51 protein-coding genes and 1 pseudogene (2 of these 52 cut by a window edge) are annotated in these 56,122 nt (G+C 72.0%); 25 read left to right on the top strand and 27 right to left on the bottom strand.

Translation table 11 applies throughout. The features are described from left to right. Both IH48_RS0109730 and IH48_RS0109725 read left to right on the top strand, forming a co-directional pair. Positions 1-105, top strand: partial view of an N-acetylglucosamine kinase gene (locus tag IH48_RS0109730; protein ID WP_234434192.1) — the end only. 909 nt of this gene lie to the left of the window's left edge; only the last 105 of its 1,014 coding nucleotides appear in the window; the start codon falls outside the window, past its left edge; the stop codon is at positions 103-105. A gap of 157 nt (positions 106-262) precedes the next feature. Continuing rightward, positions 263-1,192 (top strand): sirohydrochlorin chelatase, encoded by a 930-nt coding sequence (locus IH48_RS0109725; RefSeq protein WP_078849591.1) that lies wholly within the window; start codon positions 263-265, stop codon positions 1,190-1,192. Between the two features lie 80 nt (positions 1,193-1,272). Here the strand turns inward: IH48_RS0109725 and IH48_RS0109720 are convergent, their stop codons facing one another. Continuing rightward, positions 1,273-2,325 (bottom strand): lactonase family protein, encoded by a 1,053-nt coding sequence (locus IH48_RS0109720; RefSeq protein ID WP_030901869.1) that lies wholly within the window; start codon positions 2,323-2,325, stop codon positions 1,273-1,275. A gap of 171 nt (positions 2,326-2,496) precedes the next feature. Between IH48_RS0109720 and IH48_RS0109715 the strand changes: the two genes are divergently transcribed. The 3 genes from IH48_RS0109715 (at position 2,497) to IH48_RS0109705 (ending at position 5,081) form a co-directional block, all read left to right on the top strand. After that, entirely contained in the window at positions 2,497-3,186 is a 690-nt protein-coding gene (locus IH48_RS0109715) for an HAD family hydrolase (protein ID WP_030901868.1), read from the top strand. Positions 3,187-3,305: 119 nt separating this feature from the next. Beyond that, positions 3,306-4,184: an SIS domain-containing protein gene (locus IH48_RS0109710; RefSeq protein ID WP_420705468.1), complete on the top strand. Its 879-nt coding sequence runs from the start codon at positions 3,306-3,308 to the stop codon at positions 4,182-4,184. A gap of 81 nt (positions 4,185-4,265) precedes the next feature. Then, positions 4,266-5,081, top strand: coding sequence for a DeoR/GlpR family DNA-binding transcription regulator (locus tag IH48_RS0109705; RefSeq protein ID WP_030901862.1), 816 nt, complete (start codon positions 4,266-4,268; stop codon positions 5,079-5,081). Here IH48_RS0109705 and IH48_RS34910 read toward each other — a convergent pair. Next, positions 5,041-5,481, bottom strand: coding sequence for a BlaI/MecI/CopY family transcriptional regulator (locus IH48_RS34910; protein WP_078849590.1), 441 nt, complete (start codon positions 5,479-5,481; stop codon positions 5,041-5,043). The genes IH48_RS0109705 and IH48_RS34910 overlap by 41 nt on opposite strands. A gap of 32 nt (positions 5,482-5,513) precedes the next feature. On the opposite strand from IH48_RS34910, the gene IH48_RS0109700 reads away from it, so the two are divergent. Next, positions 5,514-5,699, top strand: coding sequence for a hypothetical protein (locus IH48_RS0109700; RefSeq protein WP_030901860.1), 186 nt, complete (start codon positions 5,514-5,516; stop codon positions 5,697-5,699). 80 nt (positions 5,700-5,779) lie between these two features. On the opposite strand, the gene IH48_RS0109695 is transcribed toward IH48_RS0109700, so the two are convergent. The 4 genes from IH48_RS0109695 to IH48_RS0109680 all read right to left on the bottom strand — a co-directional run bounded on the left by IH48_RS0109695 (position 5,780) and on the right by IH48_RS0109680 (position 10,559). Then, positions 5,780-6,700 carry a carbohydrate ABC transporter permease gene (locus IH48_RS0109695; RefSeq protein ID WP_051839477.1) on the bottom strand — a complete coding sequence of 307 codons (921 nt, stop codon included), beginning with the start codon at positions 6,698-6,700 and terminating at the stop codon, positions 5,780-5,782. Next, entirely contained in the window at positions 6,697-7,647 is a 951-nt protein-coding gene (locus IH48_RS0109690) for a carbohydrate ABC transporter permease (protein WP_030901855.1), read from the bottom strand. Before IH48_RS0109690 ends, IH48_RS0109695 begins: the two co-directional genes overlap by 4 nt. A 94-nt stretch (positions 7,648-7,741) precedes the next feature. Then, complete coding sequence (locus IH48_RS0109685; RefSeq protein ID WP_030901852.1) at positions 7,742-9,037, bottom strand: ABC transporter substrate-binding protein; 1,296 nt, start codon at positions 9,035-9,037, stop codon at positions 7,742-7,744. Positions 9,038-9,416: 379 nt separating this feature from the next. Then, on the bottom strand, positions 9,417-10,559 hold the full coding sequence (locus tag IH48_RS0109680; RefSeq protein WP_030901849.1) for an acyl-CoA dehydrogenase family protein: 1,143 nt from the start codon (positions 10,557-10,559) through the stop codon (positions 9,417-9,419). A gap of 238 nt (positions 10,560-10,797) precedes the next feature. Between IH48_RS0109680 and IH48_RS0109675 the strand changes: the two genes are divergently transcribed. Next, positions 10,798-11,235, top strand: a complete 438-nt coding sequence (locus IH48_RS0109675) for an Lrp/AsnC family transcriptional regulator (protein ID WP_030901845.1) — start codon at positions 10,798-10,800, stop codon at positions 11,233-11,235. 74 nt (positions 11,236-11,309) lie between these two features. Here the strand turns inward: IH48_RS0109675 and IH48_RS0109670 are convergent, their stop codons facing one another. Next, entirely contained in the window at positions 11,310-12,884 is a 1,575-nt protein-coding gene (locus IH48_RS0109670) for an MDR family MFS transporter (protein ID WP_037841442.1), read from the bottom strand. Positions 12,885-13,336: 452 nt separating this feature from the next. Then, positions 13,337-14,299, bottom strand: a complete 963-nt coding sequence (locus IH48_RS0109665; protein WP_051839475.1) for a helix-turn-helix domain-containing protein — start codon at positions 14,297-14,299, stop codon at positions 13,337-13,339. A gap of 174 nt (positions 14,300-14,473) precedes the next feature. Between IH48_RS0109665 and IH48_RS0109660 the strand changes: the two genes are divergently transcribed. The 3 genes from IH48_RS0109660 (at position 14,474) to IH48_RS0109650 (ending at position 17,699) form a co-directional block, all read left to right on the top strand. Further along, the gene (locus IH48_RS0109660) at positions 14,474-15,679 is read left to right on the top strand and encodes an MFS transporter (protein ID WP_037841438.1); all 1,206 of its coding nucleotides are present in this window, start codon (positions 14,474-14,476) and stop codon (positions 15,677-15,679) included. Positions 15,680-15,762: 83 nt separating this feature from the next. Continuing rightward, complete coding sequence (locus IH48_RS0109655; RefSeq protein ID WP_030901836.1) at positions 15,763-16,776, top strand: alcohol dehydrogenase catalytic domain-containing protein; 1,014 nt, start codon at positions 15,763-15,765, stop codon at positions 16,774-16,776. 17 nt (positions 16,777-16,793) lie between these two features. After that, positions 16,794-17,699 (top strand): SDR family oxidoreductase, encoded by a 906-nt coding sequence (locus IH48_RS0109650; protein WP_030901833.1) that lies wholly within the window; start codon positions 16,794-16,796, stop codon positions 17,697-17,699. Between the two features lie 51 nt (positions 17,700-17,750). Here the strand turns inward: IH48_RS0109650 and IH48_RS0109645 are convergent, their stop codons facing one another. Next, positions 17,751-18,722, bottom strand: coding sequence for a pyridoxal-phosphate dependent enzyme (locus IH48_RS0109645; protein ID WP_030901831.1), 972 nt, complete (start codon positions 18,720-18,722; stop codon positions 17,751-17,753). Between the two features lie 190 nt (positions 18,723-18,912). Here IH48_RS0109645 and IH48_RS0109640 point away from each other — a divergent pair, with 190 nt between their 5' ends. Both IH48_RS0109640 and IH48_RS0109630 read left to right on the top strand, forming a co-directional pair. Next, positions 18,913-20,055 carry an FAD-dependent oxidoreductase gene (locus tag IH48_RS0109640; protein WP_030901828.1) on the top strand — a complete coding sequence of 381 codons (1,143 nt, stop codon included), beginning with the start codon at positions 18,913-18,915 and terminating at the stop codon, positions 20,053-20,055. A gap of 399 nt (positions 20,056-20,454) precedes the next feature. Beyond that, complete coding sequence (locus IH48_RS0109630; protein WP_051839473.1) at positions 20,455-22,716, top strand: prolyl oligopeptidase family serine peptidase; 2,262 nt, start codon at positions 20,455-20,457, stop codon at positions 22,714-22,716. 9 nt (positions 22,717-22,725) lie between these two features. Here IH48_RS0109630 and IH48_RS0109625 read toward each other — a convergent pair whose 3' ends face one another. From IH48_RS0109625 to IH48_RS33120, 4 genes are all read right to left on the bottom strand, one after another. Then, positions 22,726-23,550, bottom strand: coding sequence for an LLM class F420-dependent oxidoreductase (locus IH48_RS0109625; RefSeq protein WP_030901824.1), 825 nt, complete (start codon positions 23,548-23,550; stop codon positions 22,726-22,728). A gap of 98 nt (positions 23,551-23,648) precedes the next feature. Further along, on the bottom strand, positions 23,649-24,104 hold the full coding sequence (locus IH48_RS0109620; RefSeq protein ID WP_158710271.1) for a hypothetical protein: 456 nt from the start codon (positions 24,102-24,104) through the stop codon (positions 23,649-23,651). 126 nt (positions 24,105-24,230) lie between these two features. Further along, a complete protein-coding gene (locus IH48_RS0109615) occupies positions 24,231-24,968 on the bottom strand; it encodes a polysaccharide deacetylase family protein (protein WP_051839470.1) in 738 nt (245 codons plus the stop codon). After that, the gene (locus IH48_RS33120; RefSeq protein WP_051839469.1) at positions 24,965-26,371 is read right to left on the bottom strand and encodes a hypothetical protein; all 1,407 of its coding nucleotides are present in this window, start codon (positions 26,369-26,371) and stop codon (positions 24,965-24,967) included. Before IH48_RS33120 ends, IH48_RS0109615 begins: the two co-directional genes overlap by 4 nt. 170 nt (positions 26,372-26,541) lie before the next feature. Between IH48_RS33120 and IH48_RS0109605 the strand changes: the two genes are divergently transcribed. Further along, entirely contained in the window at positions 26,542-27,432 is an 891-nt protein-coding gene (locus tag IH48_RS0109605; RefSeq protein WP_051839467.1) for a hypothetical protein, read from the top strand. Positions 27,433-27,491: 59 nt separating this feature from the next. On the opposite strand, the gene IH48_RS0109600 is transcribed toward IH48_RS0109605, so the two are convergent. Further along, positions 27,492-28,160 (bottom strand): DedA family protein, encoded by a 669-nt coding sequence (locus tag IH48_RS0109600; RefSeq protein WP_030901813.1) that lies wholly within the window; start codon positions 28,158-28,160, stop codon positions 27,492-27,494. A gap of 163 nt (positions 28,161-28,323) precedes the next feature. Between IH48_RS0109600 and IH48_RS0109595 the strand changes: the two genes are divergently transcribed. The 3 genes from IH48_RS0109595 (at position 28,324) to IH48_RS0109585 (ending at position 31,844) form a co-directional block, all read left to right on the top strand. Beyond that, positions 28,324-29,109 (top strand): ABC transporter permease, encoded by a 786-nt coding sequence (locus IH48_RS0109595; RefSeq protein ID WP_030901812.1) that lies wholly within the window; start codon positions 28,324-28,326, stop codon positions 29,107-29,109. A 132-nt stretch (positions 29,110-29,241) separates the two neighbouring features. Then, positions 29,242-31,047, top strand: coding sequence for a hypothetical protein (locus tag IH48_RS0109590; RefSeq protein ID WP_234434191.1), 1,806 nt, complete (start codon positions 29,242-29,244; stop codon positions 31,045-31,047). Between the two features lie 149 nt (positions 31,048-31,196). Beyond that, positions 31,197-31,844: a phosphatase PAP2 family protein gene (locus tag IH48_RS0109585; RefSeq protein WP_030901807.1), complete on the top strand. Its 648-nt coding sequence runs from the start codon at positions 31,197-31,199 to the stop codon at positions 31,842-31,844. 82 nt (positions 31,845-31,926) lie between these two features. Here the strand turns inward: IH48_RS0109585 and IH48_RS36945 are convergent. From IH48_RS36945 to IH48_RS0109550, 7 genes and pseudogenes are all read right to left on the bottom strand, one after another. Continuing rightward, positions 31,927-32,040, bottom strand: a pseudogene (locus IH48_RS36945) (FAD:protein FMN transferase); the annotation flags it as partial. A gap of 99 nt (positions 32,041-32,139) precedes the next feature. Then, positions 32,140-33,012, bottom strand: a complete 873-nt coding sequence (locus IH48_RS0109575) for a GH25 family lysozyme (RefSeq protein WP_030901805.1) — start codon at positions 33,010-33,012, stop codon at positions 32,140-32,142. A 230-nt stretch (positions 33,013-33,242) separates the two neighbouring features. After that, positions 33,243-34,601, bottom strand: a complete 1,359-nt coding sequence (locus IH48_RS0109570) for an MFS transporter (RefSeq protein ID WP_324604297.1) — start codon at positions 34,599-34,601, stop codon at positions 33,243-33,245. Beyond that, positions 34,484-35,017, bottom strand: coding sequence for a GNAT family N-acetyltransferase (locus IH48_RS0109565; RefSeq protein WP_234434190.1), 534 nt, complete (start codon positions 35,015-35,017; stop codon positions 34,484-34,486). Before IH48_RS0109565 ends, IH48_RS0109570 begins: the two co-directional genes overlap by 118 nt. Beyond that, positions 35,018-36,244: a type III PLP-dependent enzyme gene (locus IH48_RS0109560; RefSeq protein WP_030901797.1), complete on the bottom strand. Its 1,227-nt coding sequence runs from the start codon at positions 36,242-36,244 to the stop codon at positions 35,018-35,020. Continuing rightward, a complete protein-coding gene (locus tag IH48_RS0109555) occupies positions 36,241-37,572 on the bottom strand; it encodes a DUF6271 family protein (RefSeq protein ID WP_030901794.1) in 1,332 nt (443 codons plus the stop codon). The genes IH48_RS0109560 and IH48_RS0109555 overlap by 4 nt, the downstream gene beginning before the upstream one ends. Positions 37,573-37,574: 2 nt before the next feature. After that, a complete protein-coding gene (locus IH48_RS0109550) occupies positions 37,575-38,627 on the bottom strand; it encodes a phytanoyl-CoA dioxygenase family protein (RefSeq protein WP_030901790.1) in 1,053 nt (350 codons plus the stop codon). 823 nt (positions 38,628-39,450) lie between these two features. Between IH48_RS0109550 and IH48_RS0109545 the strand changes: the two genes are divergently transcribed. The 6 genes from IH48_RS0109545 to IH48_RS0109520 all read left to right on the top strand — a co-directional run bounded on the left by IH48_RS0109545 (position 39,451) and on the right by IH48_RS0109520 (position 45,761). After that, on the top strand, positions 39,451-40,962 hold the full coding sequence (locus IH48_RS0109545; RefSeq protein ID WP_030901787.1) for a glycoside hydrolase family 3 protein: 1,512 nt from the start codon (positions 39,451-39,453) through the stop codon (positions 40,960-40,962). A 136-nt stretch (positions 40,963-41,098) separates the two neighbouring features. Then, entirely contained in the window at positions 41,099-41,713 is a 615-nt protein-coding gene (locus IH48_RS34900) for a HutD family protein (RefSeq protein WP_030901784.1), read from the top strand. Between the two features lie 134 nt (positions 41,714-41,847). Further along, positions 41,848-42,219: a hypothetical protein gene (locus IH48_RS0109535; protein WP_158710269.1), complete on the top strand. Its 372-nt coding sequence runs from the start codon at positions 41,848-41,850 to the stop codon at positions 42,217-42,219. 126 nt (positions 42,220-42,345) lie between these two features. Further along, complete coding sequence (gene ctaD / locus IH48_RS0109530; RefSeq protein ID WP_078849586.1) at positions 42,346-44,106, top strand: cytochrome c oxidase subunit I; 1,761 nt, start codon at positions 42,346-42,348, stop codon at positions 44,104-44,106. Then, entirely contained in the window at positions 44,103-44,498 is a 396-nt protein-coding gene (locus tag IH48_RS0109525) for a cytochrome c oxidase subunit 4 (protein WP_030901778.1), read from the top strand. The genes ctaD and IH48_RS0109525 overlap by 4 nt, the downstream gene beginning before the upstream one ends. A 126-nt stretch (positions 44,499-44,624) precedes the next feature. Beyond that, positions 44,625-45,761 carry an aromatic ring-hydroxylating oxygenase subunit alpha gene (locus IH48_RS0109520; protein WP_051839465.1) on the top strand — a complete coding sequence of 379 codons (1,137 nt, stop codon included), beginning with the start codon at positions 44,625-44,627 and terminating at the stop codon, positions 45,759-45,761. 13 nt (positions 45,762-45,774) lie between these two features. Here the strand turns inward: IH48_RS0109520 and IH48_RS0109515 are convergent, their stop codons facing one another. From IH48_RS0109515 to IH48_RS0109505, 3 genes are all read right to left on the bottom strand, one after another. Then, a complete protein-coding gene (locus tag IH48_RS0109515) occupies positions 45,775-47,796 on the bottom strand; it encodes an NPCBM/NEW2 domain-containing protein (protein ID WP_051839463.1) in 2,022 nt (673 codons plus the stop codon). 194 nt (positions 47,797-47,990) lie between these two features. Then, positions 47,991-48,245, bottom strand: coding sequence for a hypothetical protein (locus tag IH48_RS0109510; protein WP_158710268.1), 255 nt, complete (start codon positions 48,243-48,245; stop codon positions 47,991-47,993). 21 nt (positions 48,246-48,266) lie between these two features. Beyond that, positions 48,267-48,686 carry a MerR family transcriptional regulator gene (locus IH48_RS0109505; protein WP_030901768.1) on the bottom strand — a complete coding sequence of 140 codons (420 nt, stop codon included), beginning with the start codon at positions 48,684-48,686 and terminating at the stop codon, positions 48,267-48,269. A gap of 355 nt (positions 48,687-49,041) precedes the next feature. Here IH48_RS0109505 and IH48_RS0109500 point away from each other — a divergent pair, with 355 nt between their 5' ends. Beyond that, positions 49,042-50,544: a SulP family inorganic anion transporter gene (locus tag IH48_RS0109500; RefSeq protein ID WP_030901765.1), complete on the top strand. Its 1,503-nt coding sequence runs from the start codon at positions 49,042-49,044 to the stop codon at positions 50,542-50,544. Positions 50,545-50,562: 18 nt separating this feature from the next. On the opposite strand, the gene IH48_RS0109495 is transcribed toward IH48_RS0109500, so the two are convergent. Then, the gene (locus tag IH48_RS0109495; protein ID WP_030901763.1) at positions 50,563-51,339 is read right to left on the bottom strand and encodes a LysR family substrate-binding domain-containing protein; all 777 of its coding nucleotides are present in this window, start codon (positions 51,337-51,339) and stop codon (positions 50,563-50,565) included. Positions 51,340-51,398: 59 nt separating this feature from the next. On the opposite strand from IH48_RS0109495, the gene IH48_RS0109490 reads away from it, so the two are divergent. Together IH48_RS0109490 and IH48_RS0109485 are read left to right on the top strand one after the other, a co-directional pair. Continuing rightward, positions 51,399-51,812: a DUF5997 family protein gene (locus IH48_RS0109490; protein WP_030901761.1), complete on the top strand. Its 414-nt coding sequence runs from the start codon at positions 51,399-51,401 to the stop codon at positions 51,810-51,812. A gap of 126 nt (positions 51,813-51,938) precedes the next feature. Further along, positions 51,939-53,831 carry an arabinofuranosidase catalytic domain-containing protein gene (locus IH48_RS0109485; protein WP_420705461.1) on the top strand — a complete coding sequence of 631 codons (1,893 nt, stop codon included), beginning with the start codon at positions 51,939-51,941 and terminating at the stop codon, positions 53,829-53,831. Positions 53,832-53,897: 66 nt separating this feature from the next. On the opposite strand, the gene IH48_RS0109480 is transcribed toward IH48_RS0109485, so the two are convergent. Both IH48_RS0109480 and IH48_RS0109475 read right to left on the bottom strand, forming a co-directional pair. Beyond that, complete coding sequence (locus tag IH48_RS0109480; RefSeq protein ID WP_030901758.1) at positions 53,898-55,208, bottom strand: alpha-glucosidase/alpha-galactosidase; 1,311 nt, start codon at positions 55,206-55,208, stop codon at positions 53,898-53,900. A gap of 31 nt (positions 55,209-55,239) precedes the next feature. Further along, positions 55,240-56,122: the 3' portion of a carbohydrate ABC transporter permease gene (locus IH48_RS0109475; RefSeq protein ID WP_030901755.1), read on the bottom strand. Its footprint extends 14 nt past the window's final position; the window shows 883 of its 897 coding nt (coding positions 15-897); its start codon lies beyond the right edge, outside the window; the stop codon is at positions 55,240-55,242.

Here is a 56,122-nt window from a genome sequence, read left to right as displayed (position 1 = left end):
GAGGGCGACCCGCTCGCCGGCGCGCTCACCGTCGCCGCCGGGCTGGCGGCCGGCGAGCTGCCGCTGCCGCTGGACGCGCGGTTGCTGACGGTCGCCGGGCCGTGACGGCCGGACGGCGGGCCGAGGGCGCGGGGCCGCCGCGTGCACGCATACCGCGAGGCGCATAACCACAAAGCCACGTAAGCGGCAAATACGGACGGCTCGCCCCCGTACCGCCCCTACCCGAACAGCCCGACCCGTAAAACCAGTACCATTCGGCGCCATGAGCACCCCCACTGGGCCCGCACCCGGCCTGCCCGTACGAATGCCGCGCCCCCGCCAGTCGGGGCGCCACCGACGACCGGAAACCGTGGCCGCTCCCCAGGGCGCGCCCACGCTGGTCCTCGCCGTGCCCGGCGCACCGTCGGCGGCGGCGCGCTCCCTCGCCGACGAACTCGCCAGCATGACGCGCTCCGAGCTCCCCGGCCTCGAGGCCACCGCGGCCTTCCTGGAGGGCGACGACGCCGAGGACGGCGCGTACCCGACGGTCGGCGGCGTGGTGGCGCGGGCCGCCGCGCTGCGCGACGAGCGGTACGAACTGGCCAAGGTGGCCGGGCGGGACGTCCCGGAGCCCGAGGGCCCGGCCGCCGTGGTGGTGCCGCTGCTCGCGGGGCCCGACGAGTCGCTGGTCGCCCGGATACGGGAGGCCGCCGCGGGAAGCGGCGCCACGGCCGAGGTCACCGACGTGCTCGGACCGCACCCGCTGCTCGCCGAGGCGCTGCACGTGCGCCTGTCGGAGGCGGGTCTCTCGCGGGCCGACCGCGCGCGGCTGTTCACGGTCGCGACGGCGGCCGACGGCATCATCCTGGCCTCGGTGGGCGGCCAGGAGGCGGTGCAGACGGCCGGTATCACCGGCATGCTGCTCGCCGCGCGCCTCGCGGTTCCCGTGATGGCCGCCGCGCTGGACGAGGAGGGCGCGGTGTCGGCGGTGGCCCAGCAGCTGCGCGACGCGGGCGCCGCCCAACTGGCGCTCGCGCCCTACCTGGTCGGCCCCGAGCTGCCCGAGGGGCTGCTCGACGCGGCGGTCAAGGAAGCGGACTGCGCGGCGGCGGAGCCGCTCGGCGCCTACCCGGCGATCGGCAAGCTCGCGCTCGCGCGGTACGTCGCGGTGACGGGCATCGTTCCGCAGACCCAGGAGTCGCCCGCCCCCTGAGGCGCGGGGCCCGGGGGCTAGGCCCGATGGCGGGGCCGGGTGATACGGGCGGGGCGTCCGCGTCCCGCCCTGCGCCGCGGTCAGCCGAAGACGACGCAGACCGGGGCAGGCAGCTCCAGCGAGCCGCCCTTCACCGGGATGCCCGTCGCCGGGTCGACGTCGAACCAGGTCACGTCCCCGGAGCGCTCGTTCGCCGCGTAGAGGCGGCGTCCCGCCGGGTCGAGGGCGAGGTCGCGCGGCCAGTGGCCCCCGCACGGCACGGTCGTGACCAGTTCGGCATTCTCGGCCGACGGGTCGAGGGCGAGGACGGAGATCGAGTCGTGGCCCCGGTTGGCCACCCACACGAAGTGGCCCTCACGGTCCACGACGACCGCGGAGGCGGCGCTCTGCGCGGCGGCGATCCCGGCGGCGGGCAACAGCAGCGCCTCCCCCAGTGCCTCAAGCGTGCCGGCGTCGGCGTCCCAGCGGCACACCGTCAGGGACGGGTGCAGTTCGTGCACGACGTACGCGTGGCGGCCGTCCGGGTGGAAGGCGAGGTGGCGGGGTCCTCGGCCGCGCGTGAGCACCGTCTCGGAGTGCGGCGCGAGTTCGCCGGTCGCGGCGTCGAGGCGGCCGACGCGGACCGAGTCGGTGCCGAGGTCGACGGAGAGCACCCAGCGGCCGCTCGGGTCGGGCAGCACCTGGTGCGCGTGCGGGCCCTCCTGCCGGCCGGCGACCGGGCCGCTGCCCTCGTGGGCGTACACGCCGCTCGCCTCGCCCAGACGGCCGTCCGCGGCGACCGGCAGCACGGTGACGCTGCCGGACCCGTAGTTGGCCGTGAGCAGGTGGCCGGCCGCCAGCGACAGGTGGGCGGGCTCGGCCGCGTGCAGCGGCCTCGGCTCCCCCAGCTCGGCGAGCGTCCCGTCCGCGCCCACGCGGAAGGCGGCGGCATGCCCGTCGTCCGTCTCGGAGACGGCGTACAGGAGTGAGGCGTCGCCGTTCAGGGTCACGAACGACGGCTCGGGCACGGCGTCGAGCGCGGAGAGCACGGTCAGCGCGCCGGTGCGCGCGGCCACGTCCGCGACGACGATGCCACGGCCGCCCTCGCCCGTGTACGACCCGATGAAGGCGCGCCCGCCGCGTTGCTCGCTCACGCTCTACTCCCCTTGTCCGGTGTTGTCTCCCCGGTTGTCTCCCGGGTGGTTCCCGGCGGCGCACGGCTGCCGATGATCCGGTTTCGGCGACGGTAGCAGGCCGTCCGCCTCCGAACGCGCCTGGTGGCAGCGGCGGGCCCGTGCGCCGCACGGCCTTGGCATGCTGGACGCATGACTCCCGCGCACACCGCAGCCGTCCTGTTCGACCTGGACGGCACCCTGGTCGACACCGAACCGCTCTACTTCGAGGCGACCCGCCTGCTGCTGGCGCGGCACGGGGTGGCGGGCTTCACCTGGGAGGAGCACGCGGCCTTCATCGGGGTGGGGACGCGCGAGACGCTGGAGGTGCTGGCGGCACGCTTCGGCCTGGCCGCGCCCGTGGGCGCGCTGCTCGCCGAGGAGAACGCCCTGTACCTGGATCTGCTGCGGACGTCGACCGAGGTGTTCCCCGAGATGCGCGCGTTCGTGAAGTCGCTCGGCGCGGCGGGCGTCCCGATGGCGGTCGCGTCGGGCTCGTCGCGTGCGGCCATCGACGCGGCGCTAGCGCACAGCGGCCTCGCCGGGCTGTTCGCCGCCTCGGCGTCGGCCGAGGAGGTCGCGGCGGGCAAGCCTGAGCCCGACGTCTTCCTCGAGGCCGCACGCAGGCTGGGGGCCGAGCCGCGGGGGTGCGTGGTGGTCGAGGACTCGGCTCCCGGCGTGGCGGCGGCGCACGCGGCGGGCATGCGGTGCGTCGCGGTCCCTTCCGTGCCGGCCGCGCCCGGTGCCCCGCAGGCTGCGGAGTTCGAGGCGGCTGAGCTGCTGTTCCCGGGCGGGCAGGCGGAGTTCACGGCGGCGGCCGCGTACGCGTGGCTGATGGGATAGGGGCGGGCGGGCGCTCCACACAGTTGCCACCACACTGGACGCTCGTTACTGCTTGGTTGTTAGCCTTGTGCGTCAGAAATGAACAGACGAGGGGTGGCCGCGTGAGCGACGTCGAATACATGGCGCAGGAGATCTCCAGCCAGCCGGAGTGCTGGCGGCAGGCGGCCCGGCTCGCGGCGGACCCCTCCTGCCCGCTGCCGGCCCCGGGCCTGCGCGTCGCGGTCGTCGGGTGCGGCACGTCGTGGTTCATGGCGCAGGCGTACGCCGCGCTGCGCGAGGCGGCGGGCCTCGGCGAGACGGACGCGTTCACCGCGTCGGAGGCGCCGCTCTCCGGGCGCGGGTACGACGTACTCGTCGCGATCAGCCGCTCGGGCACCACGACGGAAGTACTGCGCCTGCTGGCCGGGGTGCGGGGCCGGACCAGGACGGTGGCGCTGATCGGTGACACGGCGTCGCCGATGGCGCAGGCGGCGGACGCCGTGGTGGCACTGCCGTTCGCGGACGAACGCTCCGTCGTGCAGACGCGGTTCGCGACGACGGCGCTCACGCTGCTGCGCGCGCACGCGGGCGTCGACGTGGCGGCGGCCGTGCGCGACGCGGAGCAGGCGCTGCGGGCGCCGGTCGAGGACGAGTGGGTGCGGGCCGAGCAGTTCACGTTCCTCGGCAGCGGCTGGACGTACGGGCTGGCCAACGAGGCCGCGCTCAAGATGCGGGAGGCTTCGCAGAGCTGGACGGAGTCGTACCCGGCCATGGAGTACCGGCACGGCCCGGTGGCGATCGCCGCTCCCGGGCGGATCACCTGGATGTTCGGCGCTCCTCCGGAGGGCCTGGCGGACGAAGTGGCCCGCACGGGCGCCCGGTTCGTGGCACACGGCCGCGACCCGCTCGCCGATCTCGTACTCGTGCAGCGGGTGGCGCTCGACCGGGCCAGGGCACGTGGTCTCGATCCGGACGAACCGCGTAATCTGACGCGGTCCGTCATCCTCGCGGAGGGCTGACGCACCGCGCTCCGGCCACCGAGGGCGGCCCGGTCACCCGACGGGGCCCGCCGGCCGGGCACCACCCAAGGGAGGCACCTGATGATGCGGCACGAGCGGCTCAACGCGCTGCTCGACCTCCTCGCCGAGCGTGGCCAGGTCCAGGTGGACGAGGCCGTGGAGGCGCTGTCGGTGTCCCCCGCGACCGTGCGGCGGGACATGGACGCCCTCGCCGAGCAGCGGCTGCTCACACGGACCCGGGGCGGCGCGGTGCTCAGCTCCGTGGCGTACGACCTGCCGGTGCGCTACCGGGCGGAGCACCGCCCGCGCCAGAAGCGGGACATCGCGCGTGCCGCGGGCCGGCTGGTGAGCCGCGGCAGCGTGATCGGCCTGTCGGGCGGCACGACGACCACGGAGATCGCACGCGCCCTGGCCGGCCGGTCCGACCTGGGCGAGGCGGGCCCGCGGCCGAACCTCACGGTGGTGACCAACGCGCTGAACATCGCCTACGAGCTGTCGGTTCGGCCCACCATCAAGATCGTCCTGACCGGGGGCGTCGCCCACAGCCGCACGTTCGAACTGGTCGGACCGTACAGCGATCTGGTGCTCGGCCAGATCACCATGGACGTCGCCTTCGTCGGGGTCAACGGGGTGGATCCGCGGGTGGGCGCGACCGTCCACGACGAGGCGGAGGCCCGCGTCAACCTCCTGATGGCGCAGCGCGCGGGCCGGGCGGTGCTGGTCGCCGACTCCACGAAGATCGGCAACCGCGCCTTCGCCACGATCGGCGGCCCGGAGGTCTTCGACACCTTCATCACGGACGGCGACGCGCCCGAGGCCGCGCGCCGCGCCTTCGAGGAGGCCGGCTGGAGCCTGCTCACGCCGCAGCCGGCGCCGGGCGAGGGCGAGGACGACTGACGACTGAGCGCGCGCCCCATACGCACGGGAGAGGTCGGCGTCCGCCGTGGACAGGCCGTCGGCGAAGCGTGCCGGCACGGCGCGGCACGGTCGTGGCGCGCTTCGAGGACGGTGCGCATGCGGCGGGCCGCGAAGCCGGGCTCGTCGGTGACCGGCGAGTGCGGGTCAGCAGCTGCTTGGCGTACAGGCGGGTGAGGATGGTGACCACCGTGCTGTACGCGAGCTCGCCGGCCAGGCGGTCCACGACGTCTCCCGCGGTCAGCGGGGCGCCGGGCCCGCTTGCGGCCCCTTCGGTGTGCGCCCGCGTCCATGGGTTTGTCGTTTCCCCGCCTTGTCTTCTACATTGGTGTAGAACTTCTACGGCGGTGTAGAAGACGCCGTGGATCTTCGAGCCTGCCATACACCTCCCTCCCCTCCTGTCAGGACAGGTCCGTGAGTGCACGTGCCCGCCGCGCCGGCGCCGAAGCGTCCGGCGCACCCGCCCCCGCGCCGGGCGACACGGCGTGCGGCGTGTGCGCCGCACTCGTCCGGCAGCGCGCCCAGGCGCGTGACAACGGCGACGAGGCCGGGGCGCGCGAGTGCGAGGAGGAGCTCGCCAACCACCGCCACCTCGCATGAGCCGGCGCCCGGTCCCCCATGGCGGGACCGGGCGCCGGCTCGTGGGCGTCGACGGCCCGCGCGCGTGGGCGCGCCCCGTCTCAGCCCTTGTTGGCGCCCAGGGTCAGCCCGGAGATGAACTGCTTCTGCAGGGCGAAGAACACGACGAGCGTGGGCACGGCCACGATCAGTCCGGCGGCCGAGATCAGGTTGTTGTTGGTGAAGAACTGGCCCTGCAGGTTGTTGAGGGCCGCGGTGATGGGGCGGTTGGCGCCGGTCTGCATCAGTACCGTCGCCCAGAAGAAGTCGTTGTAGATCCAGGTGAACTCGAGGGTGGCGAGCGCGGCGAGCACCGGGCGGCACAGCGGCAGGATGAGCTGCCAGTACTGGCGCCAGGCCGACGCCCCGTCCACCAGCGCCGCCTCGCCCAGTTCCTTGGGGATGGTGCGCATGTAGTTGGACAGGACGAAGGAGCAGAAGCCGGTCTGGAAGGCGACATTGATGAGGATGACGCCGAGGTAGGAGTCGTCGAGCTTGCCTGAGGCGGCCAGCCACTCGGGCAGCGGTATCAGCTGGTACATCTTGAACAGCGGCGTGATGATCGCCTGCTGGGGCAGCAGGTTGCCAGCCGTGAACAGCAGCAGCAGCGCGACGTTGAGCTTGAAGCTGAACCGGGCCACCACGAAGGCGACCATGCTGGACAGGAAGAGCGTGATCACCAGCGCGGGCACCGTGATGATCACGGAGTTCCAGAAGTAGTGCGGCAGTTGCGCCTGGTCCCAGGCGGCCGTGAAGTTGCCGAACCCGTAGTGCCCGCCGACGGAGACGTATCCGTGGCGCTGCGTGTCGGCGTACGGCCGCAGGGCGGTGTAGAGCGCGTACAGCAGGGGCGCCAGCCAGACGACGCAGGTGCCGATGAGGAACACGTGCAGGGCGGCGCGTCCGGCCCTGGGGGTGCGCTTGGCGCCGGGGGCGACCTCGGCGGTGCGGCGCCCGGGGCGCTCGGTCGTCAGCGTGGTCATTCGCGCTCGTCCTCTCGGAACATGCTGATCAGGTACGGCACGATGAAGGCCAGCGAGATCACGAGGAGGATCGTGGCGAGCGCCGAGCCGAAGCCGATCCTGCTCGCCTCGCCGACGATGTTGTCGGTCACGAGGACGGACAGCAGTTCAAGCCCGTTGGTGCCCTTGTTGATGACGTAGACGATGTCGAAGGCGCGCAGCGACTCGATGATCGTGATCACCAGCACCACGACGTTGATCGGGCGCAGCGCGGGCCAGACCACGTGCCGGAAGGTCTGCGCGCCGCCCGCGCCGTCGAGGGCGGCCGCCTCCTTGAGCGAGGGGTCGACGCTCTTGAGTCCCGCGAGGTAGAGCACCATCACGTAGCCGGCCTGCCGCCAGCAGGCCATGATCATCACGGCCCAGATGTTCAGGTGCGGGTTGCCCATCCAGTCGATGACATGGTGGTCGGCGTGGCCGGTGAGGTTGTTGATGAGCCCCTGGGTGGGCGAGAAGATCAGCTCGGTCATGAAGCCGATCAGCGCCAGGGACAGCACCACGGGCAGGAACAGGATGGACTGGTAGATCCGCGAGAACCGGATCTGCTTGTCCAGCTGCGTCGCGAGGAACAGGCCGAACGGCGCGGGCAGCAGGAAGAAGACCGCGAGCCAGATGAGGTTGTGCTGGATGGCCGGGTCGAAGGGCGGGTAGATCGTGAAGATGTTCTTGTAGTTCTCCGTGCCGACCCAATGGATCGTGGAGAAGTCACCGAACCCCGACCAGCTGGAGAACGACAGGACGATCGAGGCCAGCGCGGGCACCCACACGAAGGCCACGGTGATCAGGGTGGGGATGCCGGCCATCAGGCCGAGGCTCACCCGGTCGCGCGCGGTGAGTTGTCGCAGCTTTCGCCGTTTGGTCTTGGGGGGCGTGGTCCGCGGCGCCGCGGCGCCTTCCACAGCAGTCATGTGTTCCTCGTCGTTTCACACCGGAGTGTGTGTTCAGGCCGCCGTGGTGCCCGCAGCGCCCGCGGCACCGCGGGCAGCACGGCGGCCCGGCGGGTCAGTTGCCGCTGGCCCAGATGGTCTTGGCCTGCTTGTCGACGTTCGAAAGGATCGAGGAGATCTCGTTCGGACTCCGCAGGAACTTCTGGATGGCCGGGATCATGACCGGGTCGGCGAAGTCGGGGCGGGTGTCGCGGTCCATGAACTGCGACAGGCTCTTGGCCCCGGTGATCAGCTTGACGGCGTCGTTCTGCGGCTGCGTGTACTTCGACGTGTCGACGCCCTTGGCGGTCGCGACGTCCGCCGGGTTGCTGCCGAGCCACAGCTGCTGCGTCTTGGCGGTGCCGAGGTAGGAGAGCAGCTTCTCGGCGCCGTCCTTGTTCTTCGGCGACTTCGAGACCATCATGCCGTCGATCGGCGCCTCTACGGCGGCCTGGCCGTACTTCGGGTCGACCTCGGGGAAGGCGAACAGGCCGAGGTCGTCGGCCTTGTCACCGGCGAAGATGGTGCCGATCTGGTCGAGGCCGAGGACCATCATGCCGGCCTTCTGGTTGAGCAGCTGCTGGGCGCCCTCCTGCCAGGTGAGGCCCGCGAACCCCGGCGAGTAGTAGGGGATCAGCTGCTTCCACTGGTCGAAGACGGCCTTGACCTGGGGCGTGTTCCACTTCTCGCCCTTGCGCATCAGCTCGATGTGGAAGTCGAAGCCGTTCATGCGCATGTTCAGGTAGTCGAACGTGCCGAGCGACGGCCAGCCGTCCTTGTTGGTGAAGGCGATGGGGATGAGCTTGTCGCTCTTCATCTTCTTCGCCAGCTTGATGTACTCGTCCCACGTGGTGGGGACGGTGTACCCGTGCTTCTTCCACAGGCTCTTGCTGTAGAAGACGGCCCACGGGTAGTAGTCGAAGGGCACGAGGTAGTAGTGCCCGTCCGGCGCCTTGCTCTGCGCCTTCATGGCGTCGGTGTAATTGGCGCCGATCTTCTTCCAGACGTCGTCGACGTTGCTGGCGAGCCCCTGGCCGGCGAAGAACTGCATGCGCTCACCGGCGAACCAGTTGAACACGTCGTCCGGGTTGCCCTGCAGGTAGCTGGAGATGTTCTGCTGGAAGGTGTTGTGGTCGACCCAGTTGGGCTTGACGGTGATGCCGATGGACTTCTTGGCCGCCGCGAAGACCTTCTGGTACGCGCCCTTGGGCTGCGGCACCGCCGCGTTGGAGCCGAAGGTGACCGTCTTGCCGCCGCTACCGCCCGAACTTCCGCCGCTGCCACCGCAGGCGCTGAGCAGCGGACCGGCCGCGACGACCCCGGCGCCCAGGGCGGCGCCACGAAGCACGGAACGCCGGGACATTGACGACATGTCAGGTATGGGTATACCGGGTCCCGAGCGTCGACCGTCAGTCGAGAAAAGCTTCATGACCCCTCCTTGCGGGGCGCGAATAGAACACAAACGAACGTGACCCGACAGATGTCACCAATACCCAGGTCTACTGTCAAGACATGAAACGATTGCGATACCAAGTTGCGTCCGTTTTCCCCCGGACGTAGCGCCCCTGATCCGCCCATCACGGCCGTCGGGCGCATACTGGACACGTGTTGGGAAACGTTGATTCCTGAGCGGAAGCGGGGAGTCCTCCGGCCTCGGGACGCACGGAAGCGGCGGGTGGCCGGGCCACCCGCCGCTCACCATACCGGGCAGTAGAGCCCCCGGACCCCTGGCCCCTGCCGTCCCGCCCGCCTCAGTGGGTCGCGAGGCCGCGGCTGATGACGAGCCGCTGGATCTGGTTCGTGCCTTCGAAGATCTGCATGATCTTGGCCTCGCGCATGTACCTCTCGACGGGGTAGTCGCGCGTGTAGCCGTAGCCGCCGAAGACCTGCACGGCGTCCGTGGTGACCTTCATCGCCGCGTCCGTCGCCGTGAGCTTCGCGATCGACGCGTGCCTGCTGTAGTCGCGGCCCGCGTCGCGCCTGCGCGCCGCGTCCAGGTACGTGGCGCGCGCGGAGCCGACGGCGGCGGCCATGTCGGCGAGCAGGAAGCCGAGCCCCTGGTGGTCGATGATGCGGCGGCCGAAGGTGGTGCGCTCGTTGGCGTAGCCGACGGCCGCGTCAAGCGCGGCCTGGGCGAGGCCGGTGGCGCACGCGGCGATGCCGAGGCGGCCCGAGTCGAGGGCGCTGAAGGCGATTTCGAGTCCTTGCCCCTCCCCGCCGATCAGCCGGTCGGCGTCGAGCAGGGCGTCGTCCCAGTAGGCGGCGGTGGTCGGCACGGCGTGCAGGCCCATCTTCTCCTCGGGAAGGCCGAAGGAGAGGCCGTCCGCCGCGCCGGGGGCGAAGAAGCAGGAGACGCCGTGGCCGCCGGGCGCGGTCCGCGCGAAGAGGGCGTAGAAGCCGGCCTTCCCGCCGTGGGTGATCCACGCCTTCGACCCGGTGACGCGGTAGCCGTCGGGGGTACGCTCGGCCTTGCAGGCGATGGCGGAGGCGTCGGAGCCGGCCTGCGGCTCGGAGAGGCTGTAGCCGCCGACGAGGGCGCCGGACAGCACGTCCTGCGCCCACCGCTCGCGCTGCGCGTCGCTGCCGAACGTGATGAGCGGGAAGGCGGCGAGCGTGTGCACGCTGGTGGCCACCGCCACCGAGGCCCAGCGCGCGGCCAGTTCCTCCAGGACCTGGAGGTAGACCTCGTAGGGCTGTCCGCCGCCGCCGAGGTCCTCCGCGTACGGCAGGCCGAGCAGCCCGGCCTCGCCCAGCACCGCGAAAAGACCCTCCGGGTAGGTCTCCTTGCGCTCGTGCGTGTCGACGATGGGTGCCATTTCGCGGTCGGCGAGTTGGCGGGTCAGTGCGATCAGGTCCTGAGCTTCTTCGCTGGGGAGCAGACGGTCGACGGGCACGACGGCTTCCTTCTGACGGGTACCGGGGCGGGTACGGACGGACGGCTGCGGATGGGCGGGACGCGGCCCTGCACCGGACCGGGTCCCGGCTCGCCACGCTACTCGCCGATCAGAGCGCGGCGACCGGGCACAGGCAAGCATCTGCAGCCTAATGCCCGGGAAGTCGCAAACATTTTTAGGGACAGAGCCATTCTTCTGTATAAGTTTGCTTCGGACGAGAGAGTGCGGAGGGCGCCCCGTGGCGGAGTTGGACGAGACGGACCACGCCTTGCTGCGCATGCTGCGGGAGGACGGCAGGCGCACTTTCTCGGAGATGGCCGCGGAGGTCGGGCTCTCCGTGGCCGCGGTCAAGCGCCGGGTGGACCGGATGCGGGAGTCGGGCGTCATCACGGGCTTCACAGTCCAGATCGACCACGCGAAACTCGGCTGGGGCATCGAGGCGTTCGTGGAGCTGCGGTACGCGGGCACGACGCCCGTGCGGGAGATCGTGGCGAGCGCGTACACCGTGCAGGAGGTGCAGGCGGTCTTCACGATCGCGGGCGACCCCGACGCCCTCGTGCAGGTCCGGGTGCGCGACCTGGACCATCTCCAGCAGGTGATCGACGGGCTGCGCCGCTCGGGCCAGATCACCGGCACCAAGACGTTGATGGTGCTCGGTTCCTGGTCACGCGCCTGAGGCCCGCGGGACCCCGCCCGCGAAGGGCGGGGCCGCAGGGCCCGGGCGCACGTCGCGCACGTCGCGCGGTGCCGTCAGACCGCGACCTCTTCCTCGACCCGCGGCTCGGTGCCGGACGAGGAGACCTTCGTCGCGCCGCCGCCGAAGCCGCGCAGCGGCACCTGCTTGACGAGGAGGCCGACGACCACCCCGCAGGCCGCGACGATCGCGGCGACCGCGAACACCTCGACGACTCCGTGCGTGACGGCCGAGGCGAACAGGTGCTGGACGGCGGCCGGCAGCTTCCGCAGCGCCTGCGGCGTCATCGACTGGGCCGAGCCGCCCGCGCCACCGCCCGCGCCGAGCTTCGCGGTGAGCGCGCTCGCGTAGACGGAGCCGAGGACCGAGACGCCGATCGAGCCGCCCATGTTGCGCAGGAACGTCGACGCCCCGGTGGCCGCCCCGACGTCCTTCAGCGGGGCGCTGCTCTGCGCGAGGAGCGTGGTGGTCTGCATGAGGCAGCCGAGGCCGATGCCGAGCGGCACCATGAAGAGGCCGGAGACCAGCGACGAGGTCGAGGGGTCCATGGTGGCGAACAGGCCGAGGCCGACCGCCATGAGCGCCGCCCCGGCGACGAGGAACGTCTTGTAGCGGCCGGTACGGCTGATGACCGTACCGCCGGCGATGGACACCACCATGGCGGCGATCATCATCGGCATCAGCAGCAGGCCGCTGTTGGTCGCCGAGGCCCCCTGCACGAACTGCTGGAACTGCGGCAGGAAGGTGACGGCTCCGAACATCGCGAAGCCGGACAGGAAGGCCAGCGCGCCGGCGAGCGAGAAGTTGCGGTTGCCGAACACGCTCAGCGGCATGATCGGGGAGGCCGAGCGGCGCTCGACGAGCACGAAGGCGGCGAACGCCGCCACCGTCAGGGCAGCGAGGCCGATGATGGGCGCGGAGAGCCATGCGTACTGGCCGCCGCCCCAGCTGGTGAGCAGGACGAGAGCGGTGATCCAGGTGGTCAGCAGCGCGGCGCCCCACCAGTCGACGCGCCCGCCTGCGGCGCCCTTGGGCAGGGTGCGCAGCGTGAACCAGGCGACGGCCAGCGCGATCACGCCGAGCGGCAGGTTGACGTAGAAGGCCCAGCGCCAGCTGAGGTTGTCGGTGATGAACCCGCCGACGAGCGGTCCGCCGATCATGGCGACCGGCATCGCGGCCATCATGACGCCCTGGTACTTGCTGCGGTCGCGGGGCGGCACGATCTCGGCGACGACGGACAGCACGCCCACCATCAAGCCGCCCGCGCCGAGCCCTTGCAGGGCGCGGAAGCCGACCAGTTCGCCGAAGTTCTGCGCCATGCCGCACAGCGCCGAGCCGACGAGGAAGAGGGCGATGGACGCGAGGAACGTCCGCCTGCGGCCGTACAGGTCGCCGAGCTTGCCCCAGATGGGCGTCGCGGCGGTGGACGCGAGGATGTATCCGGTCGTCACCCAGGACAGGTGCTCGAGGCCGCCGAGATCGCCCACGATCGTCGGCAGTGCGGGGGCGACGATCGTGTTGTCGAGCATCGCGAGCAGCATGGCGATCAGCAGGGCGACCATCGCCGCCATGATCTGCCGCGGCGAGAGCCGCGCGGGCGACAAGGAGCCGTCCGTTGCTTCTGCGGTCATGGGGAACCGTCCGTTTCTCCCGTTGGGCGGGGCGTACGGGCACCCGCGCTACTTACCGGTCGGCAAGTAACTTACTAGCCGCCCGGCAAGTGTGCAAGCCCGGATGCGGGTTCCCCGCGGCGGGCGGCCGGGTCGCAGCTCGTCAGCAGACGTCCTATGACGGCGTCCCGATCCACGCGGCACGACTCGGTACCTGTCGGCACCGCAGCGCGATGGCTCCGGTGCGGCCGGCGGCGGTCTCGGGCCAGGCCCTGACCTCTCCGGTGCGCGGCGCACGCGGGTGCCGCGCATCAGCAGTTCGCGGTCGTGCCGGCGGGGCGCCGCTCGCTCCCGGCGGTGCCGCGCGGCGCATACGCGCCGCACGTCGTCCGGGCGTCCACACGGGCGGGTTCGACACCTGAGAACGCGTCACACCGGCCGCCGCGTGCGCCGGCGGCACGCGGCCCGCAGGTTCAGTCCCGCCTGCCGGGCGTTGGCTCCCGCGAGGCGTCCGCTCCCCAGCTGGCCAGCAGGCGCAGCGCCTCCTCGGAGGGCGAGCCGGGCGCGGCGTGGTAGGTCGTCAGCGACTGCTCCTGATCGCCGAGGAGCGCCAGGGTCTCGTAGCGCAGCGACAGCCCGCCCACCAGCGGGTGGACGAGCCGCATCTCGCCGTGCGTCTTGCGCTTGACGTCGTGGGCGGCCCAGAGCCTGCGGAAGTCCGCGCTCTTCATGGACAGCTCACCGACCAGCGAGGCGAGCAGCGCGTCGTCGGCGTGCAGGCCCGCGCCCAGCCGCAGTTGGCCCACGACGTCGTACGCCTTGGACTCCCAGTCCGCGTACAGCTTCCTCGATGCGGGGTCGAGGAAGGTGATCCTGGCCCAGTTGCGCTCCTGCGGGGCACGGGCCGCCCAGTCGCCGAAGAGGGCCGATGCGGTCTGGTTCCACGCCAGCACGTCGGTGCGGTGGCCCCACACGTACGCCGGCACGCCCTCCATCGCGGTCAGCAGCTCACGTACCTCGGCCCGCACCGGCGGGCGTGGCGGGGTGTGCCCCGGGCGGTGCCGTTTGTGCTGGGCGAGGCGCAGCAGGTGGCTGTACTCGGCCTCGGAGAGCTCCAGTACGCGGGAGATCGCGTCCAGTACCTCGCGCGAGACGTTGCGTGCGTTGCCCTGCTCGAACCGCGTGTAGTAGGCGGCGGAGACCCCGGCGAGCGTCGCGAGCTCCTCCCGTCGCAGGCCGGGCACGCGGCGGCGGCCGTGGTCGGTGAGCCCCACGTCGGCGGGCTTGAGGCGGGCCCTGCGGGTGCGCAGGAACTCGCTCAGCTCCGCCCGCGCGTCGATCCCGCCGTGCGGGGCGGACTCGCCGTGCGGGCCGGTCGCCGGGGCCGGCTCCCCCGCTGCCGGCCGGCCGGGGCGGGCGGCGCGTTGCGATGCCATGTCCCCGAGTATCCCCCGGTGCACGCGGCCCAGCCTGTCCCTGCTGGTGATAGCCACGCGGGGTGTGGACGAAGCAGGTGTCTGGCCGGGTCCGCGCGCCCGATCCACGCTCGGTGTGTCCCCGGGCGATGGCTTCCGGGGTCCGGCACCCACTCTCCGAACCGGAAGAAGACCATGCCCGACACCGTCACCGAATCCGCGGCCCCGGCCGCGCCGGCCGTCCCCCAGGGCCGCCTTCCGGGCAGGGCCCTGCTCGGCCTCTTCCTGGCCGGCTTCATCAGCATCCTCACGGAGTGCCTCCCGGCGGGCCTGCTGCCGGACATGAGCCGCACGCTCGGCACGAGCGTCTCGCTGACGGGCCAGACCGTCACGCTCTACGCGCTCGCCACGGCACTGGGCGCCGTCCCCCTCGCCCGGGCGACGGCCGCGTGGCCGCGCAAGCACGTGCTGCAACTGGCCCTTGCGGTGGTCGTCGTCGCCAACACCCTCACCGCGCTGTCGGGCGACTTCGCGCTGACGCTGATGCTCCGATTCGCGGCCGGCCTCGGGACCGCGCTCGTCTGGCCGCTCCTCGGCGGCTACGCCGCACGCCTCGCGCCGGCGGGCCGGCAGGGCCGTGCCATCGCCATCGCACTGGCGGGCACCCCGGTCGGCCTGGCCCTCGGTGTCCCGCTCGGGACCCTGCTCAGCGGCGCCGGCGGCTGGCAGCTCGCCTTCTTCGCCTCGGCCGCCGCGGGCGCGGCGACCATGGCATGGGTGCTGGCGTTCCTGCCGGGCCTGCCGGGTCAGCGGGCCGGGGCGCACGCCCGGATCTCGCGCGTGCTGGCCGTCCCCGGGCTGCGCCCCATCCTGTTCGCGCTCGCGACGTACATGGTGGCGCACAACATCCTCTACACCTACATCACCGACCTGCTCTCCCACGTGGGGATGGCGGGCCAGACCGGTTGGGTCCTGTTCGCGTTCGGCCTCGCCTCCGTGCTCAGCGTCCTCGTGGTCGGCGCGCACATCGACCGTCACCTGCGCGGGCTCGTGGTGGGCAGCACGGTGCTGTTCGCTGCCTGCGTGCTCGTGCTGGCGGTACTCGCGGGCGTGCCCGTGCTGGTGTACGTCGCGGTCGCGGCGTGGGGCTTCGCGTTCGGCAGTTCGCCCAGCCTGTTCATCGGTGCCGCGATCAGCGCCGCGTCGCAGGCCGCCGACGTCGCCCAGTCCATCACCATCACGGTCTTCTCGGGCGCCATCGCCGTCGGTGGCCTCGCCGGCGGGCTGCTGCTCGCGGGACTCGGCGCCGCGTCGATCACCTGGGCGGCGCTGCTCCTGCTCGTCGCCGCGGCCGCGACCGTCCTCGCCGGCAGGAAGCACGCCTTTCCCCACCGGGCGTGACGCGGCGACTCGGGTGCCCGTGGCCCGGGTTGCGGGCGGATCGGGGCCGCACAAGACTGAGAACCCGAGGTCTGGAGAATGTGATGCGTGCTGCTGTGGCGACGGGCGTTCGCCGACCGCTTTCCCTCACCGATCTCGACGTCCCGGAACCCGGCCTCGGCGAGGTGCTGGTCAAGGTCACCGGGTGCGGCGTGTGCTACTCCGACCTGAACCTGCTCCACGGCGAATACCCCTTCGCGCGCTTCCCCGTCGTGCCCGGCCACGAGGTGACCGGCGTGGTGGAAGCGGTCGGCACGGGCGTGACGGAGCCGGCCGTCGGGACGGCGGTGGGAGGCCAGTTCCTGCACGATTCCGACGGCACGTGCGACTACTGCGCGCGCGGGGAGCAGATCCTCTGCCCGCGCAAGAGGATCACCGGGATCGTGGTGGACGGCGGGTACGCCGAGTACGTCATCCTCGATGCCGCCTTCGCGACGCCGCTTCCCGCCGGGCTCGACCCGGTGGCGGCGGCGCCGCTGATGTGCGCGGGGCTCACGGCGTACAACGGCCTTCGGCAGGCGGGGGCGGGCCCGAACTCCCGGATCGCGGTGATCGGTACGGGCGGCATGGGCTCCCTCGGCATCCGGTACGCGGTGGCCCTGGGCGCGCGCGTCGCCGTGGTGGGGCGTTCGCGCCGCGGTGAGGACGCGGCCAGGTCCATGGGCGCGGAACGGTTCATCGCCTCGGCGGACGAGGACCCGGGCGAGGCGCTCGTCACCTGGGACGGCGGAGCGGACGTCGTGCTGAACACGGCGCCGTCGAACGCCACCGCGGCCGCCGCCGTGAGTGGCCTGGCGCCCGACGGGACGCTGGTGATGTGCGGCTACGAGACGGAGCCGCTGGTGCTCCAGGTGCAGCCCATGGTGCTCAACCGCCTCCATGTCATGGCGTCGCCGTCCGGCTCTCCGCACGACCTCCGCGACACCCTGGACTTCTCCGCGAGGCACGGCATCCTGCCCGAGGTCACGGTGGTGGGGCTCGACGACGTTCCCTCCGTGCTCGACGCCATGGACGCGCACACCTCGCACGGGCGCAGCGTCATCGTCTTCGACCAGTGACCACCGGGAGGCAGCAGATGTCCGGGACCGTCCTTGTCAGCGGTGCGTCCAGCGGCTTCGGGGCCATGACGGTCCGCGCGCTGGCCGACGCCGGGTACACCACCTATGCCGGGATGCGGGACACCTCAGGACACAACGCCCGGTCGGTGGCGGACGCCGCCGAGTACGCCAGGCAGCACTCGGTCGACCTGCGCAGCGTCGAACTCGACGTCTCGGACCAGCGGTCCGTGGACGCCGGGGTCCGCGAGGTCACCGAGGCGACCGGCGCGATCGACGTCGTCGTGCACAACGCGGGGCACATGGTCCTCGGCCCCGCCGAGGCCTTCACGCCTGAGCAGCTCCTCGACGTCTACGACACCAACGTGGTCTCCACCCAGCGCCTCAACCGCGCCGTGCTGCCGGGGATGCGCGAGCGGCGCGACGGGCTCCTGGTGTGGGTGGGCTCCACCAGCACGTACGGAGGGACGCCGCCCTACCTCGGCCCCTACTTCGGGTCCAAGGCGGCCGAGGACCACGTCGCCAAGAGCTACGCCGTCGAACTGGCGCGCTTCGGCATCGACTCCGCGATCGTCGTGCCGGGCTCCTACACGTCGGGCACCAACCACTTCGCCCACGCGATGCTCCCGGACGACGAGGACAGGGCAAGGGCGTACGAGGAGCTGTACGCGGGGCTGATGGACGACGTCTCGGCGCGGCTCGCCGAACTCGCCCCGCCCGAGGCCGATCCGTACGAGGTGGCGAAGGCGATCGTGTCGCTCGTCGGCGCCCCGAAGGGCAGCCGTCCCTTCCGCGTCACGGTGGACCCCGCGAACGACGGGTCCAGCGAGGTCAGCGAGGTCGCCGACAGGGTGCGCGAGAGGTTCTACGAGCGCATCCGCCTGACCGACCTGCTCACGGTCAGGACGGCGGACGGCCGGGCCTGAGCGGCGCCGCCGGTACGCTTGACGCCCGTACGCGCGCCGCCGGTACGCCCGTCATCGGTCCCCGCACAGCTCCGCGAAGCGGCGCGCGTCGACGTTGCCGCCGGAGAGGATCACACCGATCCGCTTGGCGCCGCCGTCGACGCGACCCGCCAGCAGGGCCGCGAGGCCGGTGGCGCCGCTGGGCTCGATCACGGTCTTCAGCCGCTCGAAGGCCAGCCGCATCGCCGCCCGGATCTCGTCGTCGGAGACGAGCACGATGCCGTCCACCAGGCGCTGGTTGACGGAGAACGTCAACTCGCCGGGCGTGTGGGCGGCCTGGCCGTCGGCGATGGTCCTCGGGACGGGCACGGACACCCGGTGGCCCGCCTCGAGCGAGCGCTTGGTGTCGTCTCCCGCCTCGGGTTCGACGCCGATCACGCGGGTGGCGCCGCCGAGGCCCTTGACCGCGGTCGCGGTGCCGGCGAGCAGGCCACCGCCGCCGCACGGCACGACGAGCGCGTCGAGCCCGCCGGTCTCCTCCATGAGTTCGAGGGCCGCCGTGCCCTGCCCCGCGATGACGTGCGGGTGCTCGTACGGCGGGATGAGGGTGAGCCCGCGCTCGGCCGCCATCGCCTCGCCGAGCGCGACACGGTCGCCGTTGTAGCGGTCGTACGTGACGATCTCGGCGCCGTAGCCGGCCGTCGCGTCGCGCTTGGAGCGCGGGGTGTCCTCCGGCATCAGGATGACGGCCGTGGAGCCGAGCTCCCTGGCCGCGAGCGCGACGGCCTGCGCGTGGTTGCCCGACGAGTAGGCGGCGATGCCCGCGGCCAATTGGCCGGAGGAGAGCCGGGACGCGGCGTTGTAGGCGCCGCGGAACTTGAACGCGCCGACCCGCTGGAGGTTCTCGCACTTCAGGTACACCTCCGCGCCGACCAGCGCGTCGAGGGTCCTGGACCGCAGTACGGGGGTGCGGTGGGCGACCCCCTCGATCCGAGCGGCGGCGTCACGGACGTCGGCCAGGCTGACCGGCGGCGTGTTCGTCATGCTGGGGCCTCCAGGGCGGCGGGACGGCCCCGAAGGGCCGTACGGGAAACCGAACGGGTCGAACGTATCCCATGGCCGGATCGCACTCGATGCCCGTGCCCGGGCCCGAGTGGCTGGAACGAACTTGTTCGTTCCGAACATGTTCGTTACGCTGGATGTGCAAGCGGGACACGGAACGAAGGAGACTCCCATGACCACTCACCACCCCATCGCCATCGTCGGAGGCGGCCTCGGCGGCCTCACCCTCGCGCGGGTGCTGCACACCCACGGCATCGAGGCCGCGCTCTACGAGTCGGAGCCCTCCTCCGGCGCCCGCGGGCAGGGCGGCATGCTCGACATCCACGACGACTCCGGCCAGGTCGCCCTGCGGGCCGCGGGCCTTTACGACGAGTTCCGCGCACTCGTGCACCCCGGCGGGGAGGCCATGCGCGTCCTGGACAAGCACGGGAAGGTGCGCCTCGATCAGGAGGACGACGGTCAGGGCGGGCGCCCCGAGGTCGACCGCGGCCACCTGCGCGACCTGCTGCTCAAGTCCCTGCCGGACGGGTCGATCCGCTGGGGCGCGAAGGCCACGGGGGCACGCAGGCTCGCCACAGGGGCTTACGAGGTGGCCCTCGCCGACGGCTCCGCCTTCACCGCCGACCTGCTGATCGGCGCGGACGGCGCATGGTCACGGGTCCGTCCGCTGCTCTCGGACGACATGCCGGCCTACACGGGCGTCTCGTTCGTCGAGTTCGACCTCCTGGACGCCGACGTGCGCCACCCGGACGCCGCGGCCGTGGTCGGCGGCGGCATGCTCTTCGCTCTCGGCGAGGGCAACGGCCTGCTCGCGCACCGCGAGACGGATGGCAGTCTGCACGTGTACGCGGCGATCAAGGCGCCGCAGGAGTGGGCCGCAGGCGTCGACTTCGGCGACCGGCGCGCCGCGAAGGCAGCGCTCCTCACGCGGTTCACCGGCTGGGACGAGCGCCTGCGCGCGCTGATCGCGGACGCCGACGGCACCCTGGTGCCGCGCCCCATCCACGCGCTGCCGGTCGCGCACCGCTGGCCGCGCGTCCCGGGCGTCACGCTGCTCGGCGACGCGGCCCACCTGATGTCGCCGTTCGCCGGCGAGGGCGCCAACCTGGCGATGCTGGACGGGGCGCGACTCGCGCAGTGCCTGGCGGCCCGCCCCGGCGACACCGAGGGCGCCATCGCCGCGTACGAGGCGGAGATGTTTCCGCGCAGCGAGGAGTCGGCGAGGGGGTCGGCGGACAACCTCGAAGTGTGCTTCCGCCACGACGCACCCCAGGGTCTGCTCGACCAGTTCGCCCTGTACGCGCGACAGGACTGACCCTTCCCACCCGTCACTCATATGAGATGACTTGTACGATCACATTCCCTTTCACGCTCCCAGGTTACTTTGCGTTACTCCAGGTGACCCGTGGGCATTCTTGTGTCCAAGCCGTTGATGTCCGGTGTTCGGCGACTTCGGAGACAAAGGGAGAGAAAACATGGTTCTTCCGGCAGACGACTGGAGCCCCCACGACGGGCCGGTCGCGGACGCCTCGGTGCCTCGGTGGATCGCCGATGTCTTCGAGGGTGACCAGAACTGACGATGCGTCCGCCTCCGGCGGCTCCGGTTCGTACGGCGAGGTGGCGCGGGCCGCCGGGTGACGCGCGTCGCCCCGCGCCCGCGGTACCCCTCGTCGGCTCCCCCTTTTCCCCGAGCGAGAGGTCAAGGCCACCCCCGATGTCGTCCTCACCACGCCCCGCCGACGCGTTCCGTCCCCCCGACGCCTACCGGCAGCTCCTCGTGGACAAGATCCACGGCCAGCAGGTCCCCGACCCCTACCGCTGGCTGGAGGACGGCGAGAGCTCCAGGACCCGGACCTGGTCGGCCCGGCAGGACGCGCTGTTCGCCGCGCACCGCGCGACCTGGCGCGACCGGGAGGACTGGAACCGGTCCCTGGCGGACGCGGCCGCACCGCTGCGCATGTCGGCGCCGGTCAGCCGTCGCGCCAGGTCCTTCACCGAACGCCTGCTGCCGGGCCAGGGGATGGCGCGGCTGTACGCGTCGGAGCCCGACGCCTGGGACCAGCACCGGGACTACGTGGTCGCCGACCCGACCGCCGACCTCGGCGGCCGCACCCGTCTCGCGCTGTGGCGCCCCTCGTGGGAGGGCGACCGGGTGGCCTGCCAGTTCGCCGCGGACGGCGGCCCCACGACCGTCCTCCTGGTGTACGCGGCCGACGGCAGCGGGCCGCTGGGCGAGCCCGTACCCGGGCTGCGCCACTCCCCCGTCGCGTGGCTGCCCGGCGCCGCGGCGTTCTACTACGTGTCGGGCTGCCCGTCCGCGGGCGAGCCGCTGTGCGTGAGGCTGCACCGCATCGGCAGGCCTCCGGCCGAGGACGAGGAGGTCTTCGGCGACGCGGTCGGCGGAGCCACCCACTTCGGGCTGACCATCGACCCCGACGGCACGCGCCTCGTGGTCTCCGTGGTCACGGGCGCCGCGTCGGGCAACGACCTGTGGCTGGCCCCCGGCCCCGCCGCCGACCCCGCGGCGCTCGAATGGCACAAGATCGTGGACGGCGCACGTGACGGCGCGTTGGCCTCGGTACGCCTGCATCCGGACGGGACGGCCAGGATGCACACGGACCATCTCGCCCCCCACGGGCGCATCCTCGCCACGAGCGGACCGCTCGACCCGCGGCGCGGTCCGGCCGAATGGCGGGAGCTCGTCGCGGAGGATCCGAGGTCGGTACTCGGCGACAGCGCGATGCTGCACCACTCCTCGCTCGCCGCCCCTGTTCTGCTCGTGCTGCGCACCAGGGCAGCGGTGAGCCGGCTGACCGTCCACAACGCCACGGACGGTCAGGAGATGGCGGAGGTCCCACTGCCCGGCACCGGCACGGTCACCGCCCTGCGCGCGGACCCCGCCGGCGGCCCGCGTGCCTGGTTCACCTACTCCGACTTCGGCACCCCTCCCCGCGTGTACTGCTACGACGCGACCACCGGCACGGTCTTCCCGTGGCAGGAGTGGCCGGACACTCCGCTGCCCCCGCTGCCCGTCGCGCCCGCGCACCTGTCGTCGCCCGCACCTCGCACGGGGCTGACGACACGCCAGTTCACGTACTGGACCAGTGACAGCGTCCCGGTCACGCTGTTCCTCCTCAGCAGGGGGGACGCGGACGACGGCCCGCGCCCGCTGATGATCACGGGCTACGGCGGATTCGGCGTCCTCATGAGACCGAGCTACCGGCCCATGGCCTACGCGTGGGCCGCGGCGGGCGGTGTGTTCGCGGTGGCGTGCGTCAGGGGCGGAGGCGAGGGCGGCCGGGCGTGGCACGAGGCGGGCACCGGCGCGCTCGGCAGGATGCGCGCGGCCGACGACCTCAACGAGGCCGCGGAGTGGCTGATCAGGGAGGGCTGGACCGACCGCAGCCGGCTCGCCGCGTTCGGCGGCTCGAACGGCGGGCTCCTCGTCGCCGCCGCCACCACCCGCAGGCCCGACCTGTACTCCGCCGTGGCCGTCAACGGGCCATTGACGGACATGATCCGCTACGACCGCTTCGGCCTCGGCGCCACCTGGACGCAGGAGTACGGCACCGCCGCGGGGCCGCGCCAGACGGCCGCCCTGCTCGAACTCTCCCCGTACCACCAGGTCGTTCCCGGCACCCGGTACCCGGCCACGCTGCTGTGCGGAGCGTCGGGCGACGCCCACACGGGCGCCGAGCACGTGCGCAAGATGTGCGCGGCGCTCCAGCACGCGACCACCGGGCCCGCGATCCTGATGCGGCGCGACCACCACGCGGTGCACGGGGCCGCGTCCTCCGCCCTGGAGGCCGACGTGCTGACCTTCCTGGCTCACTACACGGGCCTCGCGCCCCAGCCGTCCGTGCCGGAGCAGCGGACCCATTCGGGGCGCGGCAAGCACCGTGCGGCGCCGGGGCCTTCGACCGCCGTCCGGCTGTGGCGCTCGACCACCACGCATCTGCCGTACCCGCACGAGTGACGCGGTGGGTCAGTGCTCCGCGGGTACGACGGCCGTCATGGTGTCCAGCGCACGCAGAGTCTCGGCCTCCGGCCGCGTTTCGAGTGCGAACAGCAGACGCTCCACGCCGAGTTCGGCGTACGCCGCCACGTCGGCCTCGTCGTGGGAGGCGTCGAAGACGGTCACCGGCACGTCCCGGCCCGCGGCCTCGCGCAACCTGCTGATCTGCGGGCCGAGTTCCTCGGGCGGCACACCGTTCGCGAGCCACGCGTCGCCGTAGCGCGCCACGCGTGGGAAGGCGCGCTCGCCGCCGCCGACGAAGATCGGCGGGTGCGGCCTGTGCACCGGCTTGGGCCAGGAGTACACGGGGTCGAGGTCGATGAACTCGCCGTGGAACTCGGTGGTCTCCTCCGTCCACAGCGAGCGGATGAGGGCGAGCCTCTCGTTCACGAGCCGGCCCCGCGTGGCGGGGTCCGTGCCGTGGTTGCGCATCTCCTCGCGATTCCAGCCGACGCCGACGCCGAACACCGCCCGGCCGCCGGACACCAGGTCGAGGGAGGCGACCTCCTTCGCGGTGTGGATCGGGTCGCGCTGGCCGACGAGCGCGACGCCGGTGCCGACGAGCAGGTGATCGGTCGCCACGGCGGCCGCGGTGAGCGCCACGAACGGGTCGAGCGTGCGGTAGTACTTGCCGGGCAGCTCGCCGCCACCGGGCCAGGGCGAACGCCGTTCCACCGGGATGTGCGAGTGCTCGGCGATGAGGAGCATGCCGAACCCGCGCTCCTCCAGCGCCCTGCCGAGCGCGACCGGGCCGATGCCCTGGTCGGTGATGAAGGTGGAAATGCCGTACTTCACTGTCGGTCCCTCCGGCGTGCCGCCCCGCCGCGGGCGACGGCGGCGGGGAACGGGTGCGCGGTGGCGTGGCGCCGCCGCACCCGTTGTCACAGGGGACCCTACGAGAAGCGGCGCGGTAGGCAGCGCAGGCCCCGTCGAGGCCAGCCGGGCTCCTCGTCGAACTCCGCCCGGATGACCTTGCCCTCCGGGGTGAAGGCTCTCGTCCGCCGTCCCACGTCCTGCCCCGACGCGTGCCGCACGGAGCTGGTGACCAGCTCGCCGGCCGCCGGCTCGACCGTGAACTCCAGGTGGCCGAGGCCCCAGTCGTGCAGCTGCCCGGCGCACCGCCGAATCAGCCGCATCTCCCCGGCCGTTCCGTGCAGCGGCCACTGCCACGCGGCGAGCGGGCGTGCGCTGCCGTCGCTCGCCGTGGCCGTCAGCCTGCCGAGGGAGCCGGCGGGCCCAGCACGTTCTCGCAGCCGCCCCGTCGCCGTCCACGAGGAGGAGCGCGACATCCGCCATGCCGAGGGCACGGCGTCGCGGCCGTCCTGGCTTGAGCTGGTGGAACCGCTCACCTGGCCTGCCCCTCTCGGGGGCGAGGGATCCATGTCGCACGAGCGGTCCCGGTGCAGGAGCGCCCTGGCCGCGATCGGGCGGATCACGCCGCCGTACGGGTGCTGCCCCGGCCGGACGGCGTCGCCTCAGTACGGCACGCGCGGCAGGCGCGTGGGCTCGCCGTGCTCGCTCAGCGTCCCGGTACGCCAGCCGCGCTGCCACCAGGTGTCGAGCAGCCGGGGCAGGGCGTCGAGCGTCGTGCGCCACGAGCCCGGGGAGGAGGTGCAGTCGGAGTCGTGCAGCAGGACGGTGCCGCCGCCGCGCAGGGACGACATGACCGTGTCGTGGACGCTGAGCGGGGTGGCGCGGGCCCGCCAGTCCTCGCCCCAGGCCGTCCACAGGACGGGCCGCAGCCCGAGCGAGCGGCATGCCAGGTGCGCGGAGGCGTTCATCACGCCGTACGGAGGCCGGAACAGCGTCGGCCGCCGGCCCAGCACGTCCGCCGCCAGATCACGCGCCCGCGCGAGGTCGTCCCAGGTGGCCCGCGGGCCGCGCAGGGCGAGCGGGCGGTGGACGTAGCCGTGCACGGCCACCTCGTGGCCCGCGGCCGCGATCTCCTTCGCGAGCCCCGGGGAGCGTACGAGCATCGAGCCGAGGAGGAAGAACGTCGCCCGCACCCGCTCGCGTTCGAGCAGGCGCAGGAAGTGCGGTGTGGACAGCGGGTCGGGGCCGTCGTCGAAGGTCAGCGCCACGTGGTCGGGGGTGCCGCGTCCAGCGAGGTGGGGCATGGCACGGTTGCGCAGCGGGCCGAAGGTGGACACGACCGGCGCGGTGTGCAGCACCGCGAGTGCGGTGGAGGCGGCGCCGCCCAGCGGATTCCTCACAGTTCGTGCTCCTCGATGAAGTGGCGTGCGGCCGACGAGATGCGTCCAGGCACTGACCCGTACGCGTGGAGTACGGGTGCGCCTATCCCCAGTCCGAGGGTCAGCACGAGGGCGATCGCGGTGGCGGGGGTACGCAGTGGACCGCGCCGGGCAGCGGACCGCGGCGAGCCGTTCCGGTTGCGCATGCGGGGCACGAACGCGGCGGCGCCGGCCGCGGATTCGCGCGAGGGCCGCAGGCCTGGCGTGCGCTCGGCGGGGCCGCGCGCACCCGGCAGCGTCGCGGGTGCGGAGCCCCGCCCGCCCGCACGGCCGGCGGCAGCGGCGATGACGGCCGCGGGGCCCGTCCCGCGCGGGAAGAGCGCCAGCCCCTGGGCGCGCTGCCGCTCGCCCAGGGCGCCGGTGGCCAGCTCCCCTATGACGGTGGAGAGTCGGCCGGCGTCGCGCACCCAGGACGCAAGACCGGCCTCGTCCAGCGCGGCGGCGTTCGTCCGGCCGTGCCCGGGTATGCAGCGGTAGCTCATCACGGGCAGACCGGTCGCGAACGCTTCGAGCGACGTCAGCCCGCCCGCGTTCTGCACGAGGACGTCACAGGCCCGCATCAGCCCCGGCATGTCGCTCTCCCATCCCCGCACGTGGGTGAAGCCGTCCCCGCGCAGGCGCCTGAGCAGCGACTTGTTGGCGCCGCACACCACCACGGGCACCGCGGCCCCGCCCGCACGTATCTCGTGTGCCGCACTGCGCACGGCGCCGACGCCCCAGGACCCGGCCACCAGGAGCGCCAGCGTCCCGCCGGCCGGCAGGCCGAGCCGCTCGCGTGCCGCGCGCCGTTCGGCCTCGTCGACGGGGTGGAAGGCCTTGTTCGTGACGGGCCCGGACACGAGCACGCCCCGGGCGCCGAGCGACCGCGCCTGGCCCGCCGGCACGGCGTGCGCGGCAAGGTGCACGTCGACCCCCCGTGCCACCCAGAGCGGGTGCACGGAGAAGTCCGTCAGGTACGTGAGCACCGGCACGTCGAGCCGGCCGCGCACGCGCAGCGCGCCGAGCACCTGGCCGGCCCCCGGGTAGGTGGCCACGGCGGCCACGGTGGCGGGACCGACGGTACGGCGGGTGCGCCGCCGGGCGCCGCGCAGCAGCAGCCGGAGCGCGGGGCCCGGCCTGCCCGTGCGGCCCATCGACGCGTAGACCCGCTGGTAGACGGCCGGTGCCAGCGTCAGCAGGCGGTGGTAGGCGCCCGACAGGAGCCGTCCGAGGCCGCAGGGCAACAGGTCGACGAAGTCGTAGCGGTCGACCGCGAATCCGGCCGCTTCGAGCCGGGAGGCCAGCTCGGCCGCCGCGCCGTCGTGGCCCGCCCCCACACTCGCCGAGATGACCGTGACGCGCCGCGGAACGCAGGAACGAGGCATGGCGGACAGCCCTCCGATTATTACTACAAGATGTAGAACGTCAGTGGGCCAGGACCCTAGCAGCCGGAACGGAGGGACCGGTTCACCCGTCTCCCTAATCGTCTACAGTCCTGTAGACGATAGACGACCCCGTACACGACGGCGCCCTGGCGCCGGAACGGTGAGGATTGATGACGATGCAACCGGGCGGCGCGAGGACCGGGCCGGCGCAGGGCCGTGGGACGCGGACCCGCACCGCGGCGCACGCGGCCAGGTCCCTGGGGATCAAGGTGCCCGCCGTGGCAGCCACGTTCTGGGTGGTCAAGATCCTGACCACCGGGATGGGCGAGACGGCGTCCGACTACCTGGCGAAGACGCTCGGCCCGATCGTGGCGGGCGGCATCGGCGCCGTGGGTCTCGGGGCGATGCTCTGGCTCCAACTGCGGGCGCCGCGCTACCGCGTGTGGAACTACTGGCTCGCGATCGTGATGGTCAGCGTGTTCGGCACCATGGCCGCCGACGTGGTGCACGTGGTCGCCGGGATCCCGTACAGCGTCTCCACGGTGGCGTTCGCCCTGATCCTGGCGGGCATCCTGGCGGCCTGGTACGCGTCGGAGTCCACGCTGTCCATCCACAGCGTCAGGACCCGGCGCCGCGAGCGCTTCTACTGGGCCACAGTGCTCGCGACCTTCGCCCTCGGCACCGCCGCGGGCGACCTCACGGCGGGCAGCCTGCACCTCGGCTACCTCACCGCGGGCCTCCTGTTCACGGCGCTCATCCTGATGCCCGCGCTGGCCTACCGCTTCCTCGGCCTGAACGCCGTGGCGGCGTTCTGGTGGGCGTACATCCTCACCCGGCCGCTCGGGGCGTCGTTCGCCGACTGGATGGGTGTGAGCCCGGGCCGCGGCGGCCTCGGCTGGGGCACGGGTCCCGTCACCCTCGCGCTGCTCGTCCCGATCGCCGTGCTGCTCGTCAAGCTCGCGGTCACCGGCTCCGACACCCCGCGCGACGAGGCACACGGGGCCGCTCCCGAGGCGACAGGGCCCCTGCCGATGGCGCACACGGCGGCCGAGCGGGGCTGACGGTGCGCTCCCCCGCCGCCCGGCGTGCCACGGCGCCGGGCGGCGGGACGGCCGCCCGGTCAGCTCGCGCCGCCCTCGCGCGCCGCGCGCTTGCGGGAGCGGACCAGTTCGACGGCGAGCGGCAGCAGCGACACGACGACGATCAGGGCGACGATCGGCAGCAGGTAGCGGTCCACGTTGGGCACCGACGAGCCCAGCGCGTACCCGGCGAGCACGAGACCGATCGACCACACCAGGCCGCCGGCCGTCTGCCAGACGGTGAAGGTGCGGACGGGCACGCCCAGCGCGCCCGCGAGCGGGTTGAGCACGGTCCTGACGACCGGGATGAACCGGGCGAGCACGACCGCCTTCGCGTGCCCGTACCTCGCCAGCAGTTCCTCGGCTCTGACCGCGCCCTCGTGCAGCCGCCGCGACCGGCTGCGGTCGAGCAGCGCGCGCCCGCCGCGCCGCCCGATGACGTAGCCGACCTGCGCCCCGACCAGGGCGCCGACGGCGGACGCGACGAGCACCTGGGGCAGCGACAGCGCGGAGCCTCGATCGGCGGTCCCGGTACACAGGAGCCCCGCGGTGAACAGCAGCGAATCGCCGGGGAGGAAGAACCCGATCAGCAGCCCGGTCTCGGCGAACATCACCAGAGCGATGCCCGCCACGCCGAAGGCGGCCAGGAGGGATCGTGCGTCGAGCACGTTCACGGCGAGCTGTGCCGCCGTGAACAGGGGTGCGGCCATGGTCGCGAACCTTCTCCTCGTGGTGCGACCGCGGCGGGGGGCCGAGGCCCGGGGTCCCGGACGGCCGGCGTCGGACCTTTCGTCTACAACACTGTAGTCGAAGGAGGGACGGCCATCCGCCCGACAGCCCGGCGACGAGGCACCCTCTGACACTCTTCTGAGCATGCGCGACACCACGATCACGGCCGCCTCGCTCCTCCCCGTCGACAAGACGCTCGGGATCGTGCTGGCCGCGCTCCTGCTGGCGGCCGTACTCGTGTCCGCCCGCTACCACCTCGGCGCGGTGACAGGAGCGAAGCGGTGGCGCCAGATCGCGTTCGCGGGGGGCAGGGCCGCGGTCCAGCTCGCGGCGGTGTCCGTGGTCATCACCTACGTGATCCGCTCGCTGTGGGCGCTGACGGCCTTCCTGCTGCTGATGTTCGCGACAGCGGTGCGCACGGCGGGGCGCCGGCTCACGTCCGACGGATCCTGGTGGCTCACCGCCGTGCCCATCGCCGCGGCCACCGCACCGGTCGTCGCGGCGCTGCTGCTGACCGGGCTCGTGCCGCTGAAGGGCATCGCGCTGATCCCCATCGCCGGGATCCTGCTGGGCGGCGCGCTCACCGCGACGGTGCTGGCCGGCCGGCGGGCGCTGGACGAGCTGACGCAGCGGCGCGGGGAGGTCGAGGCCGCCCTTTCGCTCGGGTTCCTCGACCGGGACGCCCGCCTCGAAGTCGTGCGCCCCGCGGCGTCCGACGCCCAGCTGCCCGGCCTCGACCAGACGCGCACGGTCGGACTCGTCACCCTTCCGGGCGCGTTCGTCGGAGTGCTGCTCGGCGGGGCCTCACCCCTCACGGCGGGGGCCGTGCAGCTGTTCGTGCTGATCGCGCTGATGGCCGTGCAGGCCGCCGCGGTGGCCCTGACCGTCGAGCTCGTCGCCAGCGGGCTGCTGCACCGGCCCGCGCGGTGAGGCGGCCGCGCGGACGGCGCGGCGGCAACGACCAGAGCGGGGTGAACACTTCGTGAATATGATCTGCCTGCATGACTCAGTGCATGACGCAGTAGTCGCCCGGGGGGTCGCTCGCACCAGGTAAGGACCGTTGTGGACGACACCCTGCACGCCCCCGTCGACGCCCCCGGCCCGCGCCCATCCGGCCTCCGCCTGACCCTGCGCCACGTCCGCGCCGGGCACGCCGCCGCGGACGGAGCGCCCGCTCAGTGGCACAGAGGGCTGACCCTGATCGCCACGATCAGCCTGTTCATCGGCACCCGGACGCTCTGGACGACGGCGATGCACAGGAACCCGCCGATCGCGGGGGTGATCTCCCTCTGCTACGCCGCGATCCTCGGCTGCGCGGTCCTCGCGCTCGCGGTACGCGGGCGCCGCGCGCTCGCGCGCGTGGACGCCTTCGTGCTCGCCGTGGCGATCACCCTGGTGGTCTGCGGCTACTGGCTCGACCATGCGGGCAGCGACGAGGGCGTCCTGACCGCGCAGGCCGCGCTGCAGATCCTGCACGGCCGCCCCGTCTACGGCGATCCGTGGCCCTGGCTGTTCGGCACGCCGCGCGTCGACCTCACCAAGACCATGGCGGGCGGCGGCGACTTCACGTACGGCTACCCGCCGCTGACGGCCCTGATCGCCGCGCCCGTGCGGCTGGTGATCCACTCCACCGCCGCCGCCACCCTGGTGACCAGCGCCGCCCTGGTCATCGGGACGCTCACGCTCTGGCGGCTGCTCCCCGTGCCGTGGCGCTCCGCCGCGACCGCGGTCTGCCTCGGCTTCGGCATGCTCCCGGCGTACGCCCGGCTCGGCTACCCGGCCGTGCTCGCCCTCGCCCTGCTCGTTCCCGTCGTGGTCCGCTGGCCCGCCACGGGGGCGGGCGGCAGGCTCGGGCGAAACGGGGTGCTGCGCGCGGTCTGCCTCGGCGCCGCGTGCGCCGCCCAGCAACTGGCATGGTTCCTCGCTCCGTTCCTGCTCGTCGGCATGTACGCCGCACGGCGCGGCGACCCGGCACCGAGCGGGGAAGGGACCGCTGCGGGCCGGGCGCGGGTGCGCATGCCGGGCCGCCGCGCGCTCGCCGTGACGGCCCGCTACTCCGGTGTCGCCGCCCTGACCTGGGCGGTGCTCAACGCGTACGTCGCCGCCCGCGGCCCGCGCGCCTGGGCCTGCGGGCTGCTGCTGCCGATCAGCCAGGGCGCGATCCTGCACGGGCAGGGCCTCATGGGCATCTCGTACTACTTCACCCCGGGCAGCGGCCGGCTGGAGTTCTACTCGTACGCGACCCTCCTCCTGCTGCTGGGGCTGCTCGCCGCGCTCGTCCTGTTCGCACGGCGGCTCGGGCCCGCGCTGACGGTCCTGCCATGGCTCCCCTTCTACCTCTCGACCCGCTCGCAGGACGGGTACTACCTGCTCATGACGCCGCTCTGGCTCGCGGCCGCCGCCACTGTGCCGGCCTGCGCGCTCGCCACCGCGTGGCAGCCGCGGCTGCCGCTCGGGCGCCGCGCGAGAGCGGCATGCGGCGCGGGCCTCCTGCTGCCCGCCGCGGCGTGTGCCGCGATCGCCGCGGCGAGTCCCGCGCCGCTGCGCATGACGGTCACCGCACGGTTCACGGACACGCCTCGGCACGGGATCACCTCGGCGGCGGTGCGTGTCGTCAACACGACGGACGCCACCCTCACCCCCCACTTCGCCAGCCGCGCGGCGCAGAGCGCCTCCGGCTGGTGGGCGATCACGTCGGGCCCCGCGTCACTCGGGCCGCACGCCTCCGCGACGTACGGGCTGAGGCCGCCGCACGGGTTCCGCCGGGTGGCGCACGGCCGCACGCGCCTGCACATGATCGCCGTCACGGGAAAGCCCATGACCATCACCACCGCGCTCGTGCCGGACCCGGCCGGTGACGGACGGTGAGCGCGGCGCCCGCTACTCCCCTTGCCCCGTACGCCGTTCAGGATTTGGCCGGGTCCGCTTCATCGTCTACTGTCACGTAGACGAACCGGGCCGGCCGGACCACTCCGACCTGCGCGGCGCCGGCCGACACGCACGAAGGAAGCGGCCTCATGACCACGCACGCGGCGGCGACGCTCGCCTACAACGGTTCCGGCATCGACGGGTCGCTCTTCTCCTCCGTCACCGGGTTCGCACGCGACACCCGCTGGCTGAACTCGGCCATCGACCTGTGGACCACCGCCGGGCTCGCCGTCTTCGCCGTCCTCATGGTGATCGGCTGGTGGAACGCCAGGCGCCGCGGTGCACGCGCCATGACGCTCGCACTGGCCGTGCCGGTGTCCGTGGCGGTCACGTTCGCCGTCGCCGAGGTCGTGAAGAAGTTCGTCGCCGAGGTGCGGCCCTGCTACTCGCTACCGCACGACTACTACATCGAGGCGTGCCCCGTCCGCAGCGACTACGCCTTCCCCAGCGGGCACTCCACCACCGCCTTCGCGACCGTCGCGGCCCTGTGGCTCCTCGACCGGCGCCTGAGTGCGGTGGCGGCGGTCTTCGCACTGTTCGAAGGGTTCACCCGGGTCTACGTCGGCGCCCACTACCCGCACGACGTGGTGGGTTCCGCGATCCTGGCCCTGCCGGTCGCCTACGTGGTCAGCCGGGTGATCGCGCGAGCGGCGACACCGCTGGTGGCACGCCTGAGTACGGGCGTGCTGCAGCCGCTGCTGACCACGCAGGCGCCGGAGACCGGCACCCCTTCCTGAGCGGCGGGCCGCCCGCCCCACCCGTCACCTGGGGCGCGGGACGGGGAAGCCGTCGCTGTGCCGGACGTCTCCGCCGGGCGTGAACGCGAGTAGGCGACAGCAGCGCTCGCGCCGGCTCGGCGGTGTGCGGGTCGAGGATGTGGGCGCCGCGCTCCGCCGTACCCGACGTCGCGACGGCGAGCTCGCTCCCTTCGGCGACGGCGAGACCGTCTTCGCGATCGGGCTGCCACTGCGTCAGGAGTGAGTGAAGCCGCTCGCCTCGGGCGAGCGGCTTCACACCGGCGGTGGTCGGTGCTCAGGTGTTGTTGGCCAGGTTCTTCAGGCCGGACAGCGGGCCGTTGAAGCGGTCCTGGTCGCCGGGGAACGTGCCGGAGTCCGCGTACTGCCAGAACGTGTAGAACGGCCAGCCGGCCGGGAGCGTACCCACACTGGACGAGTAGCGGGCGATGAACAGCGGGTCGTTCGAGGAGAACTTCGCCGTGTTGCCCGTACAGGTCGTCCACCAGTCGGTGGTGGTGTAGATGGTGGGCCAGCGGGTGGTTTTCGCGTGCACCTCGTTGACGAAGGAGGTGATCCAGCTGACCATCGCGGACTTGCTCAGGCCCCAGCACGTCGACGAGGAGCCGTACTCGATGTCCAGCATCGGGGGCAGGGTCTTGCCGTCCTTGGACCAGCCGCCGCCGTGGGCGACGAAGTAGTCGGCCTGGGCGGCGCCCGACGAGCTGTTGGGCGTTGCGAAGTGGTAACTGCCCCGGATGAAGCCCGCGTTGTACGAGCCGGTGTAGTTCGCCGAGAAGTTCGGGTCGCGGTAGCTCGTGCCCTCGGTCGCCTTCATGTAGACGAACCGGGCACCCTTCGAGTACGCCGAGGGCCAGTTGATGGCGCCCTGGTAGTGGCTGACGTCCATGCCGGGGGTCTGCGTCACGAAGACCTGCCCGCCACCGCCCGAAGGGGGCTGTGTGCCACCGCCCTCGTGGGCGGGGATGGTCGAGCCCATCCAGTCGAGGTCGGGGTTGTGCGTGGCCGCGGCGGCGTGGGGCGCGGGCGCGGCCGCCGCAGTACCGGGGGCCGAGACGACGATGCCCGCCAGCACGAGCAGCGCCCCTGTCGCGCCCGCGAGCAGGCGGCGTGAGGGGGATCTACGGCGAACGGTGCGTGCGAGGTCCATCAGTGCCTCCAGAAGTGGGGGATTTCCGGTGCGCTTGTGCCGTGCCCATGGTGTGGTCACCGCATGACGGAAGAGTGGCGTGCGAAGGACACGTGTGTGAAGGGGTGTCAGTGCACGCCGTTGGTCTACACCGGAGAAATCGGCGACCACCACGGACGCTGAAAGAAACTTTCACGCTCGCGGAGGGCGCCGCCACCGCGCAGGGCGGCCCCGGGCGGTGGTGGCGCCTCTCAGTGGACCGCCTGCTCCTCGCCGACGGGACCGGCGGCGGCCGGTGCGCCGGCGGCGGCCGCGTGGCCCGTCCAGCGGATACGGGTCGCGCAGAGCGTGACGACGAGCGCGCAGCAGGCCACGGCGCCAAGGCCCCACACCAGGCCGGCGCTGTTCGCGACGAAGCCGATGAGGGGCGGCCCGCCGAGGAGGCCGGTCGTGCCCATCGCGGCGACCAGCGTCAGCGCCTCCGCGCCCTGGGCCGCGGCCGCCACGTACACGCACGGCGTCACGGCCGCGATGCCGAGGCCCACGCACGCGAAGCCGATCAGGGCGGGTACCGCTCCCCCGGTGAGCAGGGCGAGTGCGAGTCCCACGCCGGCCACCGCGCTGCCGACGCGGACGATGCGCCCGTCGCCCCAGCGGCTGCGCCATCCGTCGGCGAAGAGCCTGGCGAGCACCATCATGCCGGAGACGACGGCGATGCCCATGGGTGCCAGTTCCGCCGAGGCCTTGGCGACGTCCTTCATGTACAGCGCCGACCAGTCGTTCATGGCGCCCTCGGTGACGGTGCCGAACGCCATGGCGCAGCACATCCAGAGCGTCATGCGGGTCGGCAGGGTCCACCGGGAGCGGGCCTTCGTCCCCGTGCCCGCCGCCTGGGTCTCCGGCTCGTCCGCGGCGGGTCCCTCGCCCTCGGGCAGCCCCTGCCTCGCGTACACGACGAGCAGCAGCAGGACGGCGGCCGCCGCGCCGAAGTGGGCGATGACGGCCGGGTTCACCGCGTTCATGGCGGAGGCGAGCAGTGCGGCGCCCAGCGAACCCGCGCTGAACGTGGCGTGGAGCTTGGCCATGGCATTGCGGCCGTGCCTGACCTCAAGCGCCGCTCCCTGCGCGTTCATGGAGACGTTGAGGCATCCCACGAGCACGCCGTCGCACAGCATGATGGCCAGTGCGACCGGGTAGTTCGGGACCACGGCGAGCGGGATGAGCAGCAGCGCGAGACATGTGGACGACAGGAGCGCGAGGCGCTGTGATCCCAGGCGCCGCATCAACATCGTCACCAGCGGGAACGACACGGCCGCCCCCACGCCGGTGGCCATCAGCAGCAGGCCGACCTCGCCGGCGGTGAGGCCGAGGTGCGCCTTGATGGCGGGGATCCGGGCCGCCCACGTGGCGTACTGGAACCCCAGGGTGCAGAACAGGGCGGCGATCGCCAGCTGCCCCCTGCGGAACGGATCCTGAACGCGGAGCACGTGCATCAGCCCTCTTCGTCTCGCGATGGCTCGCCAATCGCCCTGTACATGTACACGGCCTTCTCGCCGTAGCCGCCCGGCGGCACGACGCCGTCGTGGGCGGTGAAGCCCTGGGCCGACCAGAAGGTCTCGCTGCCGGAGACCGCCACGAGCGAGATCTGCTCGTACCCGCGCTCGGCCGCCGCCCTGGTGAGCCGTCCGACGAGGCGGCCTGCCAGCCCCCTGCGGCGCAGGTCCTCGGCGATCACGATGTCGTGCAGGTGGAGGTTGCGGGAGTCGAAGGCGACGTCCTCGGCCTTCGCCAGGTCGGGGTAGCGCGCCTCGGGGTAGGGCAGCGCCAGCAGGTAGCCGGCCAGTCGCCGTCCGGTGTACAGGACGAAGCAGGTGGGCGGCGACGCCCGCACGCGCGACCGGAGGGCCGCCCGCCCCTCCGACAGGCCGGCGGCGGTGTAGGCGCGGGACTCGAGCGCGACGATGGCGTCCCAGTCGTCCTCGCGTACGTGCCGCACGCGTATGTCCTCAGCGATGTCGTGGTCCATCTACCGGACGCCCTCCGCGGCCACCCGGAGCCGGCCCGTGGCGCCACCCGGGTCTGCGCCGCCGCGTACGAAGGCGACGGGCAGTGGGGAGAAGCCGTTGAATCCCTGCGTGGTGTAGCTGGTCGCGTAGGCGCCGCAGGACAGCACCCACACGGGGTCTCCCGAGGCGGCCTCGCGCGGCACCTGGACGAGGCCGCGGTCGTACGCGTAGGCGTCGTCGCTGTCGCAGGTGGGTCCCGCGATCACGGCAGGCACTGTCTCGGCGCCCTGGTGCGAGGGGAAGACGACGCGGTACTGCAGCGCGTCCATCTCGTAGAGGCCGTTGAACTTGCCGCAGCTCAGGTAGAGCCAGTGGTGCCGCTCGCCGTTCAGCTTCTCGCGCGCGGTCAGCCGCGCCACGTGTGCCCGGATGGCACCGTGGTCGGCGACGAGGTAGCGGCCCGGTTCCACCATGAAGTCGAGGTGCCGGCCGCACAGTTCGCGCAGCCGCTGCATGCCTTCGCGGATCACGGCGAAGATCTTGTCGGTCGGCGGTTCGAGCGGCCTGCCGTGCTGGTCGAGGTAGCCGGTCGCAGGCAGGCCGCCGCCGAGGTTGATGTGGCCGAGGCGCGTGCCGCGCCGGAGCAGGGCGGTGGCGACGTCGGCGAGCCGCTCGAAGGCGGCGTGCCAGGCCTCCGCCGTCATCTGCTGCGAGCCGACGTGCACGGACAGGCCGGCGGGGACGAGTCCCGACTCCTTCGCCGCCGTCATCACGCGTACCGCGTCCGCCGCGGAGCAGCCGTACTTGTTGCTGAGCCCCCACAGGGCGCCGTCCCCGTCGGTGGCCAGTCGGCAGAACACCCGGGCGCCCGGGGCGTGTTCGGCTATCGCCCGTACGTCCGCCAGGCTGTCGGTGGCGAAGTCCCTGATGCCGAGGCGGTAGGCGTCGGCGATGTTGGCGTCGGACTTGATGGTGTTGCCGTAGTGGATGCGCGTGAGCGGCACGCCCGTCCTGATCGCCTGGACGATCTCCTGCGGGCTCGCCGCGTCGAACCCCGAGCCCCTCGCGGCGAGACACGCGAGCACCTCGTCGACGGGGCAGGCCTTCATGGCGAACCGGACGGCGACGTCCGGGAGTTCGCGCACCAGGGTGTCGTAGCCCTCCTCGATCCCGGTGAGGTCGTAGACGACGCGGTCCTGCGGTGCGGCGGCCAGCGCTGCCAGGAGGGGCGGTCTGTCGCGCGTCATCGGTGATCTCGGGCCGGCCGGCCGGGGGCCGGGGCGAGGTGGGTGGTCCTGCTCGCGTCCATCAGCGGCTCCCATGCTTCGATCAGGAGTGCGAAGTCTTCGATGTCCTGCCTGGCCTCGTCGAGCAGACGCTCGCGGCGCGGCACGAGGCTCTCGGCGAACCCGGCGTACCGGCCGCCCAGTTTCCGGTAGGCGGCGTCGAGCCGGTCGAGGCGCTCGATGTTCTCGGACCGGTCGAGCAGGGTGCTGTCCCTGACGAGTTCGGCGAGTGCCCCGGCGCGTACCCGGAGCCCGTCGTCGAGGAGGGCGTCACCGGTGCGCGCCATCGCGTCGTAGAGGTGGTTGAAGTAGAGCATGGACAGGAAGAACTTCACGAAGCGCGTCTGGTAGGCGGCGAAGCCCTGGTCCGTCCTGCGTTCGCCCGTGTAGAAGTTGACGATGTTGCGGTTGTGGAGCACGCCGGGCAGCGCCGCGTCGTGCACGAGGTGCATCAGGAAGTAGTCACTGCCGATGGTGTCGGTCGCGGGCGGCAGCGGCACGCGTTCGTGCACACCGTGGAAGCTGATGTTGCACATGTCGACCCGCATCGGGTCCACCACGGTCAGTGTGGAGTGGTCGCCGGTGAACGCTTCGGTGCCGGCGCCGCGGAAGGACTCGTCGACGAGGTCGCGCTTCTGCTCGTCGGACCACTCGACGGGCGCCCACAGGCTGACCACGTCGTAGTAGACGTCGCGGTCGAGCCGCTCGATCTCCGCGATGTCGACGGAGAGTTCGCCCACGAAGGAGCCGGCCACCATCGTCACCGGCCTGTGCCCGAGCCGGGGGTCGAGGTCGCTGTCGCCGACGCCGTCCGCCGCGTCGACCGCGCGCTTGCCGAGCGAGCGCAGCTCGTGGTGGACGGGGAAGACGGGCTCGCCGTCCAGCTCCTGGTAGCGGCTGTCCGAGTCCCTGCGGTGCACGGACTCGCAGCCGAGTGCGGCGGCGATCAGGAACGCCCGGTTGGTGCAGGCGCCGTAGGAGACCGCGGACGGCAGCATGAGGTCGAGCATCAGGTCGGGCTTCGTGACGCTGGCGCGGTCGATCACGCGCCGCAGGAAGTCACGCTGGTGCGCCTCGTCGAGGTGGTGCACGACGACGCCGGGCGGCCTGGAGCTCTCGTGCGCGATCCGTGCGTGCTCGGCGAACACGCCGGGCTCGCAGGAGTCCAGGATCAGCAGGTGGACCTCGACGCCGAAGTGTTCGGCGGCGTAGGCGGCCTCGTCGCCGATGGCGGCGATCGTCGCCCCGCATTCCCTGTTGGTGGGGAGTGTCAGACAGATCCGGCGCATTCTCACGCCCCGGCGGAGTCGGCGGCCTGCTCGTCGAACGGCCGCCCGCTCCACGACTTCAGGCCGAGCAGCTTGGCACCGAGGTCGCTCAGCTCGGCCCTGCCGTAGCGCAGGGACTCGTGCCGGGCGGCGTCGCCGAGCAGTGTCTTGTTCCACTCCGGCGTGCTCAGGTCGCGCCACGAGGCGACCCGGGAGCGCCGCAGTTCCTCGTGCGACTCCAGCGCGGGCATCATCGAGAGGTACTGGACCGCGCGCACGCCGCCGCCCGAGACGTTCGGCGCCACGCCGTGGGCGAGCGCTCCGTTCCACAGCAGCAGGTCGCCTGCCTCCAGGTCCGGGCGCACCACCGGGAATTCGTCGCTGTCGTAGGTGGGGCGGATCGGGTCGCGGTCGGCGGGCTGGTCGACCTTCCACCGGTCGAAGTGGCGGAAGAGCTCCGGGTTGCACTGGAACCCGCCGTGGTCGGGCTTGGTGTCGTTGAGGGCGATGATGCCCTGCACCCGCTGCGGCAGCACGCCGAGCGTGGAGTCGATGTCCCAGTGGAGCTTGATGTCGAAGCCGCGCTCGGTGGTGGGTATGAGCGCGCGGTCGCGGGTCTTGATGTTGGGCGGGTTCAGGTTGAGCCGGTCGAGGGTCACCCAGAGCTCTTCGCAGTCCCACAGGTCGACGAACGCGTCGTAGACCCGCTGGGCCTGGCGGCTGTCCCAGATGAGCTGGTGCTGGTAGGCCTCGACGAAGCCGTAGATGTGCAGCTCGCGGTCGAGGTCGGAGCGGTACTCCCGCTCCTCGTACCAGGTTTCGGGGCGCTCCGGGTCGAGGCCCTGGAAGTCCCAGGCGAAGTCGAGCAGCTTCTTGGCGGCGTCGGCCGGGATGGCCTGCTTCACCACGATGTGGCCGTAGGTCTGCCAGAAGGCGAAGTCCTCCTCGGACAGCACCCTGAGCTCGCGCGTCTTGGTGAGTTCGCGCAGCGGCGTCCTCGCCAGGTAGGTGTCGGCGTCCGAGCTGAAGTACGGGACGTCCGAGGATGCTCGGTACAGGTAGTCGGATGCCGTCATGCGATCGCTCCAAGGCTTGAGTGGCGACTTGTTCTGGGCGGGGCGCAGCGCCCCGCTGCCGCGTCCGTGCGCACGCGCCGGGGCGCCCGGTGGTGCGCGGGCACGCCGGTCCGCGTCGGAAGGGGCCGTGGTGACACGTCCGCCGGCGGGTGCCCGGGGCACGGCGGACGGACGGGGGTTGTGGGGTCGGGTCGGGTCAGGTGACGGACGGAAGACGGGCGTCGAGGCCGGGTGGGACGCAGGCCTGTGGCACCGGTCCGCTCGTGGGAACTGTGGTCCTCCGCGAATACAGCACCAGCATCTTGCCCCTCGCCCTTGCCTGTTGCACGTGGTGCCCCCTCAGTGACCGCAGACACCCGCTGTGACGACGTGGTGCCAGGCCAACTGGCGTGAGCGGCAAGGCGGGTTGTCCCATCCGCTACTCGTTCCGCTCACGCATCACTAAAATGGACTAGACCAACGGAGCCTGTCAATACCGGACTCGCCGGTAACCGGGGGTTGAAAAACGGGCATTGCCACAGTGTTCACGCAGAGCGGCGAAGAGGTGACGCAGGCGGCAACGGCGGGCGGCGTCCCGCCCGCCCCGCACGCGGCCGGCGCCGCCCCGGCCGCACGGGACCATCCCTCCCTTTCGTCACCGGCACCCCACCGGACGTGCGACGACACGGCCGTTACGCGACCTGCGCGATGCGTCGACCGGGCACGGACGCGAGGAGAGGACATGGCCTTGACACCGCAGATTGGCCTAGGCCAACATCCCTTGGACCGTACCAATCACACCCGCTGTGATCGACACGCACGCACTGTCCGGAAGGCCCGGTGGATGTCCTCCAGCAAGCACAGCAAGGGGCTGCGGCGACTCGCCCTGTCCGTCCTGCAGCCGGGGTTCGTGGGCACCGAGGCTCCCGACTGGGTCCTGCGTGCGATCGGTGACGGCCTGTCATCGGTTGTCCTGTTCACCCGCAACATCGCCTCCCCCGCCCAGGTCGCCCGCCTCACCGCGCAGCTGCGCGCCGAGAACCCCTCGTTGGTCATCGCGATCGACGAGGAGGCGGGCGACGTCACCCGCATCGAGTCGGCGACCGGCTCGACCCGGCCCGGCAGCTTCGCGCTCGGATCGGTCGACGACGTCGAGCTGACCGAGTCCGTCGCGCGCGACCTGGGCCGGCAGCTCCACGCTGCGGGCGTGAGCCTCGACTACGCGCCGAGCGCCGACGTCAACTCCAACCCGGACAACCCGGTCATCGGCGTGCGGTCCTTCGGCGCCGACCCGAAGGTCGTCTCCCGCCACACCGGGGCCTGGATCAAGGGGCTCCAGTCAGCGGGAGTCGCCGCCTGCGCCAAGCACTTCCCCGGCCACGGCGACGTCGCCGTCGACTCCCACCACGGGCTGCCCAGTTACGACGCGAGCCTCGACGAGATCGCCGCCCAGGCGCTGCCCCCGTTCGCGGCGGCCATGGAGGCGGGCGTGCGCGCGGTCATGAGCGGCCACCTCCTCGTCCCCGCGTACGACGCCGGCCTGCCGGCCACCCTCAGCCGCCGCATCCTCGTCGGCCTGCTGCGGGAAGAGCTCGGCTTCGACGGCCTGGTCGTCAGCGACGCCATCGAGATGGGCGCCGTCACGGACCTCTACGGCATCGGTGGCGCCACGGTCCGTGCCGTCGACGCAGGGGTGGACGCTATCTGCGTGGGCGGCGAGAGCGCCGAGGAGGCCACCACGGAACTCCTCGTCGAGTCGCTCGTCGGGGCCGTCGCCTCGGGTGCCCTCGCCGAGGAGCGCCTCGCCGGGGCCGCGGGCCGTGTCAGGGCGTTCGCCGACTGGGCGGCGGCCCTCGGCCGGGGAGTCCCGGTCGACCCGGTCAGCGGCGACATCGGCTACGCCGCCGCGCGGCGGGCCGTCAGGCTGAGCGGCCCGTCAAAGGATGCCCTTCCGCTGGCCGCCGCTCCCCACGTGGTGGAGCTCGTGCCGGCCACGAACCTGGCGATCGCCAAGGAGACGCCGTGGGGGGTGGCCGCGCCGCTGCGCGAGCGTCTGCCGGGCACCACGTCCGTCCGCGCGCACCAGGACGAGTTGCTTGACGGCTCCACGTTCCTGGCCGACCACGCGCTGGCGCCGGCGTCGGGGCGTCCACTGGTCGTCGTCGTCCGGGACGCGGCCCGGCATCCCTGGATGGCCCGGGCCCTGGCGGAGCTCTCCTCGGCCCGCCCCGACGCCGTCGTGGTGGAGATGGGCCTGCCGGGCGCGTCCGCCCCCGGGGCCGTGCGGATCTGCACCCTGGGCGCCACGGCCGCCTCGGGCGTCGCCGCCGCCGAGGTGCTGGCCGGGACGCGGTAGGCCTGTCGTGGCCGGCGGCCACCGCCCGCGGAGGCCGGCCGGCCCGGCGCCTATGCTGGCCACGGCGTCCCGGTGATCATGACGGCCGGGGCGCGAAGCCACCGCGACGGGCCGGGAGAGGGAGGCGGGCGCGACGATGTCCACCGCTGTGCTGCGCTGGGACGACTACCGCACCATGCCCTGGAAGAACGGCGGCGGCACCACCCGGGAGGTCGCGTCGGCCACGTTCCCCGATGCGGGAACCGCCGGAGCCGCGGCGTCGGCACCCCGGGCCGCCGAGGCCTTCGACTGGCGGGTCAGCGTCGCGGACGTCGCCTCGGAGGGCCCCTTCTCCGCCTTCCCCGGTATCGCTCGCGTGATCACTCTCGTGGACGGTGCGGGCATGGTGCTCACGGTGGACGGCACGCCCCACCGGCTCGAACCCCTCACTCCCTTCGCCTTCCCCGGCGCGGCCGCCACGGGCTGCCGGCTGCCCGGCGGCCCCGCACGGGACATGAACGTGATGACGCGTGAGGGGCACGCGGCTGCCGACGTGTCGGTCCTCCCGGTCGACGGCCGGTGCGGCCTGGCGTGTGCACGGGAGGAGACGCTGCTGGTGATGGCTCTCTCGGGCGGGCTGCGCCTCATCGTCGCAGGACAGGACGCCACGCCGCTCGGCAGGCTCGACTGCGTCCGTCAGGAGGGCGCGGGGACGGTGCGTGTGGAGGGCGGGGGAACGGTGGCCGCCATCAGGATCGCGCCCGTCCGCTGACGCCACGGCGCGCCGAGACACCCCTTCGCGGCTCGCCCATCCGACGAGGCGTCAGGTCACGCGATCGGGGTATCCGGCTCCCCGGACGGGTGTGACGGCGCACGGAGCACGGGCGAGACGAGGGTGGGCGTTCCATGGACGATCCTGGCCGGACGACGACTTCACGCGGCGTGGGTCTCGGCGCCCCCGGCCGCCTCTGCCCCGTGCACCGTGCTCCCCGCGATGTCAGGGCGCGGACCCTGCTGCGGGCGGCACGGGTGCTGGCACTCACGGGCGCGGCGGGCACGGTCCTGTGGGGAGGACGGAGCAGGGCGGCGGCCACCGTCGGCGGCGGGCTGCTCCTCGCGGGGTGCGCCTGTGCCGGGTACGGGATCGCCGTCGCGGGCCTCGCCGCGGCCGGCGACACGGCGACGGCCGCCGCACTGCACGAGGCGGCCGGTCACGAGGCGGCCGGTCACGAGGCGCAGGAGCGCGCCCGCCGGGCACGCGGCCATGCGGGGTCCTGACCGGACCGACGGCGATTCCTCTGGTCTCTTCGAATGAATTCATGTTTGGTTCGGGCGGGCCGGGCTACCTACGCGGTGTCTGCGGCGGCACACCGTACGCGCGCGAACAGACACCCGGGAGAGTGGATGGCAGCAGCGGAGTCCTCCGGCACACCGGCGGAAAGCGGCGAGCAGGAACTCGTCGGGGTCACCGAGAGGCCCCCGCCGAACACGCCCGTGCTGCCGGGAAACACCGCCCGCCTCCCGTCGTCCCCCGTGGGCAACCGGCTGGCGAACTGGCTGACGACCACCGATCACAAGGTGATCGGGAACCTCTACCTGACCACGGCCTTCTGCTTCTTCCTCGGCGCCGGGCTCATGGCGCTGGTGATGCGTGCCGAACTGGCGCGCCCCGGGCTCCAGATCGTCTCGTCCGAACAGTATGACCAGCTGTTCACCATCCACGGCACGATCATGCTGCTGCTGTTCGCGACGCCGACCTTCGTGGGCTTCGCCAACGCGATCATGCCGTTGCAGATCGGTGCGCCCGATGTCGCCTTCCCGCGCCTGAACGCCTTCACCTACTGGCTGTTCCTGTTCGGGGGCCTGCTCGTCGTCTCCGGGTTCCTCTCCCCCGGGGGCGCCGCGGACTTCGGCTGGTTCGCGTACGCGCCCCTGAACAGCGCGGTCCACTCCCCCGGTGTCGGGGGCGACCTGTGGGCGATGGGGCTCGTGGTCTCCGGTCTCTCGACGATCCTCGGCTCGGTCAACTTCATCACCACGATCATCTGCCTGCGCGCGCCGGGCATGACGCTGTTCCGGATGCCGATCTTCACGTGGAACATTCTGTTCACGTCGATCCTCGCCCTCTTCGCCTTCCCCGTGCTGACGGCGGCGCTGCTCGCCCTGGAGGCCGACCGCAAGTTCGGTGCGCACATCTTCGACGCGGCGAACGGCGGGGCGGTGCTGTGGCAGAACCTGTTCTGGTTCTTCGGGCACCCCGAGGTCTACATCGTGGCGCTGCCGTTCTTCGGGATCATCACCGAGGTCATCCCCGTGTTCAGCCGGAAGCCGACCTTCGGGTACGTGGGCCTGATCGGCGCGACGGTGTCCATCACGGGGCTCTCGGCCATCGTGTGGGCGCACCACATGTACGCGACGGGTGCCGTGCTGCTGCCGTTCTTCTCGCTCGCCTCGTTCCTCATCGCCGTGCCGACGGGCGTGAAGTTCTTCAACTGGGTCGGCACGATGTGGCACGGCGCACTGTCGTTCGAGACCCCGATGCTGTGGGCGATCGGGTTCCTCGTCACCTTCCTGTTCGGCGGCCTGACGGGGGTGCTGCTGGCGTCGCCGCCGATCGACTTCCACGTCACGGACTCGTACTTCGTCGTCGCGCACCTGCACTACGTGCTGTTCGGTACGGTCGTGTTCGCGACCTTCGCCGGGTTCTACTTCTGGTGGCCGAAGTTCACGGGCAAGATGCTGGACGAGCGGCTCGGCAAGATCCACTTCTGGACGCTCTTCGTGGGCTTCCACACGACCTTCCTGGTGCAGCACTGGCTCGGGGCCGCGGGTATGCCGCGCCGCTACGCGGACTACCTGGCGGCCGACGGGTTCACGACACTGAACACTGTCTCCACGATCGGGGCCTTCCTGCTGGGCCTGTCGACGCTGCCGTTCCTGTACAACGTCTGGAAGACGGCGCAGTACGGGCGGCGGATCGAGGAGGACGATCCCTGGGGGTTCGGCCGCTCGCTCGAGTGGGCGACGAGCTGCCCGCCGCCGCGGCACAACTTCCTGACGATGCCGAGGATCAGGTCCGAGTCGCCCGCCTTCGACCTGCACTACCCGCAGGTCAAGGAGATCGAGGCCGGGCACCGGCCGGCAGGAGAGGAGGGCCGCCGTTGAAACGGGAGGCGATCCTCTTCGGCGGTGTCACGGCCTTCTTCGCGCTGTCGGCGCTGATCTACGGATGGTGGTCGGCGTACGACCCCGCCGGAACCGCCGCGCTCACCATTGCCGCGCTGATGGCGGCGCTGATCACCTTCTACCTGACCTACCAGTACCGACGGGGAGGCACCCGGCCGGAGGACGACGACGAGGGCGACATGGCCGACGGGGCCGGTCACCCGCTGGGCTTCTTCCCGCCGAGCACCGCGTACCCGGTGCTGACGGCGGTCGGGGTCGCGGTGACGGCGCTCGGTGTCGCGCTGGGACTGTGGCTGTTCTTCATCGGTGTGGGCGTCCTGATCCCCGGCGTGTGCGGGTTCGTCTTCCAGTTCGGCGACCGGCACACGTGACCCGCGCGACGACGCCCGTCACCCTCCGGGACGCGTCCGTCCTGCGCCTCCCCCGGAATCCGCCAAGAATGTGAGGAGCCGTGACGTGCCCGCGCAAGGGTGGACGTGCCGCGAGAGAGAGGCGCCATGACCGAGGAACAGCCCGCACCGGCCGACCTGCGCAGGACCGGCATCCATCCGGACTACTGGTACCCCCTCGCCGTCTCGCGCCGCGTGCGGAAGAACAGGACGTTCGCCACCGCCTTCGCGGGCGAGCGGATCGTGCTGTACCGGACGGCGAGCGGCGCCGTGCACGCCCTGGAGGACCGGTGCGCGCACCGCCAGGTGCCGCTGTCCATGGGCGTGGTGGAGGGCGAGGCGCTGCGCTGCTGCTACCACGCGTGGGCGTACCGCGGCAACGGGCGCATCTCCCAGATCCCGTACCTGCCCAAGGGGGCGGAGCGTCCCCCGCGCGGCGTGCGCTCCTATCCGGTCAGGGAGGCGTACGGGCTGGTCTTCGTCTTCCCGGGCGATCCGGCGAAGGCCGCGGCCGCGCCCTTCCCCGACCTGCCCGAGTTCCGTTCCCCCACCCACCGGACGATGACGTTCTCGCGCACCGTCAAGTGCCACTACTCGTTCATGCACGAGAATCTGCTCGACATGAACCACCAGTTCCTGCACCGGGGTGTGCTCGGCAGGATCCAGCCGAAGCTGCTCGGGTACGACACGGGCCCCTCGCACGTCGAGGCGCGCTACCTGTTCGTCCCGGCGGGCGGCAGGAAGGACCGGGGCGCGGGCCTGCTTTCGGGCGAGGGCTTCAGCGGCGGGAACACGTCCGACGTCATCACGATCAGGACCGGCTACCCCTACCAGACGCTCCAGGACGTGCCGGAGCGGTCCCAGCTGCCCGCGTTCTCCCTGTGGGCCGCGTACGTGCCGGAGGACGCCGAGCAGCGCGTCAACCACGCCTACGGGCTGCTCATGATCGCCAAGCCGCCGGTGCCCGGCGCCCTGGACCTCGCCTGGCCGCTCATCCGGCGCTTCACGGAGCGGGTGTTCGCGCAGGACCGGATGGCGGTCGAGGCCGAGCAGCGCGCCTGGGACGAGCAGGGCGAGGACCGCAACCAGGAGGTCTTCCCGCTGATCCTCGACGTCCGCGACGTGCTGCGCGCGAACGGCGTACCGCTCGGCCCTGTTCGGGCCGCCGGCGCCGGCGCGCCGCTGTGCGGCGGCGCACGCGCGCCTCAGGCGGGCTCGCCTGTCGTGACGGGCGGGCTCGCCTGAGGCCGGCTCCGGGTCAGCCGCAGGTCACCTGCGGGTCGGCCCAGTCCGCGTGGTCGCTGTCCGCGCCGTCCCCGCCGTCGGTGACGACGAGTTGCACGCTGCGCACGCCCGTCAGGTCGGCGTGCAGCGGCTTCGGGCCGTCCGCGTTGGTCAGGACACCGCTGTCGGCCACCTGCTCGCCGTCGGCGACGATCTCGAACTCCACGGTCCCCTTGCCGTTCTTCTCGTCGTCGACGCCCACCGTGGTGTCGAGCTCGGTGCACGCGCCGCCGAGGTAGTACGTCACGGTGCTGGGGGCGTTGGTACCCAGGCCCTTGGCGTAGACGGTGCCGCCGATGGTGATCGGGTTCCCGTCGCCCGCGGCCGCCTCGCCGTTGCTCGTGTCCTTCTCCACCGGCCCCCAGTCGTTGGTGGCCGACGTCCAGTCGAGGTCGCTGAGGTAGCTCGTGCCGGACGGCGGGAGAACGGCGACGAGGACGCTGCCCGCGAGCGGCAGCCTCGTCTTCGCCCGGCTGCCCGGATGGGTGTAGGTGACGGTGCCCGGCAGGTCGTAGTAGCCCGGCTTCGTGCCGGCGGGAACGGTCACGCGCCACGACGTTCTGAGGGTCTTCCCCCTGGGCAGGACCCGGGCGCCGCTGCGCCCCGCCGCCTCGACGCGCCAGCCGTCGGGCGCGTCGAGCGCCACCTTGACGCCGGTGGCGGGTGCGGAACCCAGGTCGGTGGCGTACGTGCCGACCGTGCCGGTGGCGCCTGGCAGGAGGGCGTCGGCCCCGGCCGCAAGACCGGCGTCGAGCAGCGGCGGGTCGAGCCGCGAGGTGTGGCCGGCGCCGACCCTGAGCAGGACGGTGCCGTGCGCGGGGACGGTGGCGGCGAGGGTGCCCGCGGAGTTGTAGGTGGTGTGGCTCCACAGGTCGCGCACCTTGTAGCCGCCCCGGCGCGGGAGGCCGGCCGCGGTGGCGGTGGTGGAGATCCGCTGCGCCTGGTCGCCCGCGTTGAACAGCGCCACGGCCCGGTCACCGTTGGCGAGTTGCTTGGTCATCACGTAGCGGCCGCCGTCGGACGACACCACCGTGGCCTGCTTGCCCAGCGGGTCCTGGTCGAGCGCGATGACGTCCTTGTTGCCGAGGATCGCCAGCGTCTGCGGGGTGGCCTTGCGCAGGTCGGTGCCGATGAGCAGCGGCGAGTCCATCATCGACCACAGCGAGAAGTGGCTGCGGTACTCGGTGTCGGTCATGCCGCCGTTGCCGACCTCCAGCATGTCCGGGTCGTTCCAGTGTCCCGGGCCTGCGGCGGAGGCGAGTGGCATGTTGGCCTTGGCGATGTTCAGCATGCTCGACCAGCTGTCGCTGATGTCGCCTGTGGTGCGCCAGGAGTTGCCGACGTCCCCCGCCCACTCCCAGGGGTTCTGCTGGCCCCATTCGCACAGGGAGTAGACGATCGGGCGGCCGGTCGCGGCCAGCGCGTCGCGCATGGCCGTGTAGCGCTTGACGTAGTCGGCGCGCGTGCCGTCGCTGTTGTTGTTGCAGTTGTCGTACTTGAGGTAGTCCACGCCCCAGTCCGCGAACGACTGGGCGTCGGTGCTCTCGTGGCCGAGGCTGCCGGGGTAGCCCGCGCACGTCGCGGTGCCGGCGTCCTCGTAGATGCCCAGCTTGAGCCCCTTGGAGTGCACGTAGTCCGCGGTGCCCTTGATGCCGTCGGGGAACTTCGCGGGGTCGGGGACGAGGCGCCCCTGGGCGTCCCGGCTGTGGGTCTGCCAGCAGTCGTCGATGTTGACGTAGGTGTAACCGGCGTCCTTCAGACCGGAGCTGACGAGGTAGTCGGCTGTCTGCTCGATCAGCTGCTCGCTGACGTCGCAGCCGAAGGCGTTCCAGTCGTTGAAGCCCATAGGGGGTGTGCGGGCCAGTCCGTTGTCGAGTGCGGCGGCCGGAGTCGCGGTGACGGCGAGGTCGGCGGTCACGGCCGCCAGGCTCGGCACGCCCGCCCACATCGCGCAGGCGGTCACGCAGGCGAGCAGCCTGCGGACAGGTCTTGGCATGGCAGTCCTCTGTTCGCGGTGAATTCAACGGAAAGCAACAGAGTCGAGCATTTTCTCACGCGACCTTACGGTAAAAGCGGTGACGTGACTTTGACAAGACCCGTGCGCCGGGCAGCCGGAAGCGGCCATTCGGGCACACGTCGGCGCGCATACGGGCGGGCAGCGCCAGGCCCAGCGGAACCGCCCCGCGCGCTTCAGCCGCGCGGCAGCCGGCCGAGCTCCCCGGCACGCAGCGCGGCGGCGACCTCGGCGGCGGTCGTCAGGCCCCGCTCGTCGATCTCCTCGGCGATGCGGCGGCGGTAGACCTTCTCGAAGGTGTACATCAGGTCGTCCCCGCTGACGTCCGGGTCGGGCGGGACCCGCTCGGTGATCCGGCGCCGCCAGAACTCGGGCGTCCGCGCGGCTTCCTTGAGGGCGGGGTCAGGGGTGCCGTCGGCCGGAGAGGTCATGATCACATGCTACGGGCGGCGTCAGGGGCGGGCGGCGGCCGCGTCCCCGTCCAGCCGGGTGCGCAGGGTCTCGGCGAAGTCCTCGGCGCGGGACAGCTGGACGCGGAGCCTGTCCACCTGCTCGGCCGCCTCGCGCTCGTACGCGCGCACCCGGTCGAGCAGCGCCTGGCGCTCCTCCTCGGACGCGACGCCCTCGTCGAGGCGGTCGGTCGCCTGGAGCAGGTCTCGCATCTGATCGAGCGTGAAGCCGAGCGGCTTCATCCTGCGGACCACCATCAGCCGCGCCACGTCGGCCTCGGTGTAGAGCCGGAAGCCGCCCCGGGAGCGGGCGGACGGGGTGACCAGTCCGGTCTCCTCGTAGTGGCGGATCGTGCGCAGGGACAGCTCGGTCCGCGCGGCGACCTCGCCGATCCGCATGTGCGTGTGCGCAGCGCCCGTCATCGTGCTCGTTCTCCTCATCGCGGGCCTCATGAACGCGGGCCGCACGCCGAACCGTCCCGCATGCCGGACCGACCCGCGAACCTACCCTAACGTTAGGGTAGGGTTGTCGCGATCACGACGCCGAGTCCCGCAGGAGAGAGTGTGCGCAGGTCCCCGCTGCCCGTCGCCGCCGCCTGTCCGCCGTGATCCTACGCCGCTGACGCGGCACGGCGGAGCGAGCGCAAGCCCTCCGCCCCATCGAAGACTTCCGGCCCGCGCCGCGGGCCGATCGCGGACGGCCGTCCGGTCCTCCGCGCCCTTACCGCCCGACCCGGATCGACTCCGGGCGTGCCCGAGCACGACAGGTTCCGCTTCCTTGTCCACTCCCCTGTCCTCCGCCGCGTCACTGCTGCGCGGCAGCGGACGGCCCTCCTGGCTGTCCCCGAAGGTGCTGCGCACCGAGGCCCTCGCGGGCCTGGTCGTCGGCCTGGCACTGATCCCCGAGGCCATCTCCTTCTCCGTCATCGCCGGCGTCGACCCGAAGGTGGGACTGTTCGCCGCCTGCACCATGGCCATGGTGATCGCGTTCGCCGGCGGCCGTCCCGCGATGATCTCCGCCGCGACCGGCTCCGTCGCCCTGGTCATCGCGCCCGTCGCCCGCCAGTACGGGCTCGGCTACCTGGTGGCCACCGTGATACTCGCGGGCCTCTTCCAGGTGGTGCTCGGCTCCCTCGGCCTCGCCAGGCTGATGCGGTTCGTGCCGCGCAGCGTCATGGTGGGATTCGTCAACGCGCTGGGCATCCTGCTGTTCGTCGCGCAGATCCCCAACCTTCGGGACGTGCCGTGGCCGGTGTATCCGCTCGTCGCGGCCGGGCTCGTGCTGATCCTGCTGTTCCCCCGGCTGACGAAGGCGGTGCCCGCGCCACTGGTGTCCATCGCCGTCCTCACGGTGATCACCGTGGCCGCGGGCATCGCCGTGCCCACGGTCGGCGACAAGGGCAGGCTGCCCTCCTCGCTCCCGGTGCCCGGCCTGCCCGACGTGCCCTTCTCGTTGCACACGCTGACCGTCATCGCCCCGTACGCCTTCGCGATGGCCCTGGTCGGGATCATGGAGTCGATGATGACCGCGAAACTGGTCGACGAACTCACCGACACCGGCTCGAACAAGACCAGGGAAGCGGTCGGGCAGGGCATCGCCAACATCGTCACCGGCTTCTTCGGCGGCATGGGCGGCTGCGGCATGATCGGCCAGACCATGATCAACGTGAAGAGCGGGGCGCGCACCCGGCTCTCGACGTTCCTCGCCGGGTTCTTCCTGCTCATCCTCTGCATCGCGCTCGGACCCGTCGTCTCCGAGATCCCGATGGCCGCGCTGGTCGCCGTGATGGTCCTGGTCGCCGTGGGCACCTTCGACTGGCACTCGATCAAGCCCGCGACTCTCAAGCGGATGCCGATCGGTGAGACGGCCGTCATGGTCATCACCGTCATCGTCGTCGTCGCGACGAGCAACCTGTCCATCGGCGTGGTCGTCGGCTCGGTCACCGCCATGATCATTTTTGCCCGCCGCGTGTCCCACTTCGCCGACGTCACCTCCGTCACCGATCCCGACGGATCGCAGGTCGTCTACGCGATCACCGGCGAGCTGTTCTTCGCCTCCTCCAACGAACTGGTCACGCGGTTCGACTACGCGGGCGACCCGGACAAGGTCGTCATCGACCTCACCGACGCGCACATCTGGGACGCGTCGTCGGTCGCCGCGCTGGACGCCATCGAGACCAAATACCGGGAGCGCGGCAAGAGCGTCGAGATCGTCGGGCTCAACCGCCCGAGCGCGCACCTGCACGGCCGGCTCAGCGGGGAGCTGACCGGGAGCCACTGACCCGGTCAGGGTCCACGCCTACGACCGCCGGCGGGGCTTGCCGCGCCGGCCGCGCTCGGGGCGGCCGGAAGTGGCGCGGCGGTTCTTCGCGGCCGACCTTCCCTCCGCCTTGCCCGTGCCGGAGCCGCCGCGCCCTGAGCCACCGCGCCCCGAGCCGGACGCGGGCTTGGCGGGCGGGTTCGCGGGACGCCCGCGCGAGCTGTTGACGGTGCGACCGCGGACGATCCCGATGAAGGTCTCCACGCGCTCCGTCGTCGCGTCCTGCGGCCAGGAGAGCGCGACCCGCGACTCGGGGGCGCCGATCAGCGGCCGGTAGGTGAGGTCCCTGCGGTGGTGGAGGCGGGCCAGGGACTGCGGCACCACGAGGAGGCCCACGCCCGCGGCCACGAGTTCCACGGCGTCGGCCGTGGTGGCCGGGCGCTGGAGCGCGGGAAGGCCGGGCGGCCGCTGCCAGCCGAGAGTGTCGTCCAGGGGGTGCAGCACGACCTCGTCGGCCAGCTCCTCCGCCGACACCTCGTCGACCGCTGTCACGACGTGGTCCTTCGGGGCGACGACCACCGTCGTCTCCGTGTAGAGGGGGATGGCACTGAGATCGTCGCCGTCCACCGGGAGCCTGACGAAGCCCGCGTCCGCCTCGCGGTCGCGCAGCACGCCGAGCACCTGGGCCGCGGCCACCGGACGCAGGACCAGCGGCACGCCGGGCACGCGCTCGTGCCAGATACGCACCCACTTCGAGGGGGTCACGCCCGGTACGTACGCGAGCCGGAACGCGGTCGGTGCCTCCGTGCCTGTCACCCCGCAAGGTTAGCCGCTCGTGGTCGGGACCCGCGCACGCGCTGGATACCCTGGACGGCATGACGTCGCACCAGAACACCCAGACGATGAAGCCCGCGACCGCGGCGAAGAAGCTGGGTGTGTACCTCGAAGCCACCCCCGCCGAGTTCCGTGAGGGTGCCGTCTCGCGCGCCGAGCTGAACGCCCTCCAGGCAGACCCGCCCGCGTGGCTGCGGGAGCTGCGCCGCGACGGCCCGCACCCGAGGCCGGTCGTCGCCGCGAAGCTGGGCGTGTCCATCGCCGGACTCGCGCGTGGCGGGGTGACGGAGGCGCTCACCACCGAGCAGATCGAGTCGCTCAAGTCGGACGAGCCCGAGTGGCTGCGGCGGGAGCGCACCACCCAGGCCGAGGTCAGGCAGGAAGCGGCGCGCATCAAGGAGCGCGACACCCAGCGTGCCAAAGCAACAGATTCAGACATCACCAAGAGGTCCTGAAAGAAAAAAGCAACAAATATTGACGCAATCGACCAGTGGGCGTACCTTCCGAGCCAGTCGCCGGCAGGGGTGAACTCTGCCGCTGTGCAGGCGAGTTCATGCTCCATCCCCCATCCAGGAGCGCTCATGGTCGCAATGAGATCCCCCATCGCGAGACTCGTCCAGGTCACCGTCGCGGGGTCCGCCCGCCGGTACGCGCGGGCCTTGCTGTCCGCCGTGGCGGCCGTCGGGCTCGTCGTCGGTGTCCTGATCACTCTTCCCGGTACGGCGCAGGCGGCGGGTTCGCTGCCGTGTGACATTTACGGTGCGGCGGGTACGCCGTGTGTGGCGGCGCACAGTACGACGCGTGCGTTGTTCTCGTCGTACGACGGGCCGCTGTATCAGGTGAAGCGGGCGTCGGACGGTGCCACGTCGGACATCGGTGTGCTCTCGCCCGGCGGTTACGCGAACGCCGAGGCACAGGACACGTTCTGCGGGAACACCACGTGCCGTATCAGCAGGGTGTACGACCAGACGTCGCGTCACAATGATCTGCTGCCGGGTCCTGCGGGGACGTCGGGTATGGGTGCGGATCGTGGTGCGGACGCGGGTGAGTTGTCGGTGACGGCGGGTGGGCACAAGGTGTACGGCATCTGGGTCTCGCCCGGGGTCGGCTACCGCTCGCGGGGAGCGGCGTCCGGTACCGCCGTGAACGGTCAGGCCGAGGGCGCGTACATGGTCGCCAGCGGCACCCACGTGAATTCCGCCTGCTGCTTCGACTACGGCAACGCGGAGGCGACACCCGCCGACACCGGCAACGGCCACATGGACGCCGTGTCCATCGCGACGACCTGCTACTTCGCTCCATGCACGGGCTCGGGCCCGTGGGTCGAGGCCGACATGGAGAACGGCATGTTCCAGGGGGACAACGGCTCCAACACCGCCAACAAGGGCAACAGCAGTTCCTTCGTCACGGCGGTGCTGAAGAACAACGGGCAGACCAGGTATGCGCTCAAGGGAGGCGATGCGCAGTCCGGCGGGTTGTCGACGTGGTGGGACGGTTCGCTGCCCACTCGGGGCGGCTACATGCCGATGCATCAGGAGGGCGGCATCATCCTGGGCACCGGTGGCGACAACAGCAACTGGAACAGGGGCACCTTCTTCGAGGGTGTGATGGTCGCCGGGTATCCGACGGACGCGGCGGAGAACGCGGTGCAGGCCAACATCGTCTCCGTCGGATACTCGGGCGAGACGAACGTGCCCAACGGGCCCCAGGGCACGATCACGGGACCGGGCGGCAAGTGCGTGGACGTGGCCGCCGACGACACCGGTGTCAACGGCACGGCCGTGCAGTTGTGGGACTGCCAGTCGTACGCGGAGGACCAGCACTGGCGGCACAACGCCGACGGTTCGCTGTCCACCATCGGGCGCTGCCTCGACATCGACGGCAACGGCACCGCCAACGGCACCCAGGTCGAGCTGTGGGACTGCAACGGCGTGGGCGGCCAGCAATGGGTGCAGCGCTCCGACGGATCGCTGTTCAACCCGCAGTCCGGACGCTGCCTCGACTCGCCCAACGGCGCCACCGGCAACGGCACCCGGCTGCGGATCTGGGACTGCAACAACTCCGCCGCACAGAAGTTCACCGTCAACGGCGGCAGCCCCATCACCGCCCCCGGCAACACCTGCGTCGACGTCGCGGCGGACGACACCGGCTCCAACGGGTCCCCTGTGCAACTGTGGGGCTGCCAGAGCTGGGCAGTCGACCAGCACTGGTTCCACAACACGAACGGCACGCTGCGGACCCTGGGCCGCTGCCTCGACATCGACGGCAACGGCACCGCCAACGGCACCCAGGTCGAACTGTGGGACTGTGACGGCGCGGGTGGTCAGGTGTGGCAGCAGCGGAGCGACGGCTCGCTGCTGAACCCGCAGTCGGGACGCTGCCTCGACTCCCCGAGCGGCGCGACCGCCAACGGCACCCGCCTGCAGATCTGGGACTGCAACAACTCCACCGCCCAGAAGTTCACGCTCGGCTGACCAGGCGCGATACAGCGGAGGGGGCGTGGCGGCTGTGCCACGCCCCCTCCGCTTCAGTGTGGCCCGTCAGCGCCCGAGCGTCGCGCGCAGCGAGGGCTGGAGCAGGTCGCCGTGGGCGCGCACCATGTCGTCGCACAGGTCCCAGATGGCCTCCACGGTCAGCGTGGCCGCGGTCGACGGGTCGGTCATGGCCGCGTGCCTGATGTGCCGGGGCTCGTCCTCGACGGCGGCTCGTACGACGAGGTCGTTCATGGACAGGTACGTGCGGTTGAGTGCCGCGCACTGCGGCGGGAGTGCCCCGACGCGCGTGGGCTGGACGCCCAGTGCGTCGACGAGGCAGGGCACTTCGACCGTGCCGTCGGACGGCAGGTTGTCGATGAGTCCGTGGTTCGGGACGTTTCCGTAGACCGTGCGCGGTGTGCCGGTGGTGATGGAGTGGATGATCTGCGGCGCGTACTCCATGGTGGACTCGAAGGCGAGTGGCTCACCGGCGGCGAGCGCCCTGCGGGTCTCCTCGTAGGCGGCAACGTTCTCGTCGACGATGCCGAGGTACTCGCCGACGGACAGGCGCAGCCGGTCGATCTCGCTGTCGTGGTGCAGGTACCACGGCACGTACTCGCTGGAGTGCTCGCTGGTCTCGGTCGGGTAGTAGCCGAGCCGTCGGTACATGTCCACGCGTACCCTGCGCCGCAGTTGGGCGTCGCCGGCGATCAGCTCGTCCAGGCGCGGGTAGAGGTCCTCGCCGTCGTGCTCGAAGCGCAGCACCCACGCCTGGTGGTTGACGCCCGCCGCGTGGTACCTGACCTCCTCGAAGGGCACACCCACGAGTTCCGCCAGGTCGTGCATCGTCCAGAACACCGAGTGGCACAGGCCGACCACGCGGGTCAGTCCCGTGGCCCGCGCCAGGTACTGGATGTTCATCGCCATCGGATTGGTGTAGTTGAGCAGCCAGGCGTCCGGGCAGACGGCGGCGATGTCCTCGCCGAGCGCCTTGAGCAGCGGGAAGGTGCGCAGTGCGCGGAAGATGCCGCCGACACCGAGTGTGTCCCCGATGGTCTGGCGCACGCCGTGGCGCGCGGGGACCTCGAAGTCGGTCCTGGTCGCCTCGCGCATGCCCACCTGGACGATGTTGATGACGAAGTCGGCTCCCTCCAGCGCCTCACGCCGGTCGGCGTGGGCGGTGATGCGGGGGGACGCCTGCCGCTCGCCCGCGATGAAGCGGGCGGCTCCGTGCGCGGTGGCAAGCCGCTCCGCGTCGATGTCGTGCAGGGCGATGTGCACGTCCTTCAACTCGGGGAAGGCGAAGATGTCCGCCAGGAGGCCCTGGGTGAAGACGACGCTGCCCGCGCCGATGAACACGATCTTCTTTGCGGTCATTGCTCTTTCTCGTTCTGTTGGCAACAGCTTGTCAGCCCTTGAGGCCGCTGGAGGTGATGGACTGGATGAACGACTTCTGGGCGCCGAGGAAGGCGAGCAGGACGGGCAGCACGGTGATGACGTTGCCCGCCATGACGGCGGACCACTTGGTGTGGTGCTGGCCCTGGAACGTGGTCAGGCCGAGTTGCAGTGTGTAGTGCGTGTCGTGGTTGATGGCGATCAGTGGCCACGTCAGGTCGTTCCATGTGGAAAGGAACGTGAGGACGGCGACGGTGGCGAGGGCGGGCCGTGACAGTGGCAGCACGATGCGGAAGAGCACCCGCAACCGTGAGCATCCGTCGATCCAGGCGGCCTCCTCCAGTTCCCTGGGCAGGGAGAGGAAGAACTGCCGCAGCAGGAACACCGCGAACGGTGTCACCAGGGAAGGCACGATCAGCGCGCCGAGTGTGTCGATCAGCCCGAGCTTCTTCATGACCAGGAACGTGGGGATCATGGTCAGCTGGAAGGGGATCGCCATCGTCGCAAGCATCAGCACGAGCAGGACGCGGGAGCCGGCGAACCTCATACGCGCGAAGGCGTAGCCGCCCAGCGAGCCGAAGACGAGGTTGGAGGCGACGGCGACGGCCGAGACGATCAGCGAGTTGGCGAACCACCGCGGGAACATGGCATTGCCGAGCACGTAGCGGTAGCCGTCGAGGTGGATCCCCGAGGGCCACAGCGCGGGCGGGAACCTGTTGATCTCCGCGTCGCTCATCACGGAGCTGAGGACGAGCCAGACCATGGGCAGCGCGAAGATGATGCCCAGCGGTGCCAGCAGCAGGTGCCACTTGCTGAACGGCAGCAACCGGCGGCGTGGGCGGGGTCCGGCCGCGGGCGCCGGGGTGTGCGGGTGGACATCGCTCGCCGGGGTGGTG

The sequence above is a fragment of the Streptomyces sp. NRRL F-5126 genome (assembly GCF_000721265.1).
Lineage (GTDB): Bacteria > Actinomycetota > Actinomycetes > Streptomycetales > Streptomycetaceae > Streptomyces.
Note: the sequence above shows the minus strand (reverse complement) of the source record. Positions and strands in the feature narration are given on the sequence as shown.

What these genes read in the sequence shown, in the direction of transcription:
- IH48_RS0109725 (WP_078849591.1), top strand. Translation starts at nt 263, where the DNA reads ATGAGCACCCCCACTGGGCCCGCACCCGGCCTGCCCGTACGAATGCCG.
- IH48_RS0109715 (WP_030901868.1), top strand. Translation starts at nt 2,497, where the DNA reads ATGACTCCCGCGCACACCGCAGCCGTCCTGTTCGACCTGGACGGCACC.
- IH48_RS0109710 (WP_420705468.1), top strand. Translation starts at nt 3,306, where the DNA reads ATGGCGCAGGAGATCTCCAGCCAGCCGGAGTGCTGGCGGCAGGCGGCC.
- IH48_RS0109705 (WP_030901862.1), top strand. Translation starts at nt 4,266, where the DNA reads ATGATGCGGCACGAGCGGCTCAACGCGCTGCTCGACCTCCTCGCCGAG.
- IH48_RS34910 (WP_078849590.1), bottom strand. Translation starts at nt 5,481, where the DNA reads ATGGCAGGCTCGAAGATCCACGGCGTCTTCTACACCGCCGTAGAAGTT.
- IH48_RS0109695 (WP_051839477.1), bottom strand. Translation starts at nt 6,700, where the DNA reads ATGACCACGCTGACGACCGAGCGCCCCGGGCGCCGCACCGCCGAGGTC.
- IH48_RS0109690 (WP_030901855.1), bottom strand. Translation starts at nt 7,647, where the DNA reads ATGACTGCTGTGGAAGGCGCCGCGGCGCCGCGGACCACGCCCCCCAAG.
- IH48_RS0109685 (WP_030901852.1), bottom strand. Translation starts at nt 9,037, where the DNA reads ATGTCGTCAATGTCCCGGCGTTCCGTGCTTCGTGGCGCCGCCCTGGGC.
- IH48_RS0109670 (WP_037841442.1), bottom strand. Translation starts at nt 12,884, where the DNA reads ATGACCGCAGAAGCAACGGACGGCTCCTTGTCGCCCGCGCGGCTCTCG.
- IH48_RS0109665 (WP_051839475.1), bottom strand. Translation starts at nt 14,299, where the DNA reads ATGGCATCGCAACGCGCCGCCCGCCCCGGCCGGCCGGCAGCGGGGGAG.
- IH48_RS0109660 (WP_037841438.1), top strand. Translation starts at nt 14,474, where the DNA reads ATGCCCGACACCGTCACCGAATCCGCGGCCCCGGCCGCGCCGGCCGTC.
- IH48_RS0109655 (WP_030901836.1), top strand. Translation starts at nt 15,763, where the DNA reads ATGCGTGCTGCTGTGGCGACGGGCGTTCGCCGACCGCTTTCCCTCACC.
- IH48_RS0109650 (WP_030901833.1), top strand. Translation starts at nt 16,794, where the DNA reads ATGTCCGGGACCGTCCTTGTCAGCGGTGCGTCCAGCGGCTTCGGGGCC.
- IH48_RS0109645 (WP_030901831.1), bottom strand. Translation starts at nt 18,722, where the DNA reads ATGACGAACACGCCGCCGGTCAGCCTGGCCGACGTCCGTGACGCCGCC.
- IH48_RS0109640 (WP_030901828.1), top strand. Translation starts at nt 18,913, where the DNA reads ATGACCACTCACCACCCCATCGCCATCGTCGGAGGCGGCCTCGGCGGC.
- IH48_RS0109630 (WP_051839473.1), top strand. Translation starts at nt 20,455, where the DNA reads ATGTCGTCCTCACCACGCCCCGCCGACGCGTTCCGTCCCCCCGACGCC.
- IH48_RS33120 (WP_051839469.1), bottom strand. Translation starts at nt 26,371, where the DNA reads ATGCCTCGTTCCTGCGTTCCGCGGCGCGTCACGGTCATCTCGGCGAGT.
- IH48_RS0109605 (WP_051839467.1), top strand. Translation starts at nt 26,542, where the DNA reads ATGACGATGCAACCGGGCGGCGCGAGGACCGGGCCGGCGCAGGGCCGT.
- IH48_RS0109600 (WP_030901813.1), bottom strand. Translation starts at nt 28,160, where the DNA reads ATGGCCGCACCCCTGTTCACGGCGGCACAGCTCGCCGTGAACGTGCTC.
- IH48_RS0109595 (WP_030901812.1), top strand. Translation starts at nt 28,324, where the DNA reads ATGCGCGACACCACGATCACGGCCGCCTCGCTCCTCCCCGTCGACAAG.
- IH48_RS0109585 (WP_030901807.1), top strand. Translation starts at nt 31,197, where the DNA reads ATGACCACGCACGCGGCGGCGACGCTCGCCTACAACGGTTCCGGCATC.
- IH48_RS0109575 (WP_030901805.1), bottom strand. Translation starts at nt 33,012, where the DNA reads ATGGACCTCGCACGCACCGTTCGCCGTAGATCCCCCTCACGCCGCCTG.
- IH48_RS0109565 (WP_234434190.1), bottom strand. Translation starts at nt 35,017, where the DNA reads ATGGACCACGACATCGCTGAGGACATACGCGTGCGGCACGTACGCGAG.
- IH48_RS0109560 (WP_030901797.1), bottom strand. Translation starts at nt 36,244, where the DNA reads ATGACGCGCGACAGACCGCCCCTCCTGGCAGCGCTGGCCGCCGCACCG.
- IH48_RS0109555 (WP_030901794.1), bottom strand. Translation starts at nt 37,572, where the DNA reads ATGCGCCGGATCTGTCTGACACTCCCCACCAACAGGGAATGCGGGGCG.
- IH48_RS0109550 (WP_030901790.1), bottom strand. Translation starts at nt 38,627, where the DNA reads ATGACGGCATCCGACTACCTGTACCGAGCATCCTCGGACGTCCCGTAC.
- IH48_RS0109545 (WP_030901787.1), top strand. Translation starts at nt 39,451, where the DNA reads ATGTCCTCCAGCAAGCACAGCAAGGGGCTGCGGCGACTCGCCCTGTCC.
- IH48_RS34900 (WP_030901784.1), top strand. Translation starts at nt 41,099, where the DNA reads ATGTCCACCGCTGTGCTGCGCTGGGACGACTACCGCACCATGCCCTGG.
- IH48_RS0109535 (WP_158710269.1), top strand. Translation starts at nt 41,848, where the DNA reads ATGGACGATCCTGGCCGGACGACGACTTCACGCGGCGTGGGTCTCGGC.
- ctaD (WP_078849586.1), top strand. Translation starts at nt 42,346, where the DNA reads ATGGCAGCAGCGGAGTCCTCCGGCACACCGGCGGAAAGCGGCGAGCAG.
- IH48_RS0109520 (WP_051839465.1), top strand. Translation starts at nt 44,625, where the DNA reads ATGACCGAGGAACAGCCCGCACCGGCCGACCTGCGCAGGACCGGCATC.
- IH48_RS0109515 (WP_051839463.1), bottom strand. Translation starts at nt 47,796, where the DNA reads ATGCCAAGACCTGTCCGCAGGCTGCTCGCCTGCGTGACCGCCTGCGCG.
- IH48_RS0109510 (WP_158710268.1), bottom strand. Translation starts at nt 48,245, where the DNA reads ATGACCTCTCCGGCCGACGGCACCCCTGACCCCGCCCTCAAGGAAGCC.
- IH48_RS0109505 (WP_030901768.1), bottom strand. Translation starts at nt 48,686, where the DNA reads ATGACGGGCGCTGCGCACACGCACATGCGGATCGGCGAGGTCGCCGCG.
- IH48_RS0109490 (WP_030901761.1), top strand. Translation starts at nt 51,399, where the DNA reads ATGACGTCGCACCAGAACACCCAGACGATGAAGCCCGCGACCGCGGCG.
- IH48_RS0109485 (WP_420705461.1), top strand. Translation starts at nt 51,939, where the DNA reads ATGGTCGCAATGAGATCCCCCATCGCGAGACTCGTCCAGGTCACCGTC.
- IH48_RS0109480 (WP_030901758.1), bottom strand. Translation starts at nt 55,208, where the DNA reads ATGACCGCAAAGAAGATCGTGTTCATCGGCGCGGGCAGCGTCGTCTTC.